General features: G+C 39.9%; 59 protein-coding genes and 2 pseudogenes (2 of these 61 only partly in view). 50 read left to right on the forward strand and 11 right to left on the reverse strand.

Going from position 1 to position 57,671, the window contains the following annotated elements:
- Positions 1–619, forward strand: the 3' portion of a protein-coding gene (locus G630_RS0107340) for an ImmA/IrrE family metallo-endopeptidase (protein ID WP_026498193.1). 203 nt of this gene lie to the left of the window's left edge; 619 of the gene's 822 nt are visible here — the last part of the coding sequence; its start codon lies off the left edge, out of view; its stop codon occupies positions 617–619.
- Positions 620–633: 14 nt separating this feature from the next.
- A complete protein-coding gene (locus tag G630_RS0107345) occupies positions 634–1,443 on the forward strand; it encodes a hypothetical protein (RefSeq protein WP_022763192.1) in 810 nt (269 codons plus the stop codon).
- Between the two features lie 353 nt (positions 1,444–1,796).
- Here G630_RS0107345 and G630_RS0107350 read toward each other — a convergent pair whose 3' ends face one another.
- Positions 1,797–2,849 carry a LacI family DNA-binding transcriptional regulator gene (locus G630_RS0107350; RefSeq protein ID WP_026498194.1) on the reverse strand — a complete coding sequence of 351 codons (1,053 nt, stop codon included), beginning with the start codon at positions 2,847–2,849 and terminating at the stop codon, positions 1,797–1,799.
- Between the two features lie 239 nt (positions 2,850–3,088).
- Here G630_RS0107350 and G630_RS0107355 point away from each other — a divergent pair, with 239 nt between their 5' ends.
- The 6 genes from G630_RS0107355 to G630_RS0107380 all read left to right on the forward strand — a co-directional run bounded on the left by G630_RS0107355 (position 3,089) and on the right by G630_RS0107380 (position 10,549).
- Complete coding sequence (locus G630_RS0107355) at positions 3,089–4,009, forward strand: ABC transporter permease (RefSeq protein ID WP_026498195.1); 921 nt, start codon at positions 3,089–3,091, stop codon at positions 4,007–4,009.
- 13 nt (positions 4,010–4,022) lie between these two features.
- Entirely contained in the window at positions 4,023–4,934 is a 912-nt protein-coding gene (locus tag G630_RS0107360; protein WP_026498196.1) for a carbohydrate ABC transporter permease, read from the forward strand.
- 55 nt (positions 4,935–4,989) lie between these two features.
- A complete protein-coding gene (locus tag G630_RS0107365; RefSeq protein ID WP_026498197.1) occupies positions 4,990–6,645 on the forward strand; it encodes an ABC transporter substrate-binding protein in 1,656 nt (551 codons plus the stop codon).
- Positions 6,646–6,758: 113 nt separating this feature from the next.
- Positions 6,759–8,090 carry a family 43 glycosylhydrolase gene (locus G630_RS0107370; protein ID WP_196805768.1) on the forward strand — a complete coding sequence of 444 codons (1,332 nt, stop codon included), beginning with the start codon at positions 6,759–6,761 and terminating at the stop codon, positions 8,088–8,090.
- 8 nt (positions 8,091–8,098) lie between these two features.
- A complete protein-coding gene (locus tag G630_RS0107375) occupies positions 8,099–9,580 on the forward strand; it encodes a glycoside hydrolase family 32 protein (protein WP_044958913.1) in 1,482 nt (493 codons plus the stop codon).
- Positions 9,581–9,583: 3 nt separating this feature from the next.
- Entirely contained in the window at positions 9,584–10,549 is a 966-nt protein-coding gene (locus G630_RS0107380; RefSeq protein WP_022763185.1) for a carbohydrate kinase family protein, read from the forward strand.
- 195 nt (positions 10,550–10,744) lie between these two features.
- On the opposite strand, the gene G630_RS0107385 is transcribed toward G630_RS0107380, so the two are convergent.
- The 4 genes and pseudogenes from G630_RS0107385 to G630_RS21125 all read right to left on the reverse strand — a co-directional run bounded on the left by G630_RS0107385 (position 10,745) and on the right by G630_RS21125 (position 15,861).
- Positions 10,745–12,328: a transposase gene (locus G630_RS0107385; protein WP_026498200.1), complete on the reverse strand. Its 1,584-nt coding sequence runs from the start codon at positions 12,326–12,328 to the stop codon at positions 10,745–10,747.
- Positions 12,329–12,410: 82 nt separating this feature from the next.
- The gene (locus G630_RS0107390) at positions 12,411–13,667 is read right to left on the reverse strand and encodes an anti sigma factor C-terminal domain-containing protein (protein ID WP_026498201.1); all 1,257 of its coding nucleotides are present in this window, start codon (positions 13,665–13,667) and stop codon (positions 12,411–12,413) included.
- 19 nt (positions 13,668–13,686) lie between these two features.
- Positions 13,687–14,190 (reverse strand): RNA polymerase sigma factor, encoded by a 504-nt coding sequence (locus tag G630_RS0107395; protein ID WP_026498202.1) that lies wholly within the window; start codon positions 14,188–14,190, stop codon positions 13,687–13,689.
- A gap of 151 nt (positions 14,191–14,341) precedes the next feature.
- Positions 14,342–15,861, reverse strand: a pseudogene (locus tag G630_RS21125) (IS1182 family transposase).
- Between the two features lie 217 nt (positions 15,862–16,078).
- On the opposite strand from G630_RS21125, the gene G630_RS0107405 reads away from it, so the two are divergent.
- The 11 genes and pseudogenes from G630_RS0107405 to G630_RS25805 all read left to right on the forward strand — a co-directional run.
- Complete coding sequence (locus G630_RS0107405; protein ID WP_026498203.1) at positions 16,079–17,260, forward strand: leucine-rich repeat protein; 1,182 nt, start codon at positions 16,079–16,081, stop codon at positions 17,258–17,260.
- 205 nt (positions 17,261–17,465) lie between these two features.
- Positions 17,466–20,027 carry an RNA polymerase sigma factor gene (locus G630_RS23460; RefSeq protein WP_049946136.1) on the forward strand — a complete coding sequence of 854 codons (2,562 nt, stop codon included), beginning with the start codon at positions 17,466–17,468 and terminating at the stop codon, positions 20,025–20,027.
- A 99-nt stretch (positions 20,028–20,126) separates the two neighbouring features.
- Entirely contained in the window at positions 20,127–21,074 is a 948-nt protein-coding gene (locus G630_RS0107415; protein WP_026498204.1) for a hypothetical protein, read from the forward strand.
- A 99-nt stretch (positions 21,075–21,173) separates the two neighbouring features.
- A complete protein-coding gene (locus G630_RS0107420; protein ID WP_026498205.1) occupies positions 21,174–22,292 on the forward strand; it encodes a hypothetical protein in 1,119 nt (372 codons plus the stop codon).
- A gap of 242 nt (positions 22,293–22,534) precedes the next feature.
- Entirely contained in the window at positions 22,535–23,923 is a 1,389-nt protein-coding gene (locus G630_RS0107425; protein WP_026498206.1) for a TldD/PmbA family protein, read from the forward strand.
- A gap of 34 nt (positions 23,924–23,957) precedes the next feature.
- Positions 23,958–25,256, forward strand: a complete 1,299-nt coding sequence (locus G630_RS0107430) for a TldD/PmbA family protein (RefSeq protein ID WP_026498207.1) — start codon at positions 23,958–23,960, stop codon at positions 25,254–25,256.
- Between the two features lie 17 nt (positions 25,257–25,273).
- On the forward strand, positions 25,274–26,131 hold the full coding sequence (locus tag G630_RS0107435; RefSeq protein WP_026498208.1) for an aminoglycoside 6-adenylyltransferase: 858 nt from the start codon (positions 25,274–25,276) through the stop codon (positions 26,129–26,131).
- A gap of 74 nt (positions 26,132–26,205) precedes the next feature.
- Positions 26,206–27,282 (forward strand): oxidoreductase, encoded by a 1,077-nt coding sequence (locus G630_RS21135; protein WP_022763176.1) that lies wholly within the window; start codon positions 26,206–26,208, stop codon positions 27,280–27,282.
- 98 nt (positions 27,283–27,380) lie between these two features.
- Entirely contained in the window at positions 27,381–28,208 is an 828-nt protein-coding gene (locus G630_RS0107445) for a leucine-rich repeat protein (RefSeq protein WP_026498209.1), read from the forward strand.
- Positions 28,209–28,379: 171 nt separating this feature from the next.
- Positions 28,380–28,766, forward strand: a complete 387-nt coding sequence (locus G630_RS0107450) for a hypothetical protein (protein WP_026498210.1) — start codon at positions 28,380–28,382, stop codon at positions 28,764–28,766.
- 12 nt (positions 28,767–28,778) lie between these two features.
- Positions 28,779–29,177: pseudogene (locus G630_RS25805) on the forward strand (ATP-binding protein); the annotation flags it as partial.
- A 65-nt stretch (positions 29,178–29,242) separates the two neighbouring features.
- On the opposite strand, the gene G630_RS24625 reads toward G630_RS25805, so the two are convergent.
- Positions 29,243–29,410, reverse strand: a complete 168-nt coding sequence (locus tag G630_RS24625) for a hypothetical protein (protein ID WP_022763173.1) — start codon at positions 29,408–29,410, stop codon at positions 29,243–29,245.
- A gap of 196 nt (positions 29,411–29,606) precedes the next feature.
- On the opposite strand from G630_RS24625, the gene G630_RS0107460 reads away from it, so the two are divergent.
- The 4 genes from G630_RS0107460 (at position 29,607) to G630_RS25595 (ending at position 31,766) form a co-directional block, all read left to right on the forward strand.
- On the forward strand, positions 29,607–30,500 hold the full coding sequence (locus tag G630_RS0107460) for a fructosamine kinase family protein (RefSeq protein WP_026498211.1): 894 nt from the start codon (positions 29,607–29,609) through the stop codon (positions 30,498–30,500).
- 21 nt (positions 30,501–30,521) lie between these two features.
- Positions 30,522–31,355: a hypothetical protein gene (locus G630_RS0107465; RefSeq protein ID WP_026498212.1), complete on the forward strand. Its 834-nt coding sequence runs from the start codon at positions 30,522–30,524 to the stop codon at positions 31,353–31,355.
- Between the two features lie 138 nt (positions 31,356–31,493).
- On the forward strand, positions 31,494–31,640 hold the full coding sequence (locus G630_RS25020; RefSeq protein ID WP_196805769.1) for a hypothetical protein: 147 nt from the start codon (positions 31,494–31,496) through the stop codon (positions 31,638–31,640).
- Positions 31,641–31,766, forward strand: a complete 126-nt coding sequence (locus tag G630_RS25595; RefSeq protein WP_022763514.1) for a hypothetical protein — start codon at positions 31,641–31,643, stop codon at positions 31,764–31,766.
- 32 nt (positions 31,767–31,798) lie between these two features.
- Here the strand turns inward: G630_RS25595 and G630_RS0107480 are convergent, their stop codons facing one another.
- Genes G630_RS0107480 through G630_RS0107490 form a run of 3 tightly spaced genes read right to left on the reverse strand, consistent with a single transcriptional unit; the run spans position 31,799 to position 34,180 of the window.
- Positions 31,799–32,668 carry a histidine kinase dimerization/phospho-acceptor domain-containing protein gene (locus G630_RS0107480; RefSeq protein WP_081667832.1) on the reverse strand — a complete coding sequence of 290 codons (870 nt, stop codon included), beginning with the start codon at positions 32,666–32,668 and terminating at the stop codon, positions 31,799–31,801.
- The gene (locus tag G630_RS0107485; RefSeq protein WP_022763516.1) at positions 32,632–33,291 is read right to left on the reverse strand and encodes a response regulator transcription factor; all 660 of its coding nucleotides are present in this window, start codon (positions 33,289–33,291) and stop codon (positions 32,632–32,634) included. Before G630_RS0107485 ends, G630_RS0107480 begins: the two co-directional genes overlap by 37 nt.
- A gap of 34 nt (positions 33,292–33,325) precedes the next feature.
- Entirely contained in the window at positions 33,326–34,180 is an 855-nt protein-coding gene (locus G630_RS0107490) for a TraX family protein (RefSeq protein WP_022763517.1), read from the reverse strand.
- 270 nt (positions 34,181–34,450) lie between these two features.
- Between G630_RS0107490 and G630_RS0107495 the strand changes: the two genes are divergently transcribed.
- The 22 genes from G630_RS0107495 to G630_RS0107615 all read left to right on the forward strand — a co-directional run bounded on the left by G630_RS0107495 (position 34,451) and on the right by G630_RS0107615 (position 51,545).
- Positions 34,451–35,647: an ATP-binding protein gene (locus G630_RS0107495; RefSeq protein ID WP_026498215.1), complete on the forward strand. Its 1,197-nt coding sequence runs from the start codon at positions 34,451–34,453 to the stop codon at positions 35,645–35,647.
- A 319-nt stretch (positions 35,648–35,966) separates the two neighbouring features.
- On the forward strand, positions 35,967–36,791 hold the full coding sequence (locus G630_RS24155) for an NUDIX domain-containing protein (protein ID WP_196805770.1): 825 nt from the start codon (positions 35,967–35,969) through the stop codon (positions 36,789–36,791).
- The gene (locus tag G630_RS0107510; protein WP_022763519.1) at positions 36,760–37,989 is read left to right on the forward strand and encodes a winged helix-turn-helix domain-containing protein; all 1,230 of its coding nucleotides are present in this window, start codon (positions 36,760–36,762) and stop codon (positions 37,987–37,989) included. The genes G630_RS24155 and G630_RS0107510 overlap by 32 nt, the downstream gene beginning before the upstream one ends.
- Before the next feature lie 178 nt (positions 37,990–38,167).
- The gene (locus tag G630_RS0107515; protein WP_026498217.1) at positions 38,168–38,770 is read left to right on the forward strand and encodes a class I SAM-dependent methyltransferase; all 603 of its coding nucleotides are present in this window, start codon (positions 38,168–38,170) and stop codon (positions 38,768–38,770) included.
- A gap of 143 nt (positions 38,771–38,913) precedes the next feature.
- Complete coding sequence (locus G630_RS0107520) at positions 38,914–39,393, forward strand: MarR family winged helix-turn-helix transcriptional regulator (protein WP_022763521.1); 480 nt, start codon at positions 38,914–38,916, stop codon at positions 39,391–39,393.
- Positions 39,390–39,947, forward strand: a complete 558-nt coding sequence (locus tag G630_RS0107525; protein WP_022763522.1) for a flavodoxin domain-containing protein — start codon at positions 39,390–39,392, stop codon at positions 39,945–39,947. Before G630_RS0107520 ends, G630_RS0107525 begins: the two co-directional genes overlap by 4 nt.
- A complete protein-coding gene (locus tag G630_RS0107530) occupies positions 39,931–40,173 on the forward strand; it encodes a hypothetical protein (protein ID WP_026498218.1) in 243 nt (80 codons plus the stop codon). The genes G630_RS0107525 and G630_RS0107530 overlap by 17 nt, the downstream gene beginning before the upstream one ends.
- Before the next feature lie 28 nt (positions 40,174–40,201).
- A complete protein-coding gene (locus G630_RS0107535; RefSeq protein WP_330363779.1) occupies positions 40,202–40,654 on the forward strand; it encodes a GNAT family N-acetyltransferase in 453 nt (150 codons plus the stop codon).
- A 111-nt stretch (positions 40,655–40,765) separates the two neighbouring features.
- Entirely contained in the window at positions 40,766–41,068 is a 303-nt protein-coding gene (locus tag G630_RS21150) for an NUDIX domain-containing protein (RefSeq protein WP_049946137.1), read from the forward strand.
- 59 nt (positions 41,069–41,127) lie between these two features.
- Positions 41,128–42,081, forward strand: coding sequence for a hypothetical protein (locus G630_RS0107545; RefSeq protein WP_044958916.1), 954 nt, complete (start codon positions 41,128–41,130; stop codon positions 42,079–42,081).
- A 40-nt stretch (positions 42,082–42,121) separates the two neighbouring features.
- A complete protein-coding gene (locus G630_RS0107550) occupies positions 42,122–42,685 on the forward strand; it encodes a flavin reductase family protein (protein ID WP_022762984.1) in 564 nt (187 codons plus the stop codon).
- A 305-nt stretch (positions 42,686–42,990) separates the two neighbouring features.
- Positions 42,991–43,572: a DJ-1/PfpI family protein gene (locus tag G630_RS0107560; protein WP_026498222.1), complete on the forward strand. Its 582-nt coding sequence runs from the start codon at positions 42,991–42,993 to the stop codon at positions 43,570–43,572.
- A gap of 133 nt (positions 43,573–43,705) precedes the next feature.
- A complete protein-coding gene (locus G630_RS0107565) occupies positions 43,706–44,752 on the forward strand; it encodes an outer membrane protein assembly factor BamB family protein (RefSeq protein ID WP_026498223.1) in 1,047 nt (348 codons plus the stop codon).
- A 10-nt stretch (positions 44,753–44,762) separates the two neighbouring features.
- Entirely contained in the window at positions 44,763–45,149 is a 387-nt protein-coding gene (locus tag G630_RS21155; protein WP_049946138.1) for an HAD-IA family hydrolase, read from the forward strand.
- 56 nt (positions 45,150–45,205) lie between these two features.
- Entirely contained in the window at positions 45,206–46,246 is a 1,041-nt protein-coding gene (locus G630_RS0107575) for a phosphotransferase enzyme family protein (protein WP_026498224.1), read from the forward strand.
- Between the two features lie 48 nt (positions 46,247–46,294).
- A complete protein-coding gene (locus G630_RS0107580) occupies positions 46,295–46,858 on the forward strand; it encodes a histidine phosphatase family protein (RefSeq protein ID WP_026498225.1) in 564 nt (187 codons plus the stop codon).
- A 73-nt stretch (positions 46,859–46,931) separates the two neighbouring features.
- Positions 46,932–47,120, forward strand: a complete 189-nt coding sequence (locus tag G630_RS0107585; RefSeq protein WP_026498226.1) for a hypothetical protein — start codon at positions 46,932–46,934, stop codon at positions 47,118–47,120.
- 167 nt (positions 47,121–47,287) lie between these two features.
- Entirely contained in the window at positions 47,288–47,899 is a 612-nt protein-coding gene (locus G630_RS0107595) for a hypothetical protein (RefSeq protein ID WP_026498227.1), read from the forward strand.
- Positions 47,900–47,966: 67 nt separating this feature from the next.
- Positions 47,967–48,302, forward strand: a complete 336-nt coding sequence (locus G630_RS0107600; RefSeq protein ID WP_026498228.1) for a DUF3784 domain-containing protein — start codon at positions 47,967–47,969, stop codon at positions 48,300–48,302.
- Between the two features lie 204 nt (positions 48,303–48,506).
- On the forward strand, positions 48,507–49,949 hold the full coding sequence (locus G630_RS0107605) for an AAA family ATPase (protein WP_026498229.1): 1,443 nt from the start codon (positions 48,507–48,509) through the stop codon (positions 49,947–49,949).
- A 410-nt stretch (positions 49,950–50,359) separates the two neighbouring features.
- Complete coding sequence (locus G630_RS21160; protein ID WP_044958919.1) at positions 50,360–50,563, forward strand: hypothetical protein; 204 nt, start codon at positions 50,360–50,362, stop codon at positions 50,561–50,563.
- A gap of 10 nt (positions 50,564–50,573) precedes the next feature.
- A complete protein-coding gene (locus G630_RS0107615; RefSeq protein ID WP_026498230.1) occupies positions 50,574–51,545 on the forward strand; it encodes a phosphotransferase enzyme family protein in 972 nt (323 codons plus the stop codon).
- An 8-nt stretch (positions 51,546–51,553) separates the two neighbouring features.
- Here G630_RS0107615 and G630_RS0107620 read toward each other — a convergent pair whose 3' ends face one another.
- Entirely contained in the window at positions 51,554–52,426 is an 873-nt protein-coding gene (locus G630_RS0107620) for a LysR family transcriptional regulator (protein WP_022762974.1), read from the reverse strand.
- Between the two features lie 134 nt (positions 52,427–52,560).
- Between G630_RS0107620 and G630_RS0107625 the strand changes: the two genes are divergently transcribed.
- Genes G630_RS0107625 through G630_RS0107635 form a run of 3 tightly spaced genes read left to right on the forward strand, consistent with a single transcriptional unit; the run spans position 52,561 to position 54,421 of the window.
- On the forward strand, positions 52,561–53,412 hold the full coding sequence (locus G630_RS0107625) for an alpha/beta hydrolase (protein WP_026498231.1): 852 nt from the start codon (positions 52,561–52,563) through the stop codon (positions 53,410–53,412).
- Positions 53,409–53,873 carry a cyclophilin-like fold protein gene (locus tag G630_RS0107630; RefSeq protein WP_242829915.1) on the forward strand — a complete coding sequence of 155 codons (465 nt, stop codon included), beginning with the start codon at positions 53,409–53,411 and terminating at the stop codon, positions 53,871–53,873. The genes G630_RS0107625 and G630_RS0107630 overlap by 4 nt, the downstream gene beginning before the upstream one ends.
- Positions 53,874–53,881: 8 nt before the next feature.
- On the forward strand, positions 53,882–54,421 hold the full coding sequence (locus G630_RS0107635) for a flavodoxin family protein (protein WP_026498233.1): 540 nt from the start codon (positions 53,882–53,884) through the stop codon (positions 54,419–54,421).
- 64 nt (positions 54,422–54,485) lie between these two features.
- On the opposite strand, the gene G630_RS0107640 is transcribed toward G630_RS0107635, so the two are convergent.
- Entirely contained in the window at positions 54,486–55,388 is a 903-nt protein-coding gene (locus G630_RS0107640; protein ID WP_026498234.1) for a helix-turn-helix transcriptional regulator, read from the reverse strand.
- Between the two features lie 188 nt (positions 55,389–55,576).
- Between G630_RS0107640 and G630_RS0107645 the strand changes: the two genes are divergently transcribed.
- On the forward strand, positions 55,577–56,959 hold the full coding sequence (locus G630_RS0107645; RefSeq protein WP_022762969.1) for an MFS transporter: 1,383 nt from the start codon (positions 55,577–55,579) through the stop codon (positions 56,957–56,959).
- A 42-nt stretch (positions 56,960–57,001) separates the two neighbouring features.
- Positions 57,002–57,671, forward strand: partial view of an alpha/beta hydrolase gene (locus G630_RS0107650; RefSeq protein ID WP_022762968.1) — the 5' portion only. 227 nt of this gene lie beyond the right edge of the window; 670 of the gene's 897 nt are visible here — the first part of the coding sequence; its start codon is at positions 57,002–57,004; its stop codon lies beyond the right edge, outside the window.

A 57,671-nucleotide genomic window follows, 5' to 3' on the forward strand; every position in this document is an offset into this window, starting at 1 on the left:
ATGGGCATTTACCTTTGTAAAAAAGGGAACAATATTTCTTTGCGTCAATTCTGGCTTGGCTCTTTGTAAACAGATATTTGCTGTTGCTCATGAGCTGTACCACATTCACTGCTATGCTGAAGATATAGACCCCAGTACCATAGCAAGTGGCTCATTATTGGATTCAAAAACTGCGGATGATACTGCGAAATCTCAGGAGGATCTTGAGGCAAACGCTTTTGCCGGATTACTCCTGATGCCTGACGGAATATTGGATGAGCAGATTAAACTATATGGTATTGCTGCGGATAAGATATCTGTTGATGATGTCCTTATCTTGATGGAATTGTTTGCACTTCCGTACAAGGCGGTGGTACTGAGACTTGTTGAGAACCATGATATTTCAAATAGTAAAGCCAAAGAACTACTGGAATGTGACTCTGATTATGTTTCAGAAAGGATTAAACTTACGGGTAAAGCTTTAAAATGGCAACAAAACAGTAAGGACCTTTCATATCTTGGAAGTCTCCTTGATGATATGGAGTACAACAAAGAACAGGAACTTCTGACCGAAAGCCGTGAGAAATCGGATATGGAGTACTTGGAAAAAATCAGAAAGGACTTTCTCGCGGAAGGCTAAGAGGTGGGCATTTGATGAAAGAGAAATATGCTCTTCTTGATACTGATTTTATTTCCAAGACGCATTTGATCCGTAAGGATGAAGAGAATAAGCTGATTGATCGTATAACGGAGATGCCGGGGTATCGCTTCTATTGTCATGAACAGATAAAAACAGAACTCCAAAGACATAATATTGCAGGCTCTCCTGAGTGGCTTGAGAAAAAGATATCATCTGGAGTGGTTCATTGTATTACGGACGAAGAGATTGTTGATGAACTAAAGGCTATATACTCGGATTCAGCAGTGGCCATGTATTCTAACATGTTGAAAAATGGGTGCGAGGCATATAGAAGCGGATATTTTGAAGAACAGTTTAAGAGAATTCAGGGTGTCAATTATTCTAAGACTACAAAAGAACAGTTTTTGAAGGAGCTTTCGGAAGACTGTGACGATATAGGACCAGGTAATAATCTTGGAGAGCTTAAAAGCTATGTCCTTCTTCAGATGCTTAGTACAAAGCTTGGCGAGCAGATATATGTCTTTTGTTCGGATGATAGAAATGCTCGAAATGGCATAGTAAGTCTTGGAGGTGCAAGGTGCATCAGTGTCTTATCATCGTTTATGCGGCTTAATGTGGATGCTAACATGACAAGAGAAGAGGCGCAGCCGTATTTGGACTCGTATCTTGAAGAAAGCCGGAAGAACAAACAGACCACTTTTAGGGTTCATGACACATCAAAAGAAATGCGATATTGCAGAGTGCCTTGCGAACAGGTCATTGATGAAATGTATGCCGGTAAATTTGATGTTCTGCAGAATGGTAATCTTAGATATAAAGAATAGGATTATATAGATAATTAAGGGCAGTGTTCTGTAGGGCAACAGGTATTTGATGTTGTGATATCATAGAAGCATGTGTTTTGGTAATGAAAATACATGCTTTTTTTATTTAATAGGAAATTTCTCAAAAATTCCTATATCATAAAAAGCGCTCCGCTATGGATGCGCACTACTGTGTATGACATTTCACTAGGCTCGAAAAAACCTCGCCAAGTGATCTGCACATCGCGCGATAGGAATATGTTGCCTTCAGCAATCGCGTCTACGTTCCACTTCGGTCGTTGCAAAGCAGATGTCCCCCGGACATCTTGCAACGGCGCGAGAATGTCGCAAGCGACATTCTTTCTTTCATTTTATTACATCTGTGTTGATTCTCTGTAAATTAGATCAGTCTCTGTATAGGTTATCCTGTAATTGAGATCAGGCTGCTCAATCCTTGAGATTATAAGGTTGGCAGCTGAATAACCGATTATCTGGCTGTGTATGTGGCTGGTTGAGAGAGAAGGAGACATGATCTTGGACTCGGGGGAATCATCAAAACCGAATATCTTGATATCACGTGGACATTCTATTCCCATTCTCTTGAGGCCGGATATCAGATCGAGAGCTACAAAATCGTTGGCACAAATAAAGAGTTCGGGCATTTCTTGAATCTTCGTAAGAGCTTCGAATAAGTATTCTCTATATTCTAATCCGTGAGGATGAACCTCTGTAAGACAATATTTTTCGTCAAAGTTCAGATTATTGATATACATTGCCTCCCTAAAGGCTATGAATCGCTCGTAGAAAGAACGGCAATGTGTGACCTGGCCTACAAATCCTATCTTGGTAATTCCCTTTTTGCTCATGTCATTAACGACTGTATATATATTGGAAAAATTATCCATGAGCAGAACATCTGCGTTTAATGGTCTCCAGTAGCTTGCAACGGGAGCATCTATCATGAGAACAGGTAATCCTAGGCTGCACAACATTTCACAATAGGAGTGATCAAACATTTCGATGCATACAATAGCCTTGGTGTTATCCGGTCTGTATGAGAGAGGAAGAGTTCTTGACTCTATATTCTGATGATCAACCCGGTGCATTGTCAGGCTATAGCCAAGCATAGAAATTTCATATTGAAATTTATCCAGCATGGTAGAAGCAAAGTGAGAATTATTAAGGAAATTGCCTGAAAAGAGAGCAATCTCTCCTGAAGCCTTGGGCTGGGAACTGAAAGGATTTGTAATGTCTGAAATGGAATTGGCATAAGAAAATTGCTTGTATCCCATTTCGATAGCCTTCTCTAAAACTTTCTGTCTGGTAGCTTCAGCTAAAACTCCGGTGTTATTTATAGCCTTGGATACGGTATTTCTGGATACTCCAAGAGCATCTGCTATATCCTGTAAGGTGACTTTTGCTGACATAATGTAGTCTCCACTTTCTAAATAAAAGATGAATGTGTCAAAAGATGGGTGTGCCCCAGATAGTAGGTATTTATGACTTTTTGACACCTATATCATTATAAAATGTAAAAATTAAAGTGTCAAATGTAAATATTAATTGTGCAAATGTAAAATAATTATGTTGACAGCTGAAGATATGGGTGCTATATTTTACATATGCAAATGAGAATTATGCAAATGTAAAACTTGGGAGGGACTACATGAACACAAAGGTAAAAGATAATTCGATGCATAACACCCTGGTATATGTTAAGCAGCATTGGCAGCTTTACGTGTTCTTCTTAGGACCGGCACTACTTCTTACAATCGTCTTCAGGTATCTTCCTATGGGAGGAATTCTGATCGCATTCCAAAAGTACAACCCGTTTAAAGGAATACTTGGAAGCGAATGGGTAGGTCTTAAATATTTCCAACAGTTTTTATCGTCACCGGACTTTATGCAGTATCTCATAAATACATTGAAGCTTAGTGTATTTGGTCTTCTCTGGGGTTTCCCGATGCCGATTATCTTAGCACTCCTTCTTAACAGAGTATCGAGCAGCAAGATCAAGCAGAAGATACAGCTTGTACTGTACATGCCGAACTTCATTTCAGTCATCGTACTTTGCGGTATGGTCAGAATCCTTCTTTCAGTTACAGGACCGCTTAACATGATGCTTGGAACGAACATCAACTTCCTTACAATTCCGGAAGCGTTCAGACCGATCTACATCGTCAGCGGAATCTGGCAGGGAGCCGGTTGGGCATCAATCATGTACACAGCAGCTCTTTCCAATGCAAGTAAGGAGCTTAAGGAAGCAGCACAGATTGATGGAGCTAACATCTGGCAACAGATCAAGGCAGTTGAGTGGCCGGCCATCAAGGATATGGTAGTTATCCAGTTCATTCTTCAGGCAGGTAACATCATGAGTATCGGTTTTGAAAAAGCGTATGCACTTCAGTCTGACATGAACCTTGCATCATCCGAGATCATAGCTACTTATGTATATAAGAAGGGTCTTTTGAATGGTGACTACAGTTATTCAACAGCAGTAGGACTTTTTAATACAATTGTAAACGTAATACTTCTCATTGCGGTTAACAAGATAGTTGAGAAGCTTAACGATGGACAGGGATTATAAGGGGAAAAAGAAAATGATTAAGACATCAAATAAAAAGAGCGAGTTCGCAAGAGCTTCTCTTGGAGATAAAATATTCCTTCTTGTAGGATATATCATTCTTGCAGCTTTCGTGCTGGCTATAATCGGACCTGTGGTTTATATCATCGTTGCTTCATTTATGGATCCGATAACACTTCAGAATAAAGGTATTGTTTTTGATTTCAGTAAGTGGACACTGACAGCTTATGAGAGAGTTATGACCAACTCACAGATATGGACGGGATTTTTCAATGCGATTCTTTATTCCGTACTGTTTGCAGTAATTTCAGTATTTATAACTCTTTTGTGTGCTTATCCTATGTCAAGAGATGATTTTAAAGGCAAGAAGTTTTTTAACGCAATCTTTATTATCACAATGTTCTTTGGCGGAGGACTGATTCCTACATACCTTCTTATCAGTAACATGGGACTTCTTGATTCCATGTGGGCTGTAATTCTTCCGGGGTCATTTAGTGTTTGGAACATGATCATAGCAAGAACCTATTATAAGGGCGTTCCCGGCGAGCTTAGAGAGGCAGCTGATGTGGATGGTGCTAATGAGCTTACATTCTTCTTTAGAATATTGCTTCCTGTATGTACACCACTTATCGCAGTGCTTATCCTCTGGCAGTTCGTAGGAATGTGGAATAGCTATTTCGATGCAATGATCTATCTGAATTCAGCAAGTAAGCAGCCTTTGCAGCTCGTTCTTAGAGCAATCCTTATTCAGAATGAGCCAGATCCGGGTATGATCGCAGATATGCAGAGTACTGCACAAAGAGCACAGCTTGCAGAGCTTTTGAAATATGCAACTATCATCATTTCAAGCTTGCCTTTGATAGTTATGTATCCGTTCTTCCAGAAGTATTTTGATTCGGGAATTATGGTTGGTTCAGTTAAAGGCTAACGTTAATTCACCTGTTATACAGGTTTGAATAGTTTCTAATGAAAAGGAGAGGACAATGAAAAAGAAAACAACAAAGTTACTGTCTACAGCGCTTGTCATTGCTATGTCAGCAAGTGCGCTCACGGGTTGTGGCAAGGGGACTTCAACTGGCAGTGGTGCAGCTAAGGTAGATGCTGAGAACATCACTTTCCCTCTTGAAGAGAAGGTTACTATCACAGGTACAATCAGCTATCCTTCAGGAACAGAGGCTGAGCCTAACAACAGAACAATCTTCAAGAGACTTGAAGAGGAGACCAATGTACATGTAGATTGGACAGCTATTTCAAACGATCAGTGGGGAGACAAGATTCAGCTGACAATGGCTAACAAGGACATGCTTACAGATTTCATATTCAATGCAGGATTCAGTAACTCTGATCTTATCAGATATGCAGACCAGGGCGTTATTCTTCCTGTTGAAGAATATATTGACAAAAACATGCCTAATCTTAAGGCTGTATTCGATAAGTATCCTGAATATCGCACAATGTGTGAGGATTCAGAGGGCCATATCTGGGCTCTTCCCTGGATCGAGCAGCTTGGTTCCAACAAGACAGCTATCCAGACAGTAGGTAACAACTTTACTTACATCAACAAGAAGTGGCTTGATTTCCTTGGACTTGAGAAGCCTGCAACAGTAGACGAGTTCGAAGAAGTACTTAAAGCATTCAAGGATCACGCTTCAGAGCTTCAGGCAGAGTTTGGCATCGAGGGAGATATCATCCCTATGTCATGCATCATGAACGATCAGGATCCCAGCCTTCTTATCAATGGTTTTGGTGAAGGTTATGGTGATAACGATATAGGACAGCACATCGCTGTAACAGATGACAAGAAGGTTATCTGCACAGCTACTCAGGACGGCTTCAAGTCAGGTATGCAGTGGCTTCATAAGCTCTATGATGAGGGACTTATCGATCCCGAGTGCTTCACACAGGATTGGTCAACATACGTTGCCAAGGGAAAATCTCACAGATACGGCGTATGCTTCACATGGGACGTTGCTAACATCGACAACCTTGAGGACTATGAGCCTCTTGCAGCTCTTCAGGCTGATACCAAGAACGTAACACCTATGAACGGTTCATTCACATCAGGTTTTGACCGCGGCAGATGCGTAGTTACAGCTAAGTGCGACAACCCTGCATTTGTATGCGCATGGCTTGATCGTATGTATGATCCCTTCCAGTCACCTCAGAACAACTGGGGAACCTATGGTGAAGATGATGAGTTCGATATCTTCGAGCTTTCTGAGAACGATAAGGGTGAGAAGATGCTTAAGCACGCTCCTCTTGGCGACGCTTCACCTGTAGAAGTTCGTGAGGCTGAGGCTGTTGGCGGACCTCTTGCAATCCTTGATGAGTACTATGGTGTATATGTAACATGCCCTGATGATGCTCAGTATCGTCTTGACTGGATCAAGGAATACTACACAGATGATATGCACGGCGAGTATGTATATCCTAACGTATTCATGACAGCTGATGACACAGAGAAGCTTACAACAATCCAGACTGATCTTATCAGCTTCATCAACTCCAGCAGAAGTAACTTCGTTATGAACGGCCTTACAGATGCAGATTGGGATGAGTACATCAAGCAGGTTAATGCTTATGGTCTTGAGGATTACCTTGCAATCTATCAGAAGTACCTTGATGAGTTCTACAAGTAATACACATTGTTACATCTTATGGGATTAGCTTGATAAGCGAAAGGTGAGGGAGGAGTTATCTCCTCCCTCTTTTATAAGAGATGAAAAAAAGAACAATAGCTTTATTTGGTATTATGTTATGTTTATTAACCGGATGCGCTGATAAAAAGGGCGAGCAATGCCTTTTCCCAAGAGCAGAGGACAGCTACGTTGGGGATGTAATGGCTCTTTCAACTGATAAAGGCGTATATCTGAATTATTTATATGAAACTGATCACAATGGCGTAGGTTATCACCCGCTTCATCAGTTTTTTACCAAGGATTTTACTACATATGAAGATAAGGGAGAGGTTCTGAAATTCGCAGAGGATTCTGAAGTTCAGGATCTTGCTATAGGAACGGGTTCCTTTATCAGGGATGACAGTGGGAAATATCACTGTTTTTACACAGGTCATAATGACTATCATGACACCTACGGACTTGATAAAGAGTGCTTAATGCACGCAACAAGTAAAGACAACAAAAAATATGAGAAGAATTATGATGAAATAATTCATGCTCCTAATGGCTACAGTACCAATGATTTCCGTGATCCTCAGGTTATTAAGATGGATGACGGCTATATCATGCTGGTTGGCGCCAGAAAAGAAGCAGAAGATGAAAGTGCGATCATATATTATGAATCGCAGGATTTAGAGAACTGGACTTTTAAGGGTGATTTTTATACAAGCAAAGAACTTTATTTTATGGAATGTCCGGATGTGTTCAAGCTTGGAGATAAATACTATCTCGTCTTTAGCTGGAACAATGTAGTTTACTACAGAACAGCGTCTGATTTTTTCGGACCCTGGGAGAAACCGGAGATTGACACATTTGACGGCAATGGCTTCTATGCAGCAAAAACATGTGAGTACGAAGGCAAAAGATATCTGATCGGCTTTCTTGATCGCAAAAAGAGAGAAAGCGATGGCCTCATGTACACATGGGCAGGAAGCGTACTGGTATATGAGCTTAGACAATTGCAGGATGGCACACTGGGGGTGTGCATGCCTGAGAAATATAATGAGTATTTTAATAAGGAGATACTATCTGAGGCAGTTGCAGATAGTTCACTTGATTTGGGAGATGTACCCGATACCTGTCATTTAAGCTATAAACTTACGATGCAGGCAGATGGAATATGCGATCTCGTATTTTCCAATACTGAAAAGGGAGAAGAGTACAAGATCTCTGTAAATAATAAAGAGGACAACATTTCATACAATGCTTTTCCCAACTATCAGGCTATGAAGCTGGAGGAAGGCAGACAATATCAGGTTGATGTTGTAGTTGAAAAAGACATAGTGGTTATCTATGTAGACGGGCAAAAGGCACTGTCAAACCGCATTTATTCAGCAGTTGGAGCTACCTGGAAGCTGAATATGGAAAATGCAGACGCAAGTGATATAAAGATTTATGGTAAATGAGGAATATTATGAGTGATAAGTTAAATAAAGCAAGAGAATATGAAGTAAAAAAGGAAGCAAAGATACCTGAGGAGCAGCGTCCCCTCTTTCATTTAACACCCAGATGCGGCTGGATGAACGATCCTAACGGCTTTAGCATCTATAAGGGAAAATATCATATGTTTTACCAGTATTATCCCTATGAGACAGTATGGGGACCTATGCACTGGGGACATGCAGAAAGTACTGACCTTATCAGCTGGAAGTATCTTCCCTGCGCAATGGCGCCCGATGAAAAATATGACGGGTTTGGATGCTTTTCAGGAAGTGCCATTGAGATGGAAGACGGCAAGCAACTTCTCGTATATACAGGCGTTAGAAAAGAAGAGGATGAAAACGGCGAAATCCGCGAGTATCAGACACAATGTATCGCTATAGGTGATGGTGTTGATTATGAGAAATACGAGAATAACCCTGTAATTAATGCAGACAGCCTTCCTGAAGGAGCCGGAAAATTCGACTTCAGAGATCCCAAGGTGTGGAAGGAAAACGGCAAGTATTACATGGTTGTTGGCAACAAGACCATTGATAAGGACGGACAGATACTTCAGTATGTAAGTGATGACGGTATTAACTGGTCCTATGATAAGACTGTTATCAAGAACAACCACAGATTCGGTGTAATGTGGGAGTGCCCTGATTACTTTAACCACGATGGTAAACAGGTCCTTCTCACAAGCCCGCAGGATATGCTCCCTGAAGAGCTTGAGTTCCACAACGGAAACGGAACCTTGTGTGTGATAGGAAGTATCGATGAAAATGGAGAATTCTGCGAAGAAAACTGTCAGGCTGTTGACTATGGTATTGATTTTTATGCGCCACAGACAATCAAGACTCCTGATGGACGAAGAGTCATGATCGGCTGGATGCAGAATTGGGATACATGCGGAATCAGGCGCGATGACTTCCCATGGTTTGGCCAGATGAGTATTCCAAGGGAAATAACTATTAAGGATAACAGACTTATTCAGTGGCCTGCCAGAGAGATAGAGAATTATTACGGCAAAAGAATCAGCAGACAGAATGTACTTATTTCTGATAGTGCTTCACTTTCAAGTATTGAGGGCAGATGCGTAGATATGACAGTAAGAGTCAGATCTACACAGGCAGAACTTTCATATAAAAAATTTGAAATTCGTTTTGCTGATAATGGCAAGGCTTATTCAGCGATTGAATATGATCCTGTTGACAATATTGTTAAGATAGACAGAAAGCATTCAGGAAGCAGAAGAGCCATTGTTCATCAGAGAAGATGTAAGGTTGCAGGAAATAAGGGTGAGATTTCACTTAGACTTGTTCTTGACAGATACAGCATGGAGCTCTTCATCAATAATGGACAGCAGGTAATGTCTATGGTAATCCTTACAGATGTCAGAGCTGAAGGTATCAGTTTTAAGGCAGTTGGAGAACTTCTGATGGATGTTACTATGTATGAGCTTGAGAGGAAATAACTTATGAAAAAAGATGTAGTTGCGCTGGGAGAGTTGCTTATTGATTTTACAGGAAGCGGAGACAGCAACCAGGAAAATCCTTTATTTGAGGCTAATCCAGGCGGAGCACCCTGTAATGTGCTGTCAATGCTTCAGAATTTAGGCAACAGCACAGCTTTTATCGGCAAGGTTGGAAACGACTTTTTTGGGAGAATGTTAAGAGAGAGAATTGAAAAGCAGGGTATAGACTCTACCGGACTTGTCTTTGACGAGGAGGTAAATACTACCCTTGCATTTGTAAACAAGCTTCCAAATGGAGACAGAGATTTTTCTTTTTACAGAAAGCCCGGAGCAGACATGATGCTGACAGCAGAGGATGTTGAGAAGAATGCTGATCTTATCAGGAATGCAGATGTATTTCATCTTGGAACACTGTCAATGACAGACGAACCTGCAAAAGAGGCAACTGTCAGAGCTGTTACAATAGCTAAAGAGAGCGGAGCAGTCATATCTTTTGATCCAAATTACAGAGAACCTTTATGGAAGAACGTAGACGATGCAATAGATGCTATGAAATATGGCTTTGAAAACTGTGATATCCTGAAAATTTCAGATAATGAGATTGAGCTTTTTACAGGCCTTAAGGATATAGAGGCAGGAGCAAGGAAAATAAAGAGAGACTTTGGTATTCCAATCGTGTTTGCCACACTTGGACCTGAAGGAAGTATAGCTCTTTACAAAGATATGGTGATCAAAAAAGACGGGTACAGAAATCCTGCTACTATAGAGACTACAGGAGCAGGCGATACCTTCTGTGCCTGTGCCATAGATTACATCCACAGAAACGGACTTGATAATCTGACAAAAGACGGATTATTTGAATGCCTGTCGTTTGCAAACGCTGCGGCATCTATTATAACCACCAGAAAAGGTGCACTTTCTGTAATGCCAACCCAAGAAGAAATAACAGCTTTTCTAACAAACAAGTAATGATAAGAACAAAGAATATGCGAAAAGGGGCTGTAAAAAAACAGCCATAAAGTAAGGATGGTTTCACCGAATGGTGATACCATCCTTATCTTTTGCAAAGAATTGCAGTTTTGACGAGCTTTTGCCCATTTGATGGGATGACTTATAAGCCTGCCGACGGCAGGCTTGATGTGACTTGAATGTTATTGTTATGTTTTAAGCAGCAATGGCTGCTCTGTGTTTCTTGTTATGATATTTATACAGGTTAAAACCACAGGAAATCAGGGTAAGCTCTAAAAGAACGTTTTCTTTGCCCCGTCGGAACAGTCTTTTGTATGATCGATCCCACTTAATTATCCCAAATGTTCCTTCAGACTGTATGCTCCTGTTCATAAAGAGCAATGTTCCATGGATTGACTCCAGGTTATGGATTACTTCTTCGTGAAATGAACTTAATTCTTTGTTCATTTGAATGAATCGATTTCCTTTCCCCTTAAAGCAATCATCTCTGTTTGGGCAGCCATCACAGTTCTCACACTCATATATTTCCTCGGTTCTTCCGTATTTGTTCCCCTTGACGTGCCGATTCTTCTTAAAAATGAATTTCTTGCCATTAGGACAGACCAAATCGCCATCTTCATCCCTTTTGAAGTTCACTGCACGATATGGATCGTTATGATATTTATCGTTCTTTGTTTCTTTTTCAAACATAGTGAACTTCATATATTTTTCCATGCCATGCTCTTCACAGTAAATGTAATTGTTAAATGAACCATATCCAGCATCAGCAACAGGATATTTAGGATAATGACCATATATAGAATTAAATTTCTCCATAAGAGGAATAAAACATTCCATATCTGATGCATACGGTTTAGCATCGATAACGGCGATATATTCGTCACACACAGCTGCCTGTACATTATAAGCCGGCAGTAGCTGATCATTGCCCATGTAATCTCTTTTCACTCTCATGAATGTAGCGTCATGGTCTGTCTTAGCATAACTGTTTCTGTAATCACCACATATTTCAATGTGCCTTGCATAATTCTTCAATCGAACTAAATATTCTTCAAGTTGCTGATACTGTCTCTGATGTATGGTCTTATGTTTTCCTTTGCCTGATACAAATGAATTAATATCAAGACCTGTAAGTTCTTTGTATTTGGCAAGCAGATCTTCAACATAATCTATTGCATACTCATCTCGTGTTTCAAATCTAATTCCAAGATATCCAAGGACATCACGATTCATATCTTCAATAAGAATAGTTATCTTCTCAAATACCTTTGAAGTATTCTTAGTGCAGGACTTCTTCCAGACCCAGGTATATCTGTTGGCATTAGCTTCAAGTTTGGTTCCATCGATATAAGTATGTTCCAAATCAACAGAAGCCTTATCAAAGATATAAGTATTGATGTCATTAAAGATCTGCTCAATTGTAGTTGTTAATTCATCGCGAATAAAGTTGCCGAAAGTGGCAAAAGAAGGTGAACGCATACCATCGAGAAGATACATATATCTGATGTCAGTACGACAAAGTTTTTCCATATCTCTCAATGAATTAATTCCGTTTTCCATAAATGCGAACAGTATAACTTTAAGCAACTTTTTAGCATCACATCTTGGACGACCTGTTCTGTAGCCCTTCTCTACAAAATATCTTGATAGGTCGATGCGGTCCATAACTTCACAAAAAGTGTATACTGGATCAGATATATCAACTATTATTTCGATTTCTAATGGTAATTTCAGCTGTCTAGCTGTATAATTATCATTGATATTTTTAGTTAGTTGCATAATTAATTATATCAAAAAATCGCTGAAGCCTCACGGCCTCAGCGATTTTTTTCTAGGGGAGTTTTTTTACAGCCCCATTTTTTCAATACAGTGCTTTCTCGTCTGCCAACACAAATTCTACGTCTTCAACCGCGTCGATCTGACGCAGTTTTTCTCCATCCTCGCAGATAACAAATCCATAGATGTAAAGGCCGTTTTTCGCAACGTACTGCTTGTAATCCCACAGATCGGGAATGCTGTCGTGAAACAGATTTACTGAATTGTAGTTGTCATTAAGATAAGTCAGCATGCTAAGGAAATGCTCCTTCGCAACGTCGTAGTTAAGGTAGCTTGTACCGCTTGCATCAGAAGCCACGGTGGCTTCATTCCAGATGAGATTCGGATATTTTTCCAGGCCACAGCTAAGTGACATGCTGTAGTCAGTTCCAAAGCCAACGCAGCGGTCCGTGGTGTAGCTATTCTTTTCAAGGCCTGTGTATCTGAGCGGAAGGCTTTCAGGGTTGCCATCATTTGAATATGTGGACACCGCATACCACGTCGGCACGATGTCGTTTGCTTCGCACCAGCTGACAAAATCATCGTATCGCATAGAGTGGTCTAGTGTAACAGATGCATTGTAAAAACTGCGATCCTCTAAGGAATCCAGCCCTTCTGGTTCTATCCATCTGATTCCGCCGGGACTAGAAAGGAAGCAGACACTTTTCCCTGAGTCATCTGTCCTAAATATCAGGTTGATCCTGGGCGAAAGCTCATTGGGATTGAACAGCCGCAGATTCCCCTTGTCAATTGTGCCGGCATATCCGCCATCACCATCATAGAAAGTCACATCATATTTTCCGTAGCCCCTGCTATATGCATTGGCATTGTAGACGTACTTCGAAGGCATGAACGCCTCAGAATATGTTGTTATATCCACGGTAAGCCTGTTCACTTTCTGTCCAAACTCATCAATACCGATGGTCTCGGTGGGATTGTAGTAATGAGCGTCAACCAGCCTGGGAAGTGCATAGATCACAAAAAGAATGATCGCAGCGGTGACCAGAGCGGTGCATATTCCTGCTTTTATGAAAGCCGTGCGGATTCTGCGGTTTATCAGTTTGGCAAAATCTTCTGCGGTATTAGCTGGATGAACCTTAACCATGTCTCTGGTATCAGCTGGCTGCACCTTGATGGTGTCGGTACTGCCTTCCGGTACATCATCGATCCCGGGGATCTCCGAGTTTTCAAAAAGGTAGTCGCTTATGGCTTCGTACTTTTCTATATCTTTTTCAACTTCGATTTTTTCCTGTTCATCAAGATTTCCGTTTTTATATTCCTGTAACAATTCGCGATATTTCATGTTTCCGTATCCTCCAAGTCTACATACAACCGGTGCCCTTTTGCTCCATGTAATCTCTGACCAGTTTCTTGCCTCTGAATGCCTGGATCCTTACATTTTCGGGTGTTAGCCTCAGCAGCGCCGCAATCTCTTTTTGTGAAAAACCTGAGAAGTACTGCATACACAGTATCTCGCGCTTAGTCTTATCCAGGTGGTTGATGGCTTCATATAAAAGTTTCTTATTTTCATTCCGGATCAGTTCATCCAGAACGCTCTCACTTTTTATAAGGTCAAAATCATCCGAATCGGACGTCAGTTCCATCCGGTTCAGCTTCGAGAGCGCATTCAACAGAAGATTCCGACCAACCATGTAAAGCCACGCCCTCACATTGGAGTGATCATCAGGGAGCGAAAGTATCGCCTTCAGGAAAGCTTCCTGCGTCATGTCCTCCGCCAGCTCCCGGTCGTGGCAAAGAGAGTACAGGTACAGAAAAAGCTCATGATGATATGTGCTGTACAGTTTGTATAGCAATTGCTTTTCCATACTTTCCTCCCGTTTTAGTCATTCATATATATAACAATTCAGATTGGGAAATGTTACAGAATAAAAAAGAAAATCCCCAAAGATGAACAGCGCATTTCATTTTATCATATGCAGAGAGGGGGGTGAGAGAAAAAATGGGATTAACTTTAAGTTAATCCTCAGACTGTAGACAAAGTGGTTTTGAGAACTGAGTTCTCAAAACCATTTTTCTATTTCAACAGGCTTTTTTGTAATAAAGGAGCTTGAAGGGAGCCTGGATCAGGCCATTTCTAACCTCCATTCATGCTTGATTTTCGCAAGCTTTTTAAGATTCATACACGCAAATGTAAGCGCCGCTTTCATCTCCATCCGCGCTTTACCATACATCTGTGTATATCTAAATCCATGGTTTTCCTTGGCTGTTCCAAAGATTCTTTCGATTGTTTCTTTCCTGTGAGAATACAGATCTTTCATGCCAAGAGTACATCGGATATCCTCACATTGCTCCATATAATCTTCCCAGATATGCCGGGTGATTATTTTTACGTGATTCTTACTATGCGTACACTGCTCAAGGAATGGACAGCTTTCACATGCAGTTCCACAGCTCTTATATTCTCTGTATCCATCTCGATTGGTTGTTGAATAATTCAAAACCTGATTGTTGGGGCATATATAGCAGTCATTGTATTCATCATAAGCATACTCAGACTTCTTGAAGAACCCCTTCTTGGTCATTGGTCTTTTGTAAGGAAGGAGTGGCGTAATGCCATCATCTATGAGCATCTTTGCAATGGCTGGTGTCTTGTATCCAGCATCTGCAACAATTGTTTCTACACCGATATCCTTGATTTTATCGTAAAGTCCTTTGAAAGTTCGGCTGTCATGTTCGTTGCCCGGATTGACAGTGAAATCTAAGATCCATCCGTTCTTGTCACAGGCTGTTTCAATACCATATGCGAATACATTCTTGTGCTCACCTTTCCTGAACCATCCACTTTCAGGATCAGTAGTGCTGCACCTTACTTTCTTAGTATCTTTTGGAACGTCGTCTGTGAAATCGCTGAAATCATCGTGACCACCAGCTCCCTTATCGTCGTCATCATCCTTGTCTTTCAGAGGCTTTTTCCCGTGTTCAGCTCGATCTTCGTTTATCTCTTTCCTAAGCATTTCTTCATAGAAAAGTGCTTCCTGTTTTGCAAGCTTATGCTGCATCTTTCTATTATTAGCTCTGGCTTTAACGTGAGTTGCATCGACAAACACTGCAGTTGGATCTACAAGTTTGAATCGATAACAATCTTCAAGGATGTGCTGGAATATCTGCTCAAATAGATTTGTATCTTTAAAGCGTCTAGTGTAATTCTTTCCGAAGGTGGAAAAGTGAGGAACCGGTTCATTAAGATCCAGACCAAGAAACCATCTGTATGCAACGTTGACTTCTATATCTTTGATGGTCTGTCTCATGCTCTTGATTCCGTATAGATACTGAATCAATGGGATTTTGATAAGCGTGACGGGATCCATACTTGGTCTGCCCATGTCAGGAGAATACTTCTCTTCAACAAGATCATAAATGAATGACCAGTCAATTGCCGTGTCTATAAGTCTTAGCATGTGATCCTTTGGAACAAGATCGTCCATGCTAACAAACTGTAGCTGTTCTCTTTTTCTTTCAGTATTAGAAGTCATCATATAGGCTGTCCCCATCCCCAACTTTGATGCTTCTATTATACCAGAAAAAGTGCCTCAATCCCAGATAAATACTGGGCTTCCAACACTTTTATAAAGAAAAATCCACGGCAGATGCCGTGGATTTTTCTTTATGAATATAATAATCGACTTGTGATATAATTATTGACTATGAGGGAGCCTGCCATAGTGCAGAATAGAAAAGTCAGGGGAAATGAAAATGAAAAAAATCTTGGGGAATCTTTTACTCTTTATCACATCACTTATGTGTGTGATAGTCTTATTTGGATGTGTATCCATTAATTCCAAAGCAGCGAAAAAAATTCAACCTGTTAAGGATCTGAAATGCATCAATGATAAATATCATTTCAAAACTGTTAGTGATGGAAACTATTATGTATTGGTATATAGCGTAGATGAAAAGGGCAAAAAGAATTGTTTTCATTATAATAAGTTAGGAGCTCTGAAAAAGGATCAGACAATTGATGAGTATGACTTAGGTTTATTCAACTACTACGACAATCTTGGAAAGATAATTCTTTATGTTATTGGATGTGATGATGAACCTCTGACACATACATTAACTATTGATTATTGTTTGAAAAAATCCAATTATGGAATAGCAAGTTACGAGATAAATTTAAATGAGAGAATGCCACAGCCAACGGGAATAACAGCAAAATGGTATGAAAATAATGGAAAGAAATTATGGAAAATAAGTTGGACCGATGATGGATATGGTCATACTCTCAGATATGGATATGGCCAACGTTCAATAACTTATTGCAATTGTAGTATGGCTAAAACAGAACATGAATACACTTTTTCAGATTATGTAGAAAGTGTCACTTTAAAAACATCATCATGCGATTTGAATAAATATGCTAATTCTGATGTGATAACGATTGTAAGGCCTGCAGAGAACTCAGATGATAACACATCAAAAAACATGCCTACAGATGAAAATACTGATAAAAAAGATGCATCAGGTACGGTAGGAAATAATGCTGCTAAGTTGCCAATGACAGTAACTATTGATGATATTACATACTACATTGATGTTAATGGAAATGCCTGCGCAACAAAAATCGCTTCAAAAAAGAAAGCTTCCCTGAACGTTGTTACAGTGGATGGTACAACTTATCCTGTCACATCTATAGCTAAAAATGCCTGCAAAAACAATAAGAAAATAAAATCTGTGAAGATTGGCAGTAATGTTACTTCTATAGGAAAAAATGCCTTCAGGGGTTGTAAGAAACTCAAAAAGGTCACCATAAAAGCAAACAAATCCCTGAAAATAGGTAAAGGAGCTTTCAAGAAAATTAACAAAGACGCTGTCATCAAGGTTAAAGGCGTAAAAGGTAGTAAAAAGAAAAAGCTTATAAAATCAATCAGTAAGTAATTTAACAGCATTGTGAAAAGATTACGCCATTAAATATTGACCCCTTAGGAGAATGAAAATAGTGTCACCTAAGGGGTTAAATTATTAAAAAATTTTTTTTAAATATAAAACCATCTGCGACTTTCCTGGTACATATTAGTAGGACCAAGGGAAGGAGGAAAGCAGTTTCGACAACTACAAAATCTAATGATGGGAGATATTGATAATGGATGAAAGTTTGAAGAAAGCCATAGAGGAAATGGCAAAAGGAAAAGAAGAAGGGTTTAATGCAGTTTATTCTGCAACCTACAATCATGTATATTTTCGTGCTAAGGCTTACATGAAGGATGAAGCAGACGCACAGGATCTTACTCAGATTGTATATATCGAAGCCTACAAAAACATAAAGAGCCTTCAGAATACTGAGTCTCTTTTTGGATGGTTGGACGGAATCTGCCATAACCAGGGAATGAAACTATTTAGAAAGAAAAAGGATGTACTGCCTAACGTAGACGAGGAAGGGAAGGATATTTTCGAGACTTTAGAAAGTAATGACCTTGCATCTCTTCCTGAGCTGTCAACAGATCAGAAGGAAACAAGCCGTATTATACAGGAGTTTATAGATGAGCTTCCTGAGGTTCAGAAGGCAGCGGTTATCGCATACTATTTCGATGGATTTTCAGTTGGCGAAATAGCACAGATGCAGAACTGCTCAGAGGGAACTGTAAAGAGCCGCCTGAACTATGCACGAAAATTCCTGAAGGAAAAGGTAGAAGGAACAGAAAAGAGAGATGGTATCAGACTTCATGCTGTTGCCCTACCTACAATATGGTATGCTATCAAGCTTATGTCTGAAAATACAAAGCTTTCAGCAAAGGCAGCAGGAGGCATCTATGTAGGAAGCTGTGCAGAGGTTGGGCTTGCACCTACAGCTATTACTCTTGGAAATGCAGGAGCTGGAATCTCAGCAAAGATGGTAACAACAGGAGCCGGAACAATTGCTGCTACCACTAGCGGTGCAGGTGCTGCGGCGGGAACAGCCGGGGCTATAGGAGCAACAGGGGCAGCAGTAGCTACAGGAACCGGACTTTCAATGGGAATAAAGGCATTAATAATTGCCGGTGCGGTTCTCATTGGAGGAGGCACAGGTGCAGGAGTTACATATGTAGCAGTTAATAATAATCACGAAAATGAAGCAGAGATTGTAGCTGAGGCGGATGAAAGCGAAATAGGAAATACATTGGATACCAAAGAAGGAAATGATGAATCAGAGGATAATAGAGATGAAATGCCTATAACGGATGAAAAAGAGCCTGATAACAGTTCATTGCCAGGATTACAAGAACAATTAGTTGCTACAGGTACAGTAATTCGTAATCAGGATATCTCCGAATACAGAGAAAAGCTTGAGGAACACGAGAAAAAATATGGGCAATCGTGGATGAATGAATATGGAATTAGATTTACAGAACCAGTTAAGTTACTTGTAGATGGAGATGTTGTAGAAATTAATGAAGCGTGGATACTGCCGTATACTTCTTTAGAAGATTTGGATTTTAATGAATTTGTTGGAAAAACTATTACAGCAGAAGGATGGATAGGAACTCATGTAAATTCCAAAAAAATAAGTGAGGATGTATATCAGAGTACAGATACAGGTATATATTCATACCGTCCAAATGGTGAATATGAATTCATGATTGATAAGTTAATTGACTCAACAGAAAATCCAGAAGCAAAGAATGAGGAAGAAATTGCTTTAACTGATGATGAGAAAATCCAGATAGTAGATGCTATTGCATATTTTGATTATAACAATGTATTAACTTATAACCATTATGTGAGATCTGCCCGTTGTTATGCACTTGCTATGCATATTCGTACTTCAGACAAAGAGAAGGCTTTCCCCTGGAGTAAAACAGATATACTTACGAAAGAACTTATTACAGATATATGGAAAGCTTTCGGAGTTACTATACCCAGTGATTATGATTTTAATGATGATGGAATAACACCAGATTCGGATTTCCCAGGAGAACTGGAATTGATAGACTTTAATTATGGGAGTCTGGACGTGGTAAATAACGGTGACGGAACCTACACATTGAATGGTACATACAAAATAAGCATAGAGAGTGAACCAGCTGAAACTTATCCATTTACTGCTACAGCAGTTAAAGGTGGTAATCCTGATATATTTGGAGGACTTATAATTACAGAGATAGAATCATCTGATAGCAATGAAGAAAATGATACCACTTTGTATGAGAAATTCCTTCACAATGAAGAAAGGGTGCATATTAACACAGAAAATGACCTTGGTTATTATTTTTCTTTTAAGAATTTTACAAAGCAGGATTATACTCTTGATGAAATGGTAGATACCATAATTGCATTCTATAAAGAAGATTGGATGACGGATAGAGTATCTCTTGAAAAGATAGAATATACTTATATAGATTGTGGTAATGATGGCGATAAAGAACTGGCAGTTGTAATACACACTCCCTCTGAAGAACCACTGGAAAGCTGGGAAGAATATTTAATAATAAAAAATATTAATGGTACTTTGCAGACAGTATACTCTGATGTGGCATGGACCAGAAACATTATTAATCTCAATGAGTATGGATATATAGATATATATGGAGATGGAGGTGTTGAGAATAGTGGATGGGATAAAAGTTTTATAGATGCTGAGGGTAAAAGGCATGATGTAGAAAATGCAGAAGATCTTACTGAAGATATCAAAAATGGGAAAAGTGTTGAATGGCAGATTCTTGATTAATTTAAAAATTAAAAAATTTTTTCAAAATTATAAAACCGAATCCAAAATGGTTGGTACTTATAGATATAACAACAAAAAATCATTATGGAGGAAAAAGAAATGGCAGAGAAATATTTTGATGAAAAAACATGGGAGTGGGTTATCAAGGACACAAAAAGATTATCAATGAAAATGATAACGGTGATGATGACAACAGCATTATTTATGACTACTCTTACTGGATGTTCACAAAAGAGTAATGCTTTACTTGTAGAGGATAATCCCATTATCAGCGAGGCAAGAGCTGATGGACGTGAGGATGAGGTGTATGAGCTTCGAAATGCGATTCAGGCAGAATATGAAGCAGATATGAAAAAGCGTGCCCAAAAAGAGGCGGATGAAGCAGCACAGGCTGTTGATCCTCATCCTGAATGGCTACTGGAAACAACAGATATGCATATAGGATCCAGAGAGAGTGATGGAATTGGATATGGATTAATTGTTCCTATTCCTAATAAATTTGTTGAATACACGGAAGCTCAAGGAGAAGTATATCATTCCAGGAAATCAAGAGAGGATGTAATATCAGGATTTAAATCTGTAAAATACAAAGATGTAACATGGCAGTCCAATATGGATGGAATAAAAGAAATAAAAATAGATTGCAGGCATGATGGGGGATATGAAATTTCTAATGATTATGACAAAACATTAGAGGAATTCTCAACAGATGAGATTTTAACTTTATACGGAATACAAGGACATTACAAAAAAGAACTAACAAATGTAGTTACCAGGGATGGTGTTACTTATGTTTTTGAATATCTTGATAAAAGAGAACTTAAGGAACATGGAACATATACATGTTTGGAATTCACAGTTTTGCTGCCTGACAGGGATGGTGATGTCTATAACATAACAGGAATACAGGGAGCTATTACAATAAATACTTTAAACGATGTTGAAGAAGCAACCATAGCAGCACAGGAATATATGCAGAAAGTTATGAACGAGATAACTGTTATTGAAGGGATTAATATGGATGCAGCTAAGACAATAGGAAACTAATAAGATCAAATACTAATGTGATTCGCATTTTAACAGCTACTTCATTGTGCTACAATGATGAAGTTGTATGAAAATTTTGAGGAAAAGAGGGAAAATAAGATGAAGAAAAATGTTTTACTAAAGAAGGCCGGAGCTCTGCTCCTTGCACTTTCAATGTCTGTTGCAGCATTCAGTACAGCTGCTCCTGAGGGAAAGATTATAGCAAAGGCTATAGTCGGAGGGGAATCATCAGATAAGGCTGTTGAGATACCCGCTAATTATGAATTTACAGAGTGGGCTGAGTACAAAGGTGGTAACCAGTATTATAAGTTTACTATACCGGAAGATGGTGACTTAACACTTCATGGAACTTTTTATAAATCCGGTAGTATGGCTATTAGTGTATTGAATCATGATTTCAAGGAATTTAACTGGGTACATACAGAAGGCACAGATACTGTGGCGGATGAAACAAGCATTAGGTCATTATCTGCAGGAACTTATTATATAAAAGTTAGTGATTGGTATGGTTATACAAAGGAAGCTGAAAATAAGTACAAATTTAAATTGTCATTTAAGGGATATGGAGTATCAGAAAACACAGTAGACAGTTATGAAAACCCTAAAGGATATGAAATAAATACTACTGTGACAGATTCACTTACTTCAACAGATAACGAGGATTGGTATAAGTTTAATGTTTCAAAGGAAAACAAATATGTTCTTAATTTAACAGCCTATAGTAATACTGCGGTTACTTATAGCCGCATTTATGAAGCTCTTATTTTTAACAACGACTTAACGGAAAAAAAATTGGATATCTCCGGCGCTGATAGGACAGGTGAAGTTTATTTAAATTCCGGCGTATATTATCTAAAAATTGTAGGTTCAAACGTAAAATATTCTTTCTCAATAAAAGGTGCTTCAATCGAAAAGACAAAGGTAACCAAGGTTAAGTCACCTAAAAAGAAGAAAGCAGAGGTAACTTTTAAGGCAGTAGATGGTGTAAATGGATACCAGATTGAGTATTCTACAGATAAAAACTTCAAGAAGAATGTAAAATCAAAAACCTTCAAGATTGAAAAGACACAGGATGCAGGTAACAATAAGAGAAAAATTACTATCAGTAAACTTAAGAGACATAAGAGATACTATTTCAGAATCAGAACCTACGTTGAAAACAATAATTCAAGATTCTACTCAGATTGGTCTAAAGCAAAGATGGCAAAAATCAAATAAAGGATAAGATAAACTATATGGGCTCTGAAGCAGTGATGCTTTGGAGCTCTTTTTTTATTTAAGATGAAGCAAGTCTTAAGCTCTGTTTTTGTACTATATTCAGCAATTATTGGGTATCGCGTAGCATCTGCATTTGTTAAGCTTATTTAAGTGGGGCTGTTTTGCACAATTAAAAAGCACAGCCTTCAAAATGAGAAGCGTAACAAGCATTAGACTTAAAAAAAATACTGGGAGGGACAACTATGCTAAAAGACATTTATGAATCGAATAAAGCATTGTTTGAAGATGGGGTTCAGACAGTGCTGAGAGCTCAGGAAAATCGCTACAGATCAGTGAATATCCTGAAGGGTAACATGGTTTCAAATCATAGAAGAGAATCCAGAGGTATTAGTGCCAGAGTTGGCAAGGATGGACTTTTTGGATTTGCATCCATCGCAGAATGCAGTGATGAAGCTGCCAAGAAGGTTTTGAAGGCTGCCTCCGAGAACGTTAAACTCCTGGCTCGTCATGCGGGAAGTACAGGGATTGTTCTGCCTCCTTCCTATGGAACAGGACTTATCCCTACCAATGACGACATTGTTGATGCTGAGCAGAAGCGAATAATTGAAGTTTGTCGCCAGCTGGACGATTACATTGCTCAGAAATATCCGAATCTCGAGAGCAGAAGCATATACTACAGCGAGGATTCTCAGGATAGGATCATTTATTCTTCCGACGCCTATGACGGTCATCTGGTAACTCCCAGATGCTACATCTATGTTTCCATGGGACTGAAAACGAAAGACGGTAACCCTGTAGATATGTTCAAAGCCCTTGGCGGATACGGCAGCTTTGAGGACAATTTTTCGGATATTGAACAGTACTATCCGGAGATTGAGAAGCTCTATAAAAAGGTTAAAGACAAGGCCGATGGCGTCTATGCCGAAGCGGGCTACAAGACCGTTGTACTTGGCGGAATGATGGGCGGAATGCTTGCTCACGAAGCGGTTGGACACACCGTAGAAGCTGACCTTGTTATGGGCGGCAGTGTGGCCGGCCCGAGCCTTGGGAAAAGAGTGGCATCTGACCTGGTTAATCTGGTTGACTTCGCTCACACTTTTAATGGGGAAGTGGCACCCCTTCCTGTATACCTTGACGATGAAGGCATCAAGGCTGAAGATGCTGTGCTTATTAAAGACGGCATCCTGACAGGATATATGAACAGCCGCGAGACAGCGGAGAAATACAATATGAAGCCCACAGGAAACGTAAGGGGATGGTCTTTTGCGGATGAACCTCTTATCAGAATGAGAAATACCTGCATTCTTCCCGGCGAGAACACTGTGGAAGAGCTGATTGAGTCTGTTGAAGATGGCTATTATCTCATTGATTCCGGTAACGGTCAGGCTGACCTTACAGGTGAGTTTATGTTTGGTGTGACCTGCGGTTATGAGATTAAAAACGGCAAACTGGGACGCGCACTTCTTGATACGACGGTTTCGGGTGTCGCTTTTGAGATGCTTAAAACTGTTGATATGGTTTCCAACGAAGTTGAATGGTCTTCAAGCGGCTTCTGCGGCAAAAAGCAGCAGATGGCAGTTGGTATGGGCGGACCTCATATGCGCTGCAAGATTATGATTGGCGGAAGATAATACATCGAGAATTCAAGGAGAGGACAGACATAATATGAATGAGATGAGAGAATTTGCAGATTTATTTGATGATGTACTTAAAGATAAAGAGATTAACAAATACACCTATGTCCTTGTGAAGTCTGAAAAACAGGAGCTTAACGTTGAAAACGGTGAGTTCAAGCTTTTGAGAACCGTTTTTGACTATTACACCTCTTTAACAGTTTTCGAGGATAACAAAATGGGTAGTGCCAGTGGCAATGACCTTTCCAAGGAAGCGCTTATTAAGCTGGCAGATGACGGAAAAGATTCAGCACAGTCATCTCCGGAGGACCCCTGCCACGATATCGCCCCTGATCAGGGAAAAGAAGTTTTCAGACAGGGTACTTACGAGCCTGACATGGACAAGTTCCTCAATAGAATACAGGAGTGCCTTGATGCCATAAAGAAGGAGTACCCCAAGGTGCTTGTTATGGCTGCTGTGGGTTCCTATGACAGAAGTCACTGGATTTCAAGAAACTCAAATGGAACAGAGTTCGAGGATTATTCAGGCCATTACAATTTCTATTTCGAGATCAGCGCTGGTGAAGATGACGTCAACAGTGGCATCGGTTTCGCCGGTGTTACCATGGATAATCTGGACAAGCCTTTTATGGAACTTGGCAATTTGAGACAGAGTCTTGAGGACATCAGCAACAGTATTCACACCAAGAGCCTTGAGGGCAAATTTGAGGGTACAGTTATTCTCACTCCCGGTGCGGCTTCTCAGTTCCTTAGCATGCTGATTTCCAATTATATGTCAGACCATGTGGTTATCAATGGAACCAGTCTCTGGCTTGATAAGGTGGGCGAGCAGGTTGCAAGCGATAAGCTTACAATTTCGAAGAAGCCTTTTGACGACAGAATTGTTAACGGCGAGCGTGGAACTCAGGATGGCTTTAGAGCTGAGGATGTAACTCTGATTGAAAAGGGCGTGCTGAAAACTCATAGCCTTAGCCTCTATGCTGCCAACAAGACAGGACGTCCGGTTGTTAAGAATACAGGCTGGAGCCTTGTGGTTGAACCCGGTGAAAAGGAGCTTGCTGAGATAATCAAATCCGTCGACAAGGGGCTTATCTTGGGAAGTTACTCAGGAGGAGAACCCGGAGCAAACGGCGAGTTTTCCGGCGTTGCTAAGAACAGCTTCTTAATCAAAAACGGCGAAGTTAAGTATGCCGTATCCGAGACTATGGTAAACGGTAACCTTGGCGAGATCGTTAAGAACATCCGCGATATCTCCAAGGAACTTGTCTGCGATGGCGGTTCAGTTGTTCCGTATATTGCAGTCGATGGAGTTGTTATTTCCGGAAAATAAAAGTGTGGGAGGCGTAGATGAAATCTTACGACGAGATGTATGATTTAATACTGAAAACTGCAACCGAGGATGACCGGATCCGCGCGGCAACCATGGAGGGCTCCAATGTCACCAAGGGTGCGGTTCACGATGAGTTTTCCGATTTTGATATCACATTTTTTGTATCTGACATTCGTGAGTTTACAAGGGACCACGATTACATGAAGCGCTTCGGGGATATTCTCATAATGCAGATGCCGGATGACTACTACGCCGAACCCTACGACTACAATGGCAGGTCGCGCTTTGCTTACCTCACTCAGTACAAGGATGGCAACAGAATCGATCTGACTTTTATAGACGTGAGCGAGATAGGAAAACAGGCAGAGTTTTCAGAACCTCGCACAGTGCTTGTGAATAAGGACGACTTTAAGGAGCTTGTGGAGATTACTTCCAAGGAGTGTTTTTATATTAAGAAACCCAGCGAGTTCGAGTTTTTCGGAATAGTAAATGAGTTTCGATGGATCAGCAACTATGTGACAAAGGGCCTTTGCAGGCATGAGTTCTACTATGCGCGCCGCATGATGGAAGAGTACATGATGAACATGTTCCTCAAGATGATCAACTGGAAAATCGGAATCGACAACGATTTTCAGGTCACAACCGGTGCGTGCTGCAAGTATCTTAAGAATTATCTGACTGAGGAAGAGATGACCCACTTCGAGGGGATGTTCCCCAGCGGAGATTACGAGGACATGTGGGAAAAGCTCTTTTTGATGTACGATTTCTTTGAGGAACTTTCCGTGTATGTGGCAGAGAAACTGGGATTCCCGCTTGATCTTGAGGAATCTAATAATGTTCGAGAGTTTATGGCTATGAGAAGAGCTCATAAATAACTAATAGATATGATGCAAAAAGGAATAAAAAAGTAAGAAGATAAAAAGTAAGGCTTTATTGTAAGGTGAAGAGTATGACAAAAGTAGGAGATTCAATAACAATTAACAAGACCGTGGTTAGGAACAGACTTACCATGGCACCCACAGTAAAATTCGATTATGCAGGTCCTGATGGGAAGGCAACAGACAAGCACATTCAGCACTACAAGGAGAGAGCAGAGCATGGCTGCGGCTTCATCTGCGTGGAGGCAACAGCGGTTACTCCCGGTGGAAGATTTGGAGAAAACCACATGGGTCTCTGGAACGACGACCAGATTGCTGGTCACAGACAGATTGCCAAGGTGTGCCATGACGCAGGGGCAGCAGTTATTATCCAGCTCAATCATGCGGGACTTAATTCCAATCCTGCACTTGGAGAACAGATCGCGCCTTCAGCGGTTCCCACAAGAGATGAGAATGTTCTTGCAAAAGAGATGACACTTGATGAGATCCACAAAATGCAGGAGAGCTTCGTTGATGCTGCTGTAAGAGCCAGGACTGCAGGCTATGATGGAGTTCAACTCCACGGCTGCCACAGCTATCTGATCAATCAGTTTGTTTCGAAGAAGACTAATCTCAGGACAGATGAGTACGGCGGAAGTGATGAAAACCGCGCGAGATTCGGAGCAGAGATAATTCGTAAGATCAGGGAAAAGTGCGGAGATGATTTCCTGATTTCAATCAGAACCACAGGAATCGAGCCTGATGTGAACACTGCTATCAATATTGCAGAGGAATATGTGAAGGCAGGATGCGATTATCTGCAGGTTTCCACAGGAATTGAATGGGATGATCCAACTCTTAAGGATGAGGGAAAGCCCTACAATCAGATCTGTGAGCTTGGAGTCAGATTCCATGATCACTTCAAGGGCCGCGTTCCGGTTTCCTGTGTCAACGGAATCTATGAGCCGGAACTTGCAAAGTATCTGATAGAAAATGACCTTGTTGATACAGTTGACCTTGGAAAGGCAATCCTTGCAGACCCTGCTTTTTGTGAAGCAGTGCTAAGTGGAGCACCTTTCGTAAAGTGCTTCCAGTGTCCCAACTGCCAGTATGGACCTTTCGCACCCCATAAGTGCCCCGCTGAAAAAGTGAGATTATCTGACAAATAATTAAAAATAATGCTGGTGTCTGAATACTGATTTGCTATAATGGTTTCTTAAGGGAACACCGCCTCTAAGCGGAATAATAGAAAAAAGGGGAAATCAGTATGAAAAAAGTAACGAAATATCTGTATCTATTGGCATTTGTTGTCGGTCTATGCGCTTCGGTTAAGCTTAGTGCTTCTGCTGAAGGCAGGATGAATGTAGGGGAAGTCTATAATTCACCTTATCTCCAATATGTAATTATCAAGCAGGCTTCTGAAAAGGATGGATATAAACATACTCCCGGACAGGCTATTATCAAGGGGTTTAATCCGCAGTTCTATAAAAAGACCAAGGCTTGTGCCCTGGGAAATGGCTACTATGGCTATGTTGAGACGGTTTCGGCCGTAGGTAGAATAAGTGTACCAAGGACTCAGGAGACCTTCGATGTTGTTGGCTTTGCCCCGGGTGCATTTAAGAATTGTAAGAAGCTGCTATATGTCAACGTGAAGGATTTTGGAAGCTTTTTCTATCCGGAAGGCAGACAGGAATTTGATATTCCGGACAACTGTTTTGCAGGATGCACCGGGTTAAAATCGGTTATTTGGGGTGAGTCTAATAGCCCATACAACACTAAAACCAAGATTGGAAAGAATGCCTTCAAGGGATGCAAGTCCATGCAATCTTTCAGAGTAAATGCAAGCCTTACTTCAATTGGCAGCAGCGCATTCATGAATTGCAAAAGCCTTAAAAACTTTTACGTGTTCACCGGTGACACTGACAACGAGCAGAGCACAGTAGGTAAAAAGACATTTAAGGGTGTGAAGAAGATAACGGTGACCTACAACGTAGACAATGGTTACAATCCTAAATCTCTGGCAAAGAAAATCAAAAAAGCCGGAGCTAAAAAGGTTTACTACGTCGCTAATAATTTGAAAAGAAAACTGAAGTAAATATTTTTAATCAAATAATTAGAGGGAAATTTAAAGGGAATTAAAGGGGAGTCCGATATGAAAAATATTAAGATCAGGAGATGGGTAAGTGCCCTGGCACTTATTGTTATGTATAATGTGGGGTGAGAGTTTAAAATTATTTTGCAGTATTATTGGATAAAGGAGAATAAAATGCATTTAATTCAGTTAAAAAATGATAATGGGTGGACGCAGTCACAATGGGAGCTTACCTACAGAGTTAGTTGGGAACAGATATTAAAGGGTATAGCTTACGCATATGAGTATTATGACGGTTTTGAGATAATGGTAGACAATAAGCCCGTTGCTATTGAGAAAAAAGAGGATATTGAGAATATTCCTGAAGCCGGCAATATTTGCTTTAGAGGAATGTCAAAAGTATTAAAAGTCCCGATTATGATCACTTTATATAATCAGTTAAGTACTGTAAATGTAGCTGTAGCTCAGGCGACAGATGAGTTTAAGACCGTATCTTATGTTAATTTGAACCATTCTCTATGCCAGTACATGGACAGCCTTGAAATAAACATGCATATCTAACAGTATAACTTACTGTGGAAACAAAATGGGACGAAGGCATTACTGATCGAAGGAGCCAGACGAATCGGAAAAACAACGGTCGCTGAAGAATTCGCTCAGAATGAGTATAAGCCCTATATTCTAATCGATTTTAATAAGGCTAAGAAAAAGATAAAAGATGCCTTTGAATCCCTTGATGATCTGGATATTTTCTATCAGACACTGACGCTTGAATACAACACTAGGCTGTACCCCAGAGAATCTCTGATAATTTTTGATGAAATACAGAAATATCCAAAGGCCAGGGAGGCAATTAAGTATCTTGTAGCCGACGGAAGATATGACTACATCGAGACAGGCTCACTGATATCAATCAAAGAGAATGTTGAGAATATAACAATTCCATCAGAAGAACGAAAAATGCAGATGCATAATAAAGCAGGAGCCGGTGAGGCTCCTGTTATACGTTAAAACGAAGACAGATGATATTAAATTTTTTAAATAAAGAAGAACTGGGCACAAACGAACGCTGCCGCTGCAACCAGTACTGCTCCGGCAGTTATAACTTTATTTCTGAGTGTTGCCACGTCTGTGTATCTTCCGTTGCATTCTACGGTATCAATGATATTAGGATCGTTTTTGTCAAATTGAATAATTTTCCCCATATCAGCACCTCCATATACAAATAACACATATACTTTTGGTTTTGAAAATAATAGTCTCAAAATGTGACCAAATTGCGACGCATATATAAAAACTTTATAAAAAACGTTTAAGTTAGCATTAAATCGTATGTTAGACTATATTGAGAGGAATGAACGAAAAAAGTATAAGTATTATTTCGGGGAAGGTGAATCTGTCATGAAAAGCTTATTTTTCAATTCATTAAAAGAGGCTGTCTCGCAAGTGTATGGAAAAGATGTGGCTATAGAGAAAAAGCAGACAGTACATGGTGGGGATGCCAATGATGCTTATAAGCTGTTTCTTTCCAATGGGGAGGCTCTTTTCCTTAAAGTAAATACCATATCAAATGCTGATTTCTTCAGAGCGGAAGCGGAGGGGATTGATGCGATAAGGGCTACTCATGCAATCAGAGTTCCGCAGATTCATGCAATTGGAACGGATAATGGGTATTCATTTCTTTTGATGGAATATATAGACAGAGCCGGAGCGAGGCCGGGTTTCTGGGAAAAACTCGGCGAGAACCTTGCTGTCATGCACAAATCGGATACTGCAATTTTCCTAAATAATGGGAAGTATGGCCTTGAGAATGATAATTATATCGGAGCAGGAAAGCAGAAGAATATACCTAAAACCAGCTGGATAGAGTTCTTCTCCGAATGCAGACTAAGACCGCAGTTTGAACTTGCGGCGGGATATTTTGACAGTACCATAATAAGAAAGGCAAACAGCCTTCTGGACAATCTGGACAGATTCCTGTATGAGCCGGAGAAGCCGTCTCTTTTGCACGGAGATCTGTGGTCAGGGAACTTTATGTCGGATGAAAATGGACAGCCGATGCTTATTGATCCTGCGGTATATGTCGGTTGTAATGAAGCTGATATTGCCATGACAGAGCTTTTTGGAGGCTTTGATAGCAGGTTTTACATGGCATATTTTGCAGCGATGGGAGCTGTTCCGGGCTATGAGGAGAGGCGTGATCTGTACAATCTCTATCACCTGACAAATCATCTTAATCTGTTTGGAAGCGCATATTTGTCAGCTGTGGTGAGGACGATTGAAAGGTATAGCTAGATGGGTTACGGGGGTGACCGGATGAATATTAAGTCGTTATCTATATTTATGATATCTGCTATGATGTGTGGTCTGCTTACGAGTTGCGGCAAAACGGGGAATGATGAAGTTGTCACAGAGCCCGTAGAGATTGAAGAGGATGTATTGCCTCTTGAAGCAGTGGAAGATCCTCTTGAAGCAACAGAAGATCCTCTTGAAGCAACAGAAGATCCTCTGGGGAAGACAGAAGAACCCCAGGAGATTTCAAAAGAGCTTCAGCATGACCTTAACATTTTTTTGTCTAATTTTTCAGAGCAGGGGTATAACTGCGCTGGCTACGATCCTGCGGAATGGGCACATTTTACTCTGGTGTGGAAAATCTTAAATGATCCATCCGGTCTGAAATATGAGAATGATCGCACCTGGATTGACCAGAGTAGCGTAAATAATATACTTGGCAGGTATTTCGGAAGCAACCTGGAGGAAGGGGATTTCTTCGGCGCGGGAGATAATAATCCATATAATGGCACTATAGAGATAAGCGAGGACAATATAGCCTGGTATACAGAGCCTTCAGTTGATGGGGAAACCTATCTGGGAAATGCATTTACTGTGGTGACAGGCCTTCAGAGAATCCCGGGCGATTACTATGATTTTTTGCGCACAGAGTTCACTATTTATGCCGTAAATGATATGGAATACGAGGATTACGGAGTAAGTACTACATATTATTCTCTTACTGCAGCTGAAGCAGATAAGCTTGCCGATGAGGGCAGGATAATACCTAAAGCGACAGGCGTTGCAATCATAGATGATGTGGTCTCAAATGGCTATGGTGACAGCTATTGGCTTGACGACTATAACATATTAGAATGAACTAAATTATAAATAAGAAAAATAAGTGTGTAACAGGTTCAAATAAGTGTATTTGGGCCTGTTTCCTTATAAGCATAATTCCTGATCAAAAAGTACAAAGGTGAATTTACTCCGATTGAAGTAAGTCGTGAAATAGGTGTGACCAATAAAACAGTGATTAACAGATTATCTGTTCTAGCCAAACATGGTTTTGTGGAGCCTTTGATGGTAAATCAGCGAATCAGATCCTACAAACTGAGTGATCTCGCAAGAAACAATGAGAAGATAATAAAGAAAAAGGTTTAAATGGAACAAAGAAATGTATTGGAAGCTCCGACCAAAAAGATGTATGTTTTTGAAAACTCAGCACATAGTCCTATATATGAAGAGTATGATGAAGCAAAAAGAGTTCTTGAAGAAATAAAGAATTAGCCTTCAGGATAATTCAATAAGCGAAAGTGATGCTACTTTTCAAGAATATCAAGAACGCTTAGGGCTATCTTTTCAGAATTACGAATTATGGCTTCAAGGCTTTCCCTGGATTCTTCATCGTATTCTTTCTCCATGAGAAGATCTGCGTTTCCTCTGATGACTGTAAGAGGAGTCTTGAGGTCATGGGCTATCTGAGCCATCTGAGCCTTTGAATCCTGTTCTTTTTTCCAATTATCTTCCATGGTGGCAACAAGCTCTTTTTGCATGCTGTCAGTTGCAATGTTTATCTGATCCAGCTCGTAAATGCCTGTGTTTATCGGTGATACGCTAAGATCCTGGCTCTTCAGACTCTCTGTATAATCAAATACTTTTCTAAGGCTACTCTTAATCTTTTTGATCAGAACAACAGTTGGGATCAGCACTTCCAATAGGTATGCAAGGGCAAAGGTAAAAAGAATCAGGTACTCATGAGGTGCACTTACGCAGTAGTGAATAAATGCACTTTCATCGGCGGCGTCCATACGCAGATAAACATCTTTTCCGTGAAGCAACCTGCCATTCTCAGGACTTGACTCTCTGGCGAATTTACGAAGCGCCTTCTCCTTAGAAGATGACACCTTCACAAAGATTTCTTCTCCATCAGTTGAAACCACGATAATATCTGCCCCTTCTGGGAAAAGAGCTGTGTTTATCTCACCACTTTCCTGACAATCATGAATCCAGGCTTCCACTGCTTTTTCTACATTATCTGCGGCAAAAGAGCTTTCTCTATTTAGGAAGAAAGCAATAATGAGTGCAACAAGAGTAGTAAAGCCAATTAACACGCTGACAACTGCAATATAGATGCTGATCATGCGGCTTATAGTCATGCTTCTTTTTTCCATCTGTAACCTATTCCCCATACTGTTTCAATAACGCTTCCTGCGGCAGACAGCTTTCTTCTAAGATTTTTGATGTGTTCAGTTACTGCTGATTCATCGCCATCCTTATCAAAACCATAGATCTTTTCATAAATTTGTTCCTTGGAAAAGACCTGCCCCTTGTTCCGCACAAGGAGCATAGCGATGTCGAATTCGCTTTTGGTAAGAGATAGCTCTTTTCCATTAACCTGCACAAGTCTGGAGTCAGGATAAATACTGATGCTTCCATCCTTGATGCAGGCGCTGTGATCGCGCTTATCACGTCTTATGTGGGCGGCAACCCTGGCTCTAAGCTCGGCGACGGCAAAGGGCTTTCTGATATAATCGTCAGCACCAATAGACAGGCCATAGATAACGTCTTCCTCAAGGGCCTTGGCACTTAAGAAGATGATGGGAGCGTCTGTCTTGTCGCGAATCCTGGTTAAAAGAGAATATCCATCTTCACCGGGCATCATCACATCCGTGATCAGGAGATCATAGTCTGCGAGGTTATCCGGGACCTCTTCAAAGGGCCTATGTACTGTTGTTACTTCATAATCTGAAGAAAGAGCCCTCTTTATTAGTATCAGTATGTCTTTTTCGTCATCAATAACTAGTAATTTCATCAGAATTGTTCCCATCAGCTTATATGTTTCTTAATCAAAATAATGAATAGGCAATAAGAGATATGCCATACAAAACGTAGATGTGGGCTGGGTAAAAGAGGTAAAATAACCTTGAATTCCCATGGCCACGCTGTCCATTATAGCAGAGCATGAATATAGCTGAAAAGGCTGACATCCATTCATAGGCTTCAAATATAAGAGTGTGAACATTAAATGATCCAATAGAAAGTGTCACAAGTCCAATTCCGTACAAGAGCTCAAAGATAACGTATGCATAGATTCTTGCGTTCTTGTTTTTGCAAAAGCTAAACAGATATAGGATCACACCTTCAATAAGTGTAAGAATTCCGCCATCTTCAATCATGATATGAAGAGGAAGGATTGTGAAGTTGATAAGGCTTGCAAAAAGATTAACTGTAAGGTTATCCGCAAACGGCATATATACAAAGTATATAAAGAGATATGGCAATATAACCGGGATTACCACAGCCATGATTCCAATGAAGTATTTCTTTTGCCTAATCCAATCAATTCCCATAAGTACTACTAGAAGTACCACAAAGCTTGAAAGCATAGCGTTTGCAGGCATGAAGCCATCTCCTCTGACTGCAAAGTTAAGTACATTGTAGAAGCCAAATCGTATGAGACCCATGATTATTGAGATAGAGTAGATCTTGAGAAAATATCTTTTTTTGTTGTGGGTGTGGATGAAACCTTCTATGAGGCAGAACAGGAATAAAGGAGCTGCCAGTCTACCGAGCCATGAGAACCAAATGGGTATCATGCCTGTGAATTCGAAGAAGTAGTGAATGTGGTCTAACACCATAAATACAAGGGCCAGGTACTTAAGTTCAAAGCCTGTGAGACCGTTTTTAAGTAAGTTTTTCATTGTGAGTTCCTCCCGTATAAGGCGTAAAGCCTTTGTTTTTCCGCATTTCTTTTGTCTATGGTTAGAAGGATATCAGGCAATTATAAGGAATTTATAAGGATATTCAAAATAATAGAGCTATAGAATTGTATTCCAAAATATTAAAGCTTCCGGATCTAAACTTATAGTTTGGGATTCGGAAGTTTTTATTTTGAGTTTTCGTTTCGCAAATTTAAAAATTGATTAAATTTGCGAAATGAAATACAATTAGATAAAGGCGGTGAAATTGCGATGAAACTTATAAAAAGAGACTATTATCTAAATAAACTTTTATCGGTAAAGGATGTTCCGGATATAAAAGTTATAACAGGGGTAAGAAGAAGCGGTAAATCCAAATTGATGGATGCTTTCATAGATTTGATATCTGCTGATGATAAGGCTAATATTGTCCGAATTAAGCTGAACTTAAAGAAGTTCGAGAAACTGTTGGATGCGGACAAGCTTTATGACTACATAGAGCAACAGTATGCCCGCGATAAAACAAATTATCTTTTTATTGACGAAATACAGCTATGTGAAGACTTTGAACGTGTGATCAATAGCATTTACGAAGAAGAAATCTATGATATTTATCTTACCGGTTCAAATGCATTTCTTTTATCGAGTGATTTGGCTACGTTGTTTGGTGGAAGAGTTTATGAGATAAGTTTATACCCATTTTCCTTTAAGGAATATCTTATGTACTATCCATCAAATGATATAGATGAAGCCTTTGATTCTTATGTAAAGAAAGGTGGAATGGCTGGTTCATATCTTTATAAAACGGAGGAAGATGCCAGACAATATGTTAATGGTATCTATAGGACCACTATTACAAAGGATATTGTAAGAAAATTCAAGATAGAAAACGAAGATCTTTTGATAATGATTGGAAATTATCTTATGGATAACGTTGGCAATCAGACTTCGATAAGAAATGTGGCATCCAAACTAACATCTGGCACCTACAAAACTAATGATAAGACGGTAGGGGCGTATATGAATTATTTCTGTCGATCCTTCCTTTTTTATCCTATACAGCGGTATGACATAAAGGGGAAAAGATATCTGGAATCAGATAAGAAGTACTACCTGTCCGATTTGGCTTTCCGTTTTTCTGAGATAGGAACAAAAAATGCTGATTATGGGCATCTCTACGAAAACATTGTTGCAATAGAACTTCTAAGACGCGGATACGAAGTATATGTAGGTAAACTATATGAAAAGGAAGTAGATTTTGTCGCAATCAAAGAAGGCGAAAAGGTCTACATTCAGGTAACTGATGATATATCCAGAGAAGATACTTTTAAGCGAGAGGTTTCATCGCTTTTAGGGATTAAGGATGCTTATCCGAAGATGCTGATAGCCAGAACAAAACATGAGGAAAGTCAGCATGAAGGAATAAGGATTATCGATATCGCCAGATGGCTTTCCGATTCGCAAAAATAATATTTTTTTAAATTTGCGAAATGAACACAAATGCGGATAGTCGATTATATCCGGACATAGCCTCAAACAACTTACGCAACCCAACATAACAGATTGCACATTCATTGAAACGACGACCAGTGATCATTCGATACACGAAGTACATAAAGATGTATATATTGATGCGTTAAATTCATTGCTCAGATAATTATTATAGAGGGAGTATGGAAAAATGTGTGAGTTGTGGGATGTATACACAATAGACAGAAAATTGACCGGAAAGACTTGTATACGTGGGGAGCAGGGAAATTTATCAAAAGATGAATTCCACCTGTGGGTAATGATTTGGATAAAAAATCCAAAGACCGGAAAATATCTGATGTCGCAGAGAACAGCCGATAAAGACACGGATCCACTTAAATGGGAAACGGTTGCGGGACATTCTATATCAGGTGAAACCAGCCTTGATGCAGCGCTTCGAGAAGTATATGAGGAAGTTGGAATTAAACTGGATCCTGAGGATGCAAGAATTGTAGCGACAAAAGTGACTACGAGCTTTGACGGACAGCGTCATAACTGGATACGTGATTCATACTATTTTGAGACAACACAGGAGCCGGATTTGAAAAAGGCCACAACCCAAGAGGTTATTCAAACGAAGTGGCTTTCTTTTGATGAATTCAAAGAAATGTATGAAAAAGGTGAATGCTGCCTCAATATGGGAGATCTTTATGGTTTTGAGTTAAACCCTGTACCGGATCATGAATATCAGAATGTCATCGGTCAGATAGTCAGAGGAAAAATTGATCGCCCAATGGGAAGTTACCACCCGCGTCACAAAAATTTGTACTACCCGGTCAACTATGGTTATGTTGATGGAGTAATCGGAGGTGACGGAGAAGAACAGGATATATATCTCCTGGGCGAAAGCTCGGCAGTTAAAGAATTCATAGGAAAAGTAATTGCTGTGTATCACAGATATGATGACAGTGAAAATAAATGGATTGTAATTCCTTGCGATGAAAATGGCAATGTGCCGGACAATATCAGGATTCCGAATAAAGATGAAATCTACGCACAGATTGCCTTTCAAGAGCAGTTTTATAATGGGGTTTTGGTGGAGGATAAAAATCATGGGATTATCGATGGAGCCTGCCGAAAATAGAGTAAATATGAAAACAATTACTAATGAACAGGCAAGACAATTTATTCTTTTAAAACAGGGATTGATAGGAACATATCGGTTTATCGGAAAAGATGGAGCATATGAGTATGTGCGCCAGGCAGGCTGCATACAGTATGATCCTGTAGATGTTTGCGGAAAAAATGCAGAGCTGACCTTGCAGTCCAGAGTTAAAGGATTTAAGAAATCTATGTTGCAGGATCTTTTGTATAAAGACCGCAAACTTGTGGACTATGCGGACAAAGAGTTATCCATATGGCCGACGGAAGACTGGCCTTATTTTTCTTCTTATAGGGATAGGAGCCATGAACTGGGAGAAACCTTTGAAGGGCTGGATGAACTTAAGGAGCAGGCGATATACTACATAGAGGAGCACGGCCCTGTGTCCAGCGATACTCTGCCTATTGAGGGAGAGATATTTTGGCATTCTTCAATGCATTGGAGTGGTAATTGGCATAAAAAGTCCCAGGCTGCAAGATCTGTACTGGAGCAGTTATATACAGACGGTGAACTTGTTATACACCACAAAAAGGGAAGTCGAAAGTACTATGATCTGGCCAAAAGACATATACCGGAGACAATTCTTAATGCAGATAATCCCTGTAAAAATGAAGACGATTTTATCGCGTGGCGTGTTCTTCGCAGAATCGGTGCGGTAGGTCTTTTGTGGGATAAAAACAGTACAGCACTTCTTGGAATAAACATAAATGCCGAGAAACGTAAAGGGATACTTGATAGGCTGATAACTGAGGGGGAAATAGTTCCGGTAATTGTGGAAGGTTTTAAGCCGCTATTTCATTACCGCGTAGAAGATGAAGAGCTGATGAAGCAGGTGCTTCAAGGAGATGCTGATCTTAAGCCCCGAATGTCTTTCATAGCTCCGCTTGATCCGCTGATGTGGGACAAAGCGCTTATAAAGGCTTTGTGGGATTTTCAGTATTCCTGGGAAATATATACTCCGGCTGTGAAAAGGAAATATGGCTATTACACATTGCCTATCCTCTACGGAGATAAGTTTGTAGGGCGTATCGAAGCCATACCGGATCGCAAAGAGGAAATTTTGAGAGTCAAAGGACTATGGTGGGAAGACGGAATCCGTCAGACGAAAAAGCTTAGTGCTGCGTTGGAGCGTACACTAAAGAATTTTGCGAAGTTCAATGATTGTATACTGGGAGAGTAAGGAGAACTGATCAAGATGGAGACTGGCGTATGGATGGGGCAATACGTTCGCATGTAATGATCTTCAAAGAAACGTGATTATAAGTGTGAAACAGGCTCAAATAAGTGTATTTGGGCCTGTTTCATTATAAGTATGATAGGATGATTCCGAAAAATCAAAGAGAAATAGGAGCAGTATTATGTTTTGGGATAAGATTTCACCTTTATATGATTTGTTTGAGAATGTATATAACGGAAAGGTTTATTCCGGAACCGGAAAGAAGGTTGCTGAATTTATCGACCCTTCTGATGAAGTTCTGGAATGTGCATGTGGAACAGGAGCAATCAGCATGTATATAGCGCAGAAGTGCAGGAAGCTGGTTGCGACTGACTGTGCTTCAGGAATGCTTAGGCAGGCATCAAAGAAATGCCGAAAATATTCGAACGTGCTATTCAAAAAAGCAGATATTACGAACATAAAGTGTAAGGATAGTCAGTTTGATAAAGTGGTGGCGGGAAATGTGATTCATCTGTTGCCGGAACCGGAGAAGGCATTGCGGGAATTGGAGCGTGTTGTTAAGCCGGGAGGAAAAGTCATAATTCCCACGTATATAAATATGTCCAAGGGAACGGGAACTGCGGCAGTAAAGGTCATTACGCTTCTTGGAGCAGATTTTAAGAGACAGTTTGATCTGGATTCCTACAAGCAATTTTTTGCAGACATGAGATATACAGAAGTTGAGTATTATGTGGTGGATGGGCGTATGCCTTGCGCCATAGCGGTAATCACAAAAAGGGTATAAGGAAGTTCATGGCCTAAGGCTTCACTATATAGCTTCGGTAAAAATTCCGGAGCTTTTTTCGTGCATAAAGAGTTGACAAAAAATAAGTAATATATTACATTGTTTATATAGGTAATATATTACATAATATAAAAGGAGTTCACATGAATTACGATGAAGTGATGAATATCGAAAAAGTAAATTTTGGAGATATGCCTCCACAGCCATTTTTACTTGGATTACTCAGCGCGTTTGATAACAGATATCAGGCTGCAGCTGATGCATATTTCAAGGAGATTACCTGGAAACAGTTCTTTGCCATAATTTGTATCAACCTTTGCAAGGAACCTCCGACACTGAATGAGCTTTCTGATGTAATGGGCAGCTCTCATCAGAATGTGAAGCAGATTCTGCTAAAGCTTGAGAAAAAAGGCTTTGTCACAGCTGTTCCCGATGAAAAAGACAAGCGAAAGCAGCGGATATTTGTCACAGATAAATGCAGGGCCTTTTTGGAACAGAATGACAATAACGGTCAGCAGAGCCAGTACATCATTGGACGCATTTTTGCTGGGATCGATGAAAAGAGCCTGCAAACTACCATACAAACTATCATGAAAATGGAAAGGAACTTGAGCGAATTATGAAAACACTGATCATTTACACATCACAGACAGGTTTTACCAAAAGATACGCAGAGTGGCTTGCAGAGAGAATGAGTGGAGATCTGCTTGACCTTAAAAATGCGCAGAAGAAGAGTGCAGATTATTTCAAGGACTATGATGCAATCTGCTACGGCGGTTGGGCAATGGCAGGAAATATTGTAAAATGTAAGTGGTTTCTTGAAAAAGCTGTTAACTGGAAGAACAAGCGCCTGGCTATGTTCTGCGTAGGTGGCAGTCCTAATGACAATCCGGATGTAGAGGTTTTTCTTCAGAATGCTCTTACAGATGAGCAGAAGAAGTATATTAGAGTATTCTATTGTCAGGGAGGCTTTGACTATGAAAAAATGAAGCCCCAATACAAGCTTGCCATGAAGATGTTTGTATCAGTTCTGAAGAACAAGAAAAATGCTACTGAAAAAGAAAAGGGAATGGCCGAGAAATGTGCTTCATCCTACGACATCTCTGATGTCAAATATATAGAACCTATAGTGGATTATCTTGGAGAGGCGGAGAAAAACTATGAAAAAGTGGTATGATGAAGAATATGAATTTACTGTAGAGGTAACAGGTTTTTTACATGGAGATCATACAGAGAGATATTGCCGTAACGGTGAAGAAATCGGCGATGTTTACAGGTGTACCTATGGATGCCCGGTAAATGCGGACGGCTGCGTGATCTTCAAACTGACGGCAAAACCATTGGGAAATGAAAACTTTCACACGGGTGGCTTTTATGACTACCCGGATGAAACGCTAAAATAAAGGGGGAAAGGCTAAGATAATAATGATTGTGGAGATAAAAGATCCAAATGAAAAACAAGCTATCGCAAGGAAAGTTCTGGAGGCTCTTACTGACTGGTTTGGCGTAGAAGAGAGCAGAGAGGAATATATTTCCGGAAGTGCCGATTGGACGTTTTTTGCAGCAAAGGAAGATGATGAATATGTGGGATTTCTTTGCCTAAAAGAAACAGGAAAGGCCACTGTCGAACTGGCTGTTATGGGAGTTTTACAGGATCATCACAGAAGCGGCCTTGGCAGGCAGCTCGTAGAAAGGGCTAAAGAAACCGCAAGATTACAGGGCTATGAATTCATGCAGGTCAAGACTGTGAAGATGGGAATGTATGAGGACTATGACAGGACTAATCTCTTTTACATAAGCTGTGGTTTCAAGGAATTGGAAGTATTCCCTCTCCTATGGGATGAGGCAAATCCCTGTCAGATATATGTGATGTCTTTGAAATAATTTTCAGAATTTAGTATAATACTCATTGTGACTTCAGACAATTATAGGCGGTAAGTTTAAAGACTTGCCGTCTTTTTCTTAACATGGAAATCATACTATGGGGATTGCATTATGGCTGACTTTACATGGTTTAAGGATTCTGTTCCTGACCAGTTACCGGTAAAACAGGTTTATGGAATAGCATTTTCAGCAGATAACCGGGTTGTCTTGAGAATTGAGGATGGAAAATACAAATTGACCGGTGGAAAGCCTGAAAATGCTGAAACTTTTGAAGAGACATTGAAACGGGAATATATTGAAGAATTGAATATTGAACTGGAAGACATCCATTACCTTAAGTATTCTGATCGTGCAGGTAATGAAATGATTGATGATGCGGTACAACTTGCACAAGTATGCTATTTCAAAAAATAAAAGATAGTATCTCTGTATGCTATTTTTGAAAAATATATAGGGAAAGATTTGGGAGGATTATGGCAAATAGTTTATTTGTAGAGGGATTGATAGAGAATAACACAGGCAAACTTATAGAAGCTCCTAAGAGTGATCTGCATAACCATTCAACTAAGGGATGCACTCTTAAGTGGGTTGAAGAGCGGACGGGCCATTCTTTTCCCGCCCCTCCGGAAACCTTTGATGGTCTTGAGGGTATGCAGAACTGGTTCACTACCTATGTCAAACCCTTTTGCTCAGGAGATGAAGGCATAGTCTTTAGATGGGAGGGGGCGTTTGCTGAAGCCGGGCGCAACAATATTAAAAGACTTGCAATGAATTTCGGGGCTACGGAGATTGAACTTGTAGGAGGAATTGATAAATTCAGGGAACTGATTCAGGGTTTTCACATGAAATACTGTCCGGAAACAGTTTTTGAACCGGAACTTACCTATATATCAGCCTGCGATATCGATTCTGCGACAGATTCAATTGATGAGTATATAAAGACCGGATTCTTTAAGTCACTCGATGTCTGCGGCGGCGAGAATATTCGACCATTTGAAGCTTTTATTCCCCTGTATCGAAAAGCTGAACAATACGGGCTTACTAAGATAATACATGTTGGCGAGTCGGGATCTGCAGATGATGTAAGGAAAGCAGTTGAAGTGCTGGGACTTGATGAAGTTCATCACGGGATTGGCGCTGCCACATCAAAAGATACCATGCGATTTTTGGCGGATAATCACATACAGCTCAATGTTTGTCCGTCGAGCAATGTGATGCTTCGCTATGTCAAAGACTATGAGCATCATCCAATAAAGACGCTGGTTGAAAATGGCGTTGAGGTGACAATCAATACCGATGATCTTCTGATTTTCAATAGCTCTATAGAGAATGAATATCTCAAGCTTTACAAGGCAGGAACTCTATCGGCGGAGCAGTTGGAAGAGATAAGACTCAGAGGATTGAACGGAAAAAGGGAACTACTGTGAAGATATATTCCAGTATAAAATTACTATCTAAGGAGAAAAAATGGCAAAAAGACGATCTGTTGATCCTAAATATTCTATGTGTGTTCAGCCTTCTTTTATTATTGGCACGAATAACGAGGATGGTTCTGAAAACTTTGCTCCTATCACCTGGGCAAGTGCAACTCATGAAGATGGCGACCAATATTTATTTGTTATAAGTATGGCAGGAACTAAGATGACTAAGAAAAACGTTCTAAGAACCGGAGTTTTTAGTGCAAACCTTGTCAGCATAGATATGCTGTCGCTTATGGATTATTTTGGTTCTAAACATGCCAAAGATGGCGCTAAAAATGATATTTCCTATGAGGTTGTGAGGGGAGAGGTGTTGGATGTTCCTGTATTGAATGAAAGCCGATGGGTGTATGAATGTGAGGTTGCAAGAACTGTCGAGACTGGAGATTCAACTACTTTCTTTTGTCATATCCGCAATATACAGATGGATGAAAGACTTGAATGTGAAGATATATTTGACATTGATCTTACGGTACTGGATCCAGTCATCTATTCTGGAAAGTATCATAGCATTGGTAAAACGCTTGGAAAGATTGGAGATTTTGTACAGTAACATATAAATTTTCGTTTTTGAAGATAAGAAACTTTGAGGGATGTGTGATGAACAATACCTTTATCGAGATGAAATTCTTTCAGGTAAAACCTGATAAACTTGAGCAATTAGAATCTATGATTGAGGAAATGGCCACAAATCAGCTTAAATGTGAAGGCTGCATATAAGTTGGATGGAGCTATATGTATGGCTAAGATGCTGGACTAACAATTTCTTTCGGTAGATTGGTCTTCCGGGCATTTTCCGGAAAAACTTGTTGTAGCCATGAAGAAAAATATTAGTGTAGAACAGGAGCAAATAAATGTATGAAAGTATTGCTTTTTTGTTGTAAGGGATTTGAAACCATGGAGTTTGCACCGTTTGTCGATGTGATGGGATGGGCGAGAAATGATTATGGTTTAGCGACTGAAGTCATTACTGCCGGTTTTTCTAAGACTGTTGTAGCTACATTCGGAATTCCGATTTTGGTTGATAAGACCTATGATGAGATAGATGTTTCCGAATATGATGCCCTGGCTATCCCCGGTGGATTTGAAGAATTCGGTTTTTATGAAGATGCGTATGATGAAAGATTTTTAAATCTCATACAAGAGTTTGACCGTTCTCATAAATTTATCGCTTCTATCTGTGTAGGAGCTCTTCCGATTGGAGCAAGTGGAATACTTAAGGGAAGAAAAGCTACAACATATCATTTGGGAGATGGTAGAAGGCAGAAGCAGCTTGCAGAATTCGGAGCAGAGGTGATACCCGATCAGAGTGTTGTGATTGATGAAAATGTAATAACCAGTTTTTGTCCTGAAACAGCTTCTCATGTTGCAATTGCCTTATTAGGCATGCTTGTGGGAAGTGAAAGGGCACAGATTGTTGCAAAGGCAATGGGATATTAACTTCCAGTTGAATTTTTATAGACGATGACAAATCGAGATTTTTCGCTACATCTTTTGGTTTATGTATAATAGGGATTGAAGGGAATATGGGAACAAAAGTGTGAACAAATAATACATAGGCTGGAGGTTAGCTTTGAAACTGTATAGAAAGATAGAGACGGGCGCGAGAACTTACAATTATTTCTGCCCTGTTTTTGTCGGTGACAGACTAATATATTTTGTTTTGAATAATGATTCCGCATTCATCAGGTGCGAGGACGTAGTCGAAGGCGATGTTGTCTGGGAGTATTTTGTTAATGATGCTTTTACGAGCAGATGCGTCCAGCAGCTGTACGGTGGAATTGTGTGGCAGAATAGAATTATATTTGCAACCGAGCGGATGATTTTGTCGCTTGATCTTAAGACCGGCACTGAACAATCAGAAATGAAAGTTTTGACAGATAAACCAGACCTATCTGTTGTGGGAAACAATCTTTTTGTTACAAGTGGTAATGAGATAATCAAGATTGACCTTGTTAAGGGCAAAATAATAAAAAGGAAGAAATATAGGGTCAAGTGGCTTGTGGGACCGGTTCTGGAAGATGACGGAAAGCTGTATGTTGCCACGTCGAATTCCAAGATTCTCAGAATCAGCAACGACGATTTAACGGAGACGCTTAATTATAAGTACCCCGGAACTTGGAGCGTGGGCGTGCCTGCGGGAATAGTTGGTGACAGAATCGTGGGCTCTTCATATTCGCAGTATGTGATTTGCTTTGATAAGAATACAGGTGAACCATTATGGCAAAAGAAAAAGAAGGCCGGTTCGGAACCCTCTCAAGTGATTGATGCCGATAAGGGAATCATCTATAGTTGCGAAAATATTAACAACAAACATATTACTGCTTTGCGGATCAGTGACGGTAAAAAGCTGTGGGATAAAGAAGCCGAAATATGGGGAATTACCGATATTGATTCCAAATCTATGGCAGGATTCCTAAAGTCCGATAACGGTGATTATGAATTTGTACAGATAGATAAAAAGACCGGAGAACTCATTGCGGCCCAAGACATTCCCAAAATGCACAAGAACTTGGAAGACCCGTTTCGCAGTTATAGTATGCCGATGGAAATAGTGCACTCAGACCAATTTGTGGCCTTTGTCTGTGGGACAGGTGACATCTATCAAATACAATGGTGAAAGATTGGATATGGATAAACAACAAATGATAAAAGGACTATTCTTCGATTTTGATGGTGTTATCGACAAGAAGATGCTTCAGTATATAAAGGATAGGCGTGACAACTATCTAATTGGAATGATAACCGACAATAAAGCTGATAGATTAAAAACCATTGTAAACAACAACGAACTTAAGGACCTGTTTAATGTGATAATAATTTCGGCAGATGTTCATAGTAGAAAATCTGAGAGAAAAATATTTGAAGAGGCCTTAAAACAGTCCGGTCTTAAGGCAGAAGAGTGCATATTTATTGATAATACAGCGTCCAATTTGAAGATACCTTCTGAAATGGGATTTACTACAATATATTTTGACGATGAAAAAAGAGATTATAGTAGCTTGTATTGTTTTTGATTTATCTATATTCCAGTAGGATAATCAACCAAGAAGAAAAGGATTAATAAAGTCATATGATGAAAAAAGATCTTTTAATCAAAGCGGCACAGCTTTACGGATTCGATACTGCCTCTGCCAAGGAAGTCCCAGGGCATGAAGGCGGAAGGAATCTGGTATTTATGATTGGAAATGATTCGGTCCTCAGAGTGTCTTCTCTTTCAGATAGAAGCATTAAGGATTATGAGGCGGAAATCGAGTATGTACATTATCTTTCTGAAGGTGGAGCCAGCGTGGCAGAATCAATTCCCTCAGGGAAAGGTAACCGTATTGAAATTATCGATGGGATGGCAGTGACCATGTTTGAGGCTGCAAAAGGTGATCAGATAGCCGATCATGCTTACCGGTATATTGATGGAGTTCCGATAGATGAGTACTTCTATCTTACCGGCAAGGTTTTAGGGAAAATACATGCTCTTTCAAAGAACTACAGCCCGATTCATAAGCGTTTTGATTTCTTCGAGAAGTACAACGAAGACTATTTCGAGAGCCTTATCCCGGATGATTTCTTTTGTTTACATATGAAGATGGGACGTCGGATTAAAGACAGACTGCATGAATTTCTGGAGGAACTGCGCAGACTTCCGCGGAACTCCGAAAACTATGGAATGGTTCACTTTGACTATAGCGATGGAAACTATAACATTGAGTATGATACAGGGAAAATCAATGTATTTGATTTTGATAACTGCCGTACTTGCTGGTATTTATATGATATTGCCAATTTATGGTCCCATGGTCTTGGGTGGATTGCCTGGAATGAAGACGCAGATGAAAGACGGGCATATATGGAAAAATATATGCAGACAGTCATTAATGGATACCGGACTGAGTGTACCATAACCGATGAAGAACTTGAGCATCTGGAAATGATGGTCAATACAGTATTGATGGAAAATATCATTGATGTCTTTGAGGTAAAGAAGGCTTCCGGCGAAGAATTCGTTTTCGATGAGGAAGAAAGCTACAATGTGAAGTGCCTTGTGGAGGGGCTTAGCTGGTTTGGCTTCTACAGTGATATTTTTGATAACGAATCACCTTTTGAGGTAGAGATATAAAATTGCAGTAAAACTTACCATTGAAGAAGTTTTAATGAAGAGGTGAGTATGACAAAAGTATTCTTTGTAAGGCATGCAGAACCTAATTATGATAATCATGATGACAGAATTCGTGAGTTGAGTCCTCGTGGAATGGAAGATAGGAAAAAGGTTACTGCTTTTTTGGCTGATAAAAATATAGATATAGTTATTTCGAGTCCATTTAAGAGAGCCGTTGATACTGTTCAGGATTTTGCAGATAAGAATGGACTGACTGTTGAAATAGTTGAGGACTTTAGAGAAAGAAAAGTTGATAGTGGTTGGATAGAAGACTTTGCCTCTTTTTCCAAAAAGCAATGGAGCAATTACTCTTTCAAGTTATCAGATGGCGAATGTCTTAGGGAAGTTCAAGATAGAAATATAGCAGCCCTTGATAATGTTCTGAAGAAGTATCCAGGAAAAAATATAGTAGTTGGAAGTCATGGCACAGCATTAAGTACCATTATAAATTATTATGATAAATCTTTTGGCTATGATGATTTTGAGAATATTAGATTTCTGATGCCATGGATTGTGGAGTTTAGTTTTGATGAGCTAGGAAATTGTACGGACATCAAACGGCATTCTCTGTGATAAGTATAAGTGTACTAAGGTTGGGGACGGAGTTAGTGGCTCATTTCATTAAATTCCATTTTATGGAGAAAGTATGAAAAAGGTATTTAGTAAGGTTTTTGTAGGAATAGGAATTACGATAGTATCGATTCCTGTCCTACTTTTAGCTCTTTTTGTAGTAATAGAGGTAGTTGGATTTATGGCAACACTTCCGGAACAAGTAACTATGTTGAATGTGAATCCAAGGTCACATTTAATTCAAATTTGCCTGAGGATGAGGTGAACAGCATATTTGAGGCACAATATGAGTATTATGCGTTGGAAAAGAAGGATGGGAGTTATACTATGACTATATATGGTGATGCACCTTTCCCAGACAACATTGAAGGGCATTAAAGGAAACAATATATTCCAGTTTTATTTACGACAACAAATTGGTGGCTTGGTAGAATGATCATAATATATAAAATCCTGAGAGAAATCATTTGGCTGTTTGTGTGGGTAACAGTTGCAGATATTATTTTATTTGGACTTCCAATCCTCAAAATAGTCAGAAAGTGTAAGTATAAGGAATACCTAATTGATGCTGCAAACAGATTGGAGTATCAGCAGGGGAGTGAATGTAGCGGCTATTCAACAGCATTTGTTTTCAGGCATCTTGGAATCGACATAGACGGACTTTCTGCGTATAAGCAGATTCCTTTCAAACTTTTGAGAGGCAGCGTTTCGGGAATGGGCATAGTTCTTTTGTGCCTAAAATATAATGTGAGAGTATTGCTTCGGATAGGGAATGTTGAGGCGCTAAAGGATTTAGTATCAAAAGGTGTTCCGGTTGTGGTTCTTACCAGGACAGGCGTTGGCTCAAGATGGCTTCACTACATAACAGTAGTGGGATTTGATGAGGAATACATCTATACAGTGGATTCGATGGAAGAGCACGTGAATAGCGAAAATACGCCATATAATCGTAAAATCTCTATATCTGATTTTAAGAAGATATGGATGACAAGTAAGATATACCAACCGCTTATGTTTAATTTGTTTTTTGAAATGAAGAGATAAGCGATTTTGGGGGACGCAGACAGGATTATATTTCAGGATAAAATGGTATATGTAAAGGAGACTAAAAATGAGCACAGGTGAATTAATAGTATCAATAATTGTTTTCATGATTGCCATAGCATTAATATTTTTAGCGATATTTCATTTTGGTGAACGCGGACACTTGTTTAATAATGCGTATATATATGCATCAAAAACACAGCGAGAGACAATGAATAAGAAACCATATTACAGACAATCTGCGGTTGTTTTTTGTTTGCTGAGCATCATTTTTATTATTATCGGATTAGCCGTTGTGTTGCAAAATAGTAGGTTGTTCTTTCTGGAAATCCCATTTTTTATTATTGTTATAGTTTATGCAATAATATCAACTTTGAAGATTAACAAACAAAATGAGGACTAATTAGTTCTCTCCGAAAATATATTCCAGTTTAAAACGACCGTTAACAATTTCACAAATTGAGCGTGAGCTGCATAAAATTGCATAACCTCAAAATTGACTTCCCCCCATAACTCTATTAAAATTTGGTGTTATGGGGGGAAGTTGTTGATTCAAAATATGTGGTCTGTTACAATTACATAAAAGGATGTTTAGAAAGGTTTGCACATGGATAAAAAGGATTTCATCGGCAGAGAACAAGAAGTCGACATAATAGAAAAATACTATAATTCTTCAAAATCAGAAATGGTGGCTGTTTATGGACGAAGAAGAGTTGGGAAGACATATCTGATAAAAAAGACCATGGGGAAGAAGTTTGATTTTGAATTTGTTGGTAGTCACAAAACTCCAGCCAAGGTTCAACGTGAACAATTCCAGAACGAAATTGATAAGTGGTCTCACAGTACCGGTAAGATCCCCAAGGATTGGTTTGTAGCATTTAGCAACTTGAAAGACTACTTATTGTCTTTGAATAAGAAAAGAGTTGTGGTTTTTTTGGACGAACTTCCTTGGATGGATACTGTAAATAGTAATTTCTTGAGCGCCTTTTCTTATTTCTGGAATACATGGGATAGTGCAAAAGCTTTATTAAAACTATACGTATGTGGATCAGCTACTACATGGATGGTAGATAAACTGATTGGTGATCAGGGGGGACTATATGGTCGTGTTAGTCGCCCAGTTTATTTGGCACCTTTTACACTGGCAGAAACTGAGCAATATCTGAACAAGATAAAAAAGATGCATTACAACAAAGCACAGGTACTTGATGCATACATGATTTTCGGAGGCATTCCATTTTACCTTGATATGCTTGATAACGAACTGCCATTTACTGTAAATGTTGACAGATTATTCTATGGCAGTGATGCTCCACTGCGAAAGGAGTATGATTTCTTATTCCGTTCGCTGTTTAAAAAGAGTGTAAGCTATCAGAAAGTTGTAACGTTGCTATCTAAGAAATTATCTGGGCTAACACGTGAAGAGATTTCTGCTGGATGCAAGCTTGAAGGTGGAGATTTAACTACAATTTTAAACAACCTTAATTCCTGCGACTTTATTAGAGTTTATTACTGCCCTAATAAAAAAGAGAAGGGCAAAATCTACCAGTTAACAGATATGTTCACTTTGTTTCATCTTAGATTTGTTAAAAGAAGTAATGGACAGGATAAAAACTATTGGACGAATATTGCTGGAACCGGAGAAGTTAATGCATGGGCAGGGTATGCGTTCGAGCAGGTTTGTCTACATCATATTGATCAGATAAAGATAAAGCTTGGAATATCTGGAATATTAAGCAATGTGTACGCTTGGAGCGAGAAGGCATTTGTTGATTCAGATGGGACTAAATGGAAAGGCGGACAGATTGATTTAATAATCGACAGAAGTGATAAGGTTATGAATTTATGTGAGATGAAGTTTGCTCAGGATGAATACACAATAACTGGAAAGTATTCAGATACTATTAGGGAACGTACAAGCTTGTTTAAAAAACAGATGAATACTAAAAAAGCTCTTCGATGTACATTTGTTACCACCTATGGAGTCAAGGAAAATAGCTATAGCGATATAGTTGATAACCAAGTGCTGTTAGAAGATCTATTTCGATGAGTGCTGGATGACTCGCCCCCAAATGCATGTTAAAACATTATGATTTGGTGGCGAGTTGTTCAATATAAATTTTTTTCTTGATATTTCCGGTCTAGTCAGGCTAGACCGGAAATGTAGTTTAGTCTGACTAGACCAGGAGGGAACGCGTATGGAACTCGAACTTGGGGCAATTCAACTTAACAATGAAAGTGCTTGTATGAAGTAATGATAAATGATACGCTTTTCATGGCAGTAGTAGTGGTCTTGGTAATGTTCGGTTTTTGTGTGGTAACTTAAACATACATCATCATAGTTTCACTATCTACTGCTTTTTGAGTAAAAGAAACGCTGCGCCACAGCCTTGGCAGGCCGTCGCGCAGCGACTTAGTTCTATCGGAATATAAATGAAAAAATAATCAGAGGAATGCATAATGAAAAAGACATTTATTGAGATGAAACTCTTTCAGGTAAAGCCCGATAAACTCGAGCAATTCGAAGCTAAGATTGAGGAAATGACCGCAAATCAGTTTAAATGTGAAGGCTGCATATCACTCAAGTATTTCAAGAGATTCTATAAAGATTTGCAAAAAATGCTGATTTCTCCATTTGATATTAACTTGGGGTATTCGGTTTAAGGTAATACTTATGACGATAGAATACAGACAAAAAGCTTTAGAAGCGTTAGCTCATTACAATATAACAGCGACAGAAATAGAATTGCTGAGACACAATGAGAATCTGACCTATCGCGTGGGAAACGAGTATTTGCTGCAAATACATGAGCCGACAGAGGGGTTTTCAGCAGAGTTTTTTTACGACGGTGTTGATCGTGTCGAGATATATAAGTCAGAACTTGATTTTCAAGCCTACTTAAAGAAACAGAGCATGCAGATACGCGAAGCTGTTGAAAACCGTTATGGTGAACTCATTACAAAGTTACAGAATGGTACATATGTTACGGTTTCGAAATGGTTGGATGGCGAATCGTTAGACAAGCTTGAGTTGAATGATGCAATCTGCTATCAGATAGGTGATATGCTTGCGCGTTTGCATCAGAAGGCAAAGGGATTCCGGGTATCACCGGTAAAAACCTATGGAAAGCAACATTGCGAATGCACGAAAAGGAGATTTCAGGCACTGGAAAATCTGGGGTTAAGCAACGAGTATTCTTTGATCATGCAAAAGTGCTGTGATCATGCCGGAGCTGTATTGGAAAACGTGCAGGATGAATTTCAGATGATCCATGGGGATCTGTCTGCATCGAATATCTTGCAAACACCGAATGGGCTTGTGCCTATTGATTTTTCTTTTTTCGGTATGGGACATCCGATGTATGATCTTGCTGTTCTGTTTGGAAATATCGGCGGATCATTGGCGCGTAGGCAACAAATGGCAGAAGGATATCGGAATACAGGCGGTACGATCCGTTACGATGTGTTAGATGCCTGTTTTGTACTTACCTTGTTAGATTGTCTCGGAATTCATTATGAACAGTGGAGTAAGCAAGAGTGGTTTGCATCGAGAATGCAACGGTGGAATAAGGAAAACCTGATCCCATATGTGCAGGGAGAGCGAATATATGCGGATGATTTTTATCTGTTACATGTGCAAGGATAACTCCGAATTTAAAACGTCTCCCTTACCTGTGCCAGGAATTTTTCTGCAATAGGTGTGAAGGTCTGGTACTTGTTCCAGATCAGATATAGCGTTGTTTCCTGCTTGGGAGAAAGTGGACGGAATACAAGGTCGCTTTCTTCGGAGCAGTCTATCAGATGCTCAAAGGTCAGAAGTATACCCAGGCCTTCCTTGGCAAACATTGATGCATTATAAGAAAGACGGAAGGAACCTTCCAGGTGGAGCTTGGAAAAATTCTCCCCGGCCCATTCCGGTATCTCGATATTCCAGCTTTGTTCAGAGCAGAAGAGTGGCTGTCCTATAAGGTCGGCTACTTTTATGCTCTTTTTCTTTGCCAGGGGATGACTCTTTAAGATAATAGCACCCCAGCGGTCAGTATCAGGGAATGTGACATAGTCATATTTATCTTTGTTAGGTGTTTCGCAGATTACGCCAAAATCCAGTAACCCCTTATCAAGCTTTTCTGTTACCTGCTCAGTATCACCGCTGGTGATGTGGTAGGTGAAGGAAGGATATCTGTCTTTTAGCTTTTTAATCTCTCGGGCAAGATGACAGATCTGATAGGATTCCGCCAGACCAAAGTATATGTCTCCACCTGTGATATCATCCAAGGAGACAAATTCCTGCTCGATTTTATCTGCCATTAACACAAGATCCTCAGCACGGTCACGTAGAAGCATTCCTTCATCTGTGAGTTTGATGGAAAAACTATGTCTGGTGAAAAGCTTTTTTCCTAGTTCTTCTTCAAGACTTTTTAATGCCTTGGAAAGAGTAGGCTGTGTGACATGAAGTAATTCTGCGGCTCGTGACATGTTCTCTTCTCTTGCGACGGCAAGAAAATATCTTAAATTCCTTATTTCCATAAGAATCCCCTTAAATAAAATGATATGCCCAAAATGAATATCATGATATTCATTATAACCATTAGCAAAGAGATTGTACATGGATTATAGTGAGGATGTCAGATGAAAACACAACACAAACAGGGAATAAAGAGATGATGAATACTGAAAAATTAAACCTGACACCCCAGTGGGATAAGACATTTGAGAAGAGCGATAAGGTCCTTCACAGGAAAGTGACCTTCATAAACCGCTTTGGCATAACACTTGCAGCAGATATGTATGAACCCAAGGATGCAGAAGGGAAACTTCCTGCACTTGCTGTATCAGGACCATTTGGAGCAGTAAAAGAGCAGTGCTCCGGGCTTTATGCACAGACTATGGCGGAGAGGGGATTTTTGACGATTGCCTTTGATCCTTCATATACCGGAGAGAGTGGCGGCGAGCCGAGATACATGGCATCTCCTGATATTAATACTGAGGATTTTATGGCGGCGGTTGATTTCCTGAGCCTGAATGAAAAAGTGGATTCGGAGCACATCGGTATCATTGGAATCTGCGACTGGGGCGGAATGGCTCTTCAGCGCCTGGAAGATTTAAAGAACGGTTCCTATAAACGTGCAGGAGGATGCCTGCCACTTCCTGTTCCGGAGGATGTTCCGTTCTTTGTGAAAGATTACAGCGAATACTATAAGGGCAGGGCATATCATGAAAGATCCCTTAACTCCAATGAAGGATGGAATGTGATCGGATGTGAGTCGTTTATGAATCAGCCTATCCTTAAGTATTCAAATGAGATCAGAAGCGCAGTGCTCATCATTCATGGAGAGAAGGCGCATTCCTGCTATTTCTCGAAGGATGCCTATGCAAATATGATAAAGGACAGCAAGTATACGGATAATAAGGAACTCATGATCATTCCGGATGCTGTTCATACTGATTTGTATGATAATCTTGATGTGATCCCATTTAACCATATCGAAGAGTTTGTAAGGAAATATGTATGAAGATAAGAATAGCATTTATACTGTTCGTTTTTGTATTTCTTATGCCGGGAGCAACGGCGTGTGGTACAGCTGATGCCTATAGCTATCCATATGAAATGGAGGTGAATGACATGAAGACTTTGCTGATGAAGATTGGAGATACAAGTGTAGATGTTGCCTGGGAAGAAAATGCTTCCGTGGAGGAGCTTAAGGGTCTTGCTGCATCAGGACTGACAATATCAATGTCGATGTACGGCGACTTTGAGCAGGTGGGATCTATCGGAAAGAGTATCACGAGAGATGATAAACAGACAACTACAACAGCGGGAGATATTGTTTTGTATTCCGGAAATCAGCTGGTAGTCTTTTACGGTTCCAATTCCTGGGCATATACAAGGCTCGGAAGGGTAAACTTGTCTGAAAATGAATTAAAAGAACTACTGAGCAACGGTGATGTTACGATCACACTCAGTGTTGAATAGGAGGAGATATGGCAAAGAAGGTTCTGATAATTGAAACAAGCCTTAGAACGGGAAGCAATTCGGATATCCTGGCTGAGAGCTTTGCAGAAGGCGCAAAGGATGCCGGAAATGATGTGGAGATTGTTTCGCTAAAGGACAAGAAGATTAGCTTCTGCACCGGCTGCTTTGCTTGCCAGAAGTTGGGAAAATGCGTTATCCCTGATGATGCCAATGTGATAACTGAAAAGATTCTAGAAGCAGAGGTTGTCGTATGGGCTACACCAATCTATTATTACGAGATGAGCGGGCAAATGAAGACAATGATCGACAGGGCTAATTCCCTGTATCCAAGGGATTACAAGTTCAGAGAGGTTTATCTGTTATCTACAGCGGCAGAGGATGAAGCTTATACAGATGAAAAAGCGGTCAGTGGTGTTAATGGCTGGATTGATTGCTTTGAAAAGGCTGAGTTTAAGGGAAAAGTTTTTGCCGGCGGCGTAAATGAGCGTGGTGAGATTGAAGGGCATAAGGCGTTGGATGAAGCTTATGCTATGGGAAAATCAATCTAAGCAGTTGCGCATAATTTGAGGCACAGGCAAAATACTACAGGGATGCCAGTGCGTGATATTTTCTCTACACAGTTTCCGCATATTTTTTTCTGTACTGAAGAGGCGTTATGCCTTCGAGTTTATTGAACATATTTATAAGGCCTCTGGAGTCTGAGAAGCCGCAGTCCATGGCAATCTCCAGAACTGACTTCTGAGTTTGTACCAGACTGTCCTTTGCAGCATTGACGCGCATTCGTGTCAGGAATTCTTTATAGGTTATTCCCATATTTGACTTGAAAAATCTGGAAAAATAGCTGGCGGAATAACCGAAAGTCTCGGCAACAGACATTTCATTTATGGCACCGTCATAGTTTTCTTCAGTATATGAAATGATTTTTCGCAGGATATCAGCGTTCTTCCTGCTCTTTTCGGGCAATTCGGTGTCTTTAAGACTCAGATCATCTTTGCAGATGAAATATAAAAGCTCATGAACAAGGCCTAAAAGACGCATGTTTTCATACTTGGTAAGCGGTTTGCCATCTGCATATTGTGCGAGATCCTTCATTATTTCGGCGGGTCTTTCTTCGCCGGGTTTAAAAACAGGAATAAAGTAAAGTTCGTCGAAGTTTGGGATGTAATTGCGAAGGAATGAGTCACTTATCTGAAGTACAGTCGTAAGTGTCGGGGGCAGTTTATCATAAGGTGTTGTCCTGTTTGAGATTACCTTATGGATACTACGAGTGTTGACGATGATAAACAGACCTTTTTTCAGGGGATGGGCGATTCCGTCTGTAAAATATTCACCATCATCTGAATAAGAATAGACTATTTCGAGCTCGTTGTGCCAGTGGTCGAGGACATCGCTGATCGCAGAGAGATCTTTATTCGGGTATAAGTCCTTTTTATGAACATTTAGTATTTTGAAGGGCAGCTCTGTGTGGTAATGGACAACCTCGTAGGATATGTCCTTGCTTTGCATATCTGACATGATTTTTCCTTTTTATATATGTTCTAAATAATTAAAATCGCAATATTTGTCATTATAGTGTATTTTTGATTAATGTCAAGAAAACGTAATTTTTATGACAAGGAATGTAAAGAGTAACCTGCCATTTTTTTATATATTAAGATTCGTTGAACGGGATATGGTTTCCAAATATAAGATTGGAGGTTACAATGGAAGCAATAATTTATGAAGAACAACAACAGGAAAAACAGGGGCGTCTCTCATTCAGTGAGAAGTTCTCATATGGTATCGGAGATTGCGGAGCTAATGTAATAGTTGCGCTGGCCTCATCCTTTTTGACAGGCTATTATACAGACACAGTTGGAATCGCTGCTGCAGCCATCGGAACAATGATGCTCCTGTGCAGAGTGTTCGACGGTATAACAGATCTTATCATGGGTGCACTTGTTGATAAGACTAATACAAAATATGGTAAAGCAAGACCTTGGCTCTTGTGGACAGCACCGCTTATGGGAATATCGCTTTTCATGATATTCAATGTGCCGGCATCGCTTGGTGCCAGCGGCAAACTGGTATATATCTACCTTACTTACATTTTCCAGAACTGCATTATCTATACAGCAAACAACCTGCCTTATAATGCACTTCTCAGCCGTATGACACTTGATGTACAGGACAGAGCTCAGACAGCATCTATCAGATTTGTAATGACTCAGGTTACATCACTTATTACAAACGTTATCACAGCTAACCTTATTGCAAGCATGGGCTGGAGATCAATCTCAGCTATATATGGAACAATCGCTTGCGTAATGTGCATTCTTTGCTTCCTTGGAGTCAGAGAGCATGTAGACGCAGGAGAGGACGGAAATGTTAAAGTAGAGCAGGTACCTTTTTCCAAGGCACTTCCTGCACTTTTAAAGAATAAGTACTTCTTTATTCAGGCACTTATGTTCATGTTCCTATACATCAACGTAGTTGCAACAGGTTCAATGACATACTATTTCTGCAACAGCGTACTTGGTAACATCGCATTCCTTTCATGGACATCTGTTGCGGGAACAATACCGGCAATGATCGTAAACCTTGCAATGCCTAAACTCGTAGCTAAGTTTGGTAAGAGAAAACTTATGATAACAGGTGCTGTTATCATGGCTCTGGGTTCAGTACTCATCGGTGCTGCAGGATCAAATCTTCCTCTTGTAGTTGTCGGACTTATTGTTAAGGGATTTGGTACAGGCCCCATCATGTCAGGTATCTTTGCTACAACAGCTGACGTAGTTGACTATGGCGAATGGAAGACAGGCGTTCGTTCAGAAGGTCTTGTAAACAGCTGCACAAGCTTTGGTATGAAGGTTGGTATTGGTCTTGGTTCTGCTATCTGCACATGGATCATCGCTTTCGGTGGTTATGTTGGAACAGCAGAGGTTCAGACAGAGGCAGCTCTTGCATCTATCCGTTTCGGTTATGGATACTTCGGAGCAATCCTTTCACTTGTTGTTCTGGCACTGTGCATCATCATGAACATTGATAAGCACATCGGCCAGATCCAGAGAGATCTTGAAGCTAAGAGAGCAGTAGCAGAATATTAAGAGTAAAGAATTTAGAATTTTAGTATCATAAGAGGTAAAGAAATGTCAAAAGCAAGCGAATTTATTAGAACAAATTTTGCTAAAGGCGATGCCATAAGAGATGAAGGACTTGAAATTCCTTCCGATGTAAAAAGATATACTGATATCACATACGGTGATAAGGGTGAACATCCCGAGTGGCAGATGCTTGATGTATACAGACCGGCAGATGTTCCGGAAGATAAAAAACTCCCCGTGATTGTAGTTATTCACGGCGGTGGCTGGGTATATGGGGATAAGGAAGTTTACAAATACTATTCTGCATCTCTTTGCCAGAGAGGTTTCGCAGTAGTTTGTTATTCATATAGACTTGCACCGGAATACACATTCCCTTCAAGTCTGGAGGATACTTGCGCAGTTGCAAACTGGATTGTAGAGAACGAGGATAAATACGGATTTGATCTTAACAATGTTTTTGGTGTAGGCGATTCCGCAGGCGGTACGCTTATAGGCATAACAGCTGCTTTCCTTACAAATAAGGAATATTCGAAGAAATTCGACTTTACAGTATCCGATAAGTTTAATTTCAAGGGTATTGCATTTAACTGTGCAGCATTTGAGATTAAATCTGTAAGCGAAACAGATGAAAACATGGGAAATCTCATGGATGATCTTTTCGGTAAGAGGGTAACAGAGGAAGATCTTGATGTTATGAATGCGGGAAAATATATAA

The organism is Butyrivibrio sp. WCD2001, assembly GCF_000424485.1.
Classification (GTDB): Bacteria; Bacillota; Clostridia; order Lachnospirales; family Lachnospiraceae; genus Butyrivibrio.

Bases quoted from the DNA above. Each gene is read 5' to 3' on its own strand.
- G630_RS0107345 (WP_022763192.1), top strand. From the start codon at position 634: ATGAAAGAGAAATATGCTCTTCTTGATACTGATTTTATTTCCAAGACG.
- G630_RS0107350 (WP_026498194.1), bottom strand. From the start codon at position 2,849: ATGTCAGCAAAAGTCACCTTACAGGATATAGCAGATGCTCTTGGAGTA.
- G630_RS0107355 (WP_026498195.1), top strand. From the start codon at position 3,089: ATGAACACAAAGGTAAAAGATAATTCGATGCATAACACCCTGGTATAT.
- G630_RS0107360 (WP_026498196.1), top strand. From the start codon at position 4,023: ATGATTAAGACATCAAATAAAAAGAGCGAGTTCGCAAGAGCTTCTCTT.
- G630_RS0107365 (WP_026498197.1), top strand. From the start codon at position 4,990: ATGAAAAAGAAAACAACAAAGTTACTGTCTACAGCGCTTGTCATTGCT.
- G630_RS0107370 (WP_196805768.1), top strand. From the start codon at position 6,759: ATGTTATGTTTATTAACCGGATGCGCTGATAAAAAGGGCGAGCAATGC.
- G630_RS0107375 (WP_044958913.1), top strand. From the start codon at position 8,099: ATGAGTGATAAGTTAAATAAAGCAAGAGAATATGAAGTAAAAAAGGAA.
- G630_RS0107380 (WP_022763185.1), top strand. From the start codon at position 9,584: ATGAAAAAAGATGTAGTTGCGCTGGGAGAGTTGCTTATTGATTTTACA.
- G630_RS0107385 (WP_026498200.1), bottom strand. From the start codon at position 12,328: ATGCAACTAACTAAAAATATCAATGATAATTATACAGCTAGACAGCTG.
- G630_RS0107390 (WP_026498201.1), bottom strand. From the start codon at position 13,667: ATGAAATATCGCGAATTGTTACAGGAATATAAAAACGGAAATCTTGAT.
- G630_RS0107395 (WP_026498202.1), bottom strand. From the start codon at position 14,190: ATGGAAAAGCAATTGCTATACAAACTGTACAGCACATATCATCATGAG.
- G630_RS0107405 (WP_026498203.1), top strand. From the start codon at position 16,079: ATGAAAAAAATCTTGGGGAATCTTTTACTCTTTATCACATCACTTATG.
- G630_RS23460 (WP_049946136.1), top strand. From the start codon at position 17,466: ATGGATGAAAGTTTGAAGAAAGCCATAGAGGAAATGGCAAAAGGAAAA.
- G630_RS0107415 (WP_026498204.1), top strand. From the start codon at position 20,127: ATGGCAGAGAAATATTTTGATGAAAAAACATGGGAGTGGGTTATCAAG.
- G630_RS0107420 (WP_026498205.1), top strand. From the start codon at position 21,174: ATGAAGAAAAATGTTTTACTAAAGAAGGCCGGAGCTCTGCTCCTTGCA.
- G630_RS0107425 (WP_026498206.1), top strand. From the start codon at position 22,535: ATGCTAAAAGACATTTATGAATCGAATAAAGCATTGTTTGAAGATGGG.
- G630_RS0107430 (WP_026498207.1), top strand. From the start codon at position 23,958: ATGAATGAGATGAGAGAATTTGCAGATTTATTTGATGATGTACTTAAA.
- G630_RS0107435 (WP_026498208.1), top strand. From the start codon at position 25,274: ATGAAATCTTACGACGAGATGTATGATTTAATACTGAAAACTGCAACC.
- G630_RS21135 (WP_022763176.1), top strand. From the start codon at position 26,206: ATGACAAAAGTAGGAGATTCAATAACAATTAACAAGACCGTGGTTAGG.
- G630_RS0107445 (WP_026498209.1), top strand. From the start codon at position 27,381: ATGAAAAAAGTAACGAAATATCTGTATCTATTGGCATTTGTTGTCGGT.
- G630_RS0107450 (WP_026498210.1), top strand. From the start codon at position 28,380: ATGCATTTAATTCAGTTAAAAAATGATAATGGGTGGACGCAGTCACAA.
- G630_RS24625 (WP_022763173.1), bottom strand. From the start codon at position 29,410: ATGGGGAAAATTATTCAATTTGACAAAAACGATCCTAATATCATTGAT.
- G630_RS0107460 (WP_026498211.1), top strand. From the start codon at position 29,607: ATGAAAAGCTTATTTTTCAATTCATTAAAAGAGGCTGTCTCGCAAGTG.
- G630_RS0107465 (WP_026498212.1), top strand. From the start codon at position 30,522: ATGAATATTAAGTCGTTATCTATATTTATGATATCTGCTATGATGTGT.
- G630_RS25595 (WP_022763514.1), top strand. From the start codon at position 31,641: ATGGAACAAAGAAATGTATTGGAAGCTCCGACCAAAAAGATGTATGTT.
- G630_RS0107480 (WP_081667832.1), bottom strand. From the start codon at position 32,668: ATGGGGAATAGGTTACAGATGGAAAAAAGAAGCATGACTATAAGCCGC.
- G630_RS0107485 (WP_022763516.1), bottom strand. From the start codon at position 33,291: ATGAAATTACTAGTTATTGATGACGAAAAAGACATACTGATACTAATA.
- G630_RS0107490 (WP_022763517.1), bottom strand. From the start codon at position 34,180: ATGAAAAACTTACTTAAAAACGGTCTCACAGGCTTTGAACTTAAGTAC.
- G630_RS0107495 (WP_026498215.1), top strand. From the start codon at position 34,451: ATGAAACTTATAAAAAGAGACTATTATCTAAATAAACTTTTATCGGTA.
- G630_RS24155 (WP_196805770.1), top strand. From the start codon at position 35,967: ATGATTTGGATAAAAAATCCAAAGACCGGAAAATATCTGATGTCGCAG.
- G630_RS0107510 (WP_022763519.1), top strand. From the start codon at position 36,760: ATGGGATTATCGATGGAGCCTGCCGAAAATAGAGTAAATATGAAAACA.
- G630_RS0107515 (WP_026498217.1), top strand. From the start codon at position 38,168: ATGTTTTGGGATAAGATTTCACCTTTATATGATTTGTTTGAGAATGTA.
- G630_RS0107520 (WP_022763521.1), top strand. From the start codon at position 38,914: ATGAATTACGATGAAGTGATGAATATCGAAAAAGTAAATTTTGGAGAT.
- G630_RS0107525 (WP_022763522.1), top strand. From the start codon at position 39,390: ATGAAAACACTGATCATTTACACATCACAGACAGGTTTTACCAAAAGA.
- G630_RS0107530 (WP_026498218.1), top strand. From the start codon at position 39,931: ATGAAAAAGTGGTATGATGAAGAATATGAATTTACTGTAGAGGTAACA.
- G630_RS21150 (WP_049946137.1), top strand. From the start codon at position 40,766: ATGGCTGACTTTACATGGTTTAAGGATTCTGTTCCTGACCAGTTACCG.
- G630_RS0107545 (WP_044958916.1), top strand. From the start codon at position 41,128: ATGGCAAATAGTTTATTTGTAGAGGGATTGATAGAGAATAACACAGGC.
- G630_RS0107550 (WP_022762984.1), top strand. From the start codon at position 42,122: ATGGCAAAAAGACGATCTGTTGATCCTAAATATTCTATGTGTGTTCAG.
- G630_RS0107560 (WP_026498222.1), top strand. From the start codon at position 42,991: ATGAAAGTATTGCTTTTTTGTTGTAAGGGATTTGAAACCATGGAGTTT.
- G630_RS21155 (WP_049946138.1), top strand. From the start codon at position 44,763: ATGGATAAACAACAAATGATAAAAGGACTATTCTTCGATTTTGATGGT.
- G630_RS0107575 (WP_026498224.1), top strand. From the start codon at position 45,206: ATGATGAAAAAAGATCTTTTAATCAAAGCGGCACAGCTTTACGGATTC.
- G630_RS0107580 (WP_026498225.1), top strand. From the start codon at position 46,295: ATGACAAAAGTATTCTTTGTAAGGCATGCAGAACCTAATTATGATAAT.
- G630_RS0107585 (WP_026498226.1), top strand. From the start codon at position 46,932: ATGAAAAAGGTATTTAGTAAGGTTTTTGTAGGAATAGGAATTACGATA.
- G630_RS0107595 (WP_026498227.1), top strand. From the start codon at position 47,288: ATGATCATAATATATAAAATCCTGAGAGAAATCATTTGGCTGTTTGTG.
- G630_RS0107600 (WP_026498228.1), top strand. From the start codon at position 47,967: ATGAGCACAGGTGAATTAATAGTATCAATAATTGTTTTCATGATTGCC.
- G630_RS0107605 (WP_026498229.1), top strand. From the start codon at position 48,507: ATGGATAAAAAGGATTTCATCGGCAGAGAACAAGAAGTCGACATAATA.
- G630_RS21160 (WP_044958919.1), top strand. From the start codon at position 50,360: ATGAAAAAGACATTTATTGAGATGAAACTCTTTCAGGTAAAGCCCGAT.
- G630_RS0107615 (WP_026498230.1), top strand. From the start codon at position 50,574: ATGACGATAGAATACAGACAAAAAGCTTTAGAAGCGTTAGCTCATTAC.
- G630_RS0107620 (WP_022762974.1), bottom strand. From the start codon at position 52,426: ATGGAAATAAGGAATTTAAGATATTTTCTTGCCGTCGCAAGAGAAGAG.
- G630_RS0107625 (WP_026498231.1), top strand. From the start codon at position 52,561: ATGATGAATACTGAAAAATTAAACCTGACACCCCAGTGGGATAAGACA.
- G630_RS0107630 (WP_242829915.1), top strand. From the start codon at position 53,409: ATGAAGATAAGAATAGCATTTATACTGTTCGTTTTTGTATTTCTTATG.
- G630_RS0107635 (WP_026498233.1), top strand. From the start codon at position 53,882: ATGGCAAAGAAGGTTCTGATAATTGAAACAAGCCTTAGAACGGGAAGC.
- G630_RS0107640 (WP_026498234.1), bottom strand. From the start codon at position 55,388: ATGTCAGATATGCAAAGCAAGGACATATCCTACGAGGTTGTCCATTAC.
- G630_RS0107645 (WP_022762969.1), top strand. From the start codon at position 55,577: ATGGAAGCAATAATTTATGAAGAACAACAACAGGAAAAACAGGGGCGT.